The following is a 56,915-nucleotide window of genomic DNA, read 5'->3' on the forward strand; positions in this document are numbered from 1 at the left end:
CATCGTTGCGGTGGTGCCCATCGTGATGCCAGGGCCGACCAGCATCGCATCTGCGCCGTTTGCTGCGGGTTCTTGCGCGAAGGCAGCGCTGGAAACGAGGGCAAGGGAAAGCGCGGCGGCGGTCACATAATTCATGCATATCTCCTGTTCAGTCTCGCCACCGACCGGGGCGGTCGTGGCGGCTTCTAAACGGAGCCTGCTCAAAAAAGTTCCACGGAATCATTGGTATAAGCAATCTTGCGAAGTCTTTGATCTTTTCGCCTTCGTCCCCAATGCCTGCACAATCTCTACCGGAGACCCGCGACCGGGCGGTCGATCGCAGCTATCCCGCCTGTGGCGCGCTGGCACCGGCTGTTCGCACAGGCGCGAGGACCCCGCGGTAGCAACCAAAAGTTTTCACTTAAAGCAATTTGACCCAGGGTTACTTGTAAACGATTGCTGGATGCGAAACCGCTCTTTGCGAACTGTTACCCGCTCGCCAGTTCCTCGACGCTGAGCGCGATCGTTCCGGTCACAGTCTGGAGAGGCTGCAGGCGGACGAGGCCGCCGTCGCGTTGATCGCGGTGCGCGTTCGGCCGATGGCTCATCGGCTCGAAGCAAAAGAAGCTGCTTGTCGCCGACGGCGAGTAGAGAACGAAGAACCGAAAATGCCCATCGGCTTCGAGCGAAGCGGCAAGCCCCGTTTCCGGCCATTCGATGCGGGCTCGTCCATCCCAGCCGTCGAAGGCATTGTTCAGCCAGTTCGGGGGCAAGGGGGAACCGGATGCAAAGTTCATGCTCTGAGGGATGGGGCCGGGGCGGTCTGGCAGATGACCTTCCCGTTCGCTCCAGTATCGGTCGGCACGGGCGATGAGGCGCGTTTCAGTCGTGCGCGGAAAGTATGGATGGAAGCCCAGTCCGTAGGGCAGGGCCTGGTCGGCGCGGTTGGTGATGGAGAGCGAGAGGATCAGGCGCGGTCCGTCGATGGCGATCGTCTCTATCGCTTCATAGGCAAAGGGTGTGGCAACGCTTGCCTCCTGGTCCAAGCGCATGGCGAGCGATTGCCGGTCGCGCTGCAGGATTGACCAGCGTCCAAGCCAGCCGTCTCCGTGCAAAACGAGCGGATCGGTGGTGTTTGCTTCCAGCCTGTAGTCGCGACCGTCAAATTGGAAGCCATTGGCCTCAATGCGGTTGCCAAAGGGCACCAGCGGAAAGCAGGCCTCGGCGCTGAACACTTGCGAGGCAAGCCCCGGTGCCGACGTCGGCGCCAGTAAAGGAATACCGCGCCAGCGGGCCGACAGGATCGCGCCGCCAGGCGGGCTCACCTCGACAGTGAGCCCTTCTTCGTTTTCTAGGAGGACGATGTCTTCCGTCATGCCCTAACTGCGACGACCGGCGGCTGCCGACCGCAGATTGTCGAGCAGCACTGCGAGCAGAAGGATCAGGCCGCGCACGACATACTGGTAGAAGGCCTGGATGTTGAGCAGGTTCATGACGTTTTCGGCAATGCCCATGATGAGAACACCGACGATCACGCCGGTCATCGCCGCCCGGCCGCCGGCAAGCGAGACGCCGCCGAGCACGCAGGCCGAAATGACCGAGAGTTCGAGACCTGTTGCCGCATTCGGCTGGCCTGACGTGATGCGCGAGGCGAGCAGCACGCCGGCAACAGCGCAGACGAGGCCCTGCAGTGCGAAGATCCATATGCGCATGTTGGAGACATTGACGCCGGCGAGGCGCGAGGCTTCCGGGTTGCCGCCGATCGCGAGCGTGTTCTTGCCGAAGACAGTGCGGTTCAGCACGAAACCGAAGACGAGGAAGAAGCAACCCATCACCCAGATTGGCGTAGGGATGCCCAGGAACTTCGACAGTGCCAACTGATAGAAGCTCGGGTCGTTGATGCCGACGGCGCGACCGTCAGACGCAATCAGCGCGAAACCGCGCACGATCTGCATGGTGGCAAGCGTCGTGATCAGCGCGTTGATGCGGAAATGCGCAATCACCACGCCGTTGACGAGGCCGACGAAGCCGCCGCACAGGAGTGCCGCAATCAGGCCGACGAGGATCGAGCCGGAGGCGTTCGATGCCATGACGGCGGCCATGCCCGAGAAGGCGACGGTGGAGCCGACCGAGAGGTCGAAGTCACGCGAGGCCAGGCAGAACATCATCGTGCAGGCGACGATGCCGATGGTGACGACCGACTGCAGCAGGCCGAGCATGTTGCGCTCAGTCAGAAAGTTCGGAACCGTCAGCGCCACGATGGCGAAGGCGACGGCGAAGATGACGACCAGACCCTGTTCGCCGAGAAGAAGTTTTTTCAAGGAAGTCATGACGGCTGAACCTGCTCGGTTGGAACATCGGGAAGGGCGGCGGCGAGGATGCGTCTTTCGTCGAAATCGGTGCGCGCGAAATCGGCGGCGATCCGGCCCTGGCACATGACGAGGATACGGTCGGTAATGCCCATCACCTCGGGCAATTCGCTGGAGATGACGACGATCGCCATGCCCTGACCGGCGAGTTCGTAGAGGATTTCATAGATCTCCGACTTGGCGCCGACATCGATGCCGCGCGTCGGCTCATCGATGATCAGCACCTTCACGCCCTGTTCGGAGAGCCAGCGGCCAAGGATGACCTTCTGCTGGTTGCCGCCGGAGAGATTGATGATGTCCTGCTTGCGGGACGGCGTGCGCACCCGAAGTTTGGCGATGAAGCGGTCCGCCAGTTCCGCTTCCTTCTTGCGGTTGAGGATGCCGAAGGGCGAAAAGTGCCGGCGCGACGAAATCGCCATGTTTTCTTCGATGCTGCGCCCCTGAACGATGCCGTCGAACTTACGGTCCTCTGGGCACAGGACCATGCCGGCGCGGATCGATTGTGGCGGGTTGTCGGCCGGCACGATCGCGTCGTCGATCGTCACGGTTCCCTGGTGGCGTCTGTCTGCGCCATAGACCAGCCGGGTCATCTCGCTGCGGCCAGCGCCGATCAGGCCGAAAAAGCCAAGGATCTCGCCGCGCCGGACCGAGAAGCTCAAGGGTGTCTTCAGCTTCGGACCGCAGATCGCGTCGACGCGCAGACGTTCCGCGCCGAGATCGCGGCCCCGCCAGCCCCAGATGTTGGAGATCTCGCGTCCGACCATCTCGGCGATGATCTGGTCGCGCGTGACCTTGGAAATGTCAGGATGATGGGCGGCAAGCTTGCCGTCGCGCAGCACAGTCAGGCTGTCGCAAAGCCGGAAGATCTCGTCGAGCCGGTGGGAGACATAGAGGATCACGGTGCCATTCGAGCGCAAGCGTTCGATCAGGGCAAAGAGGATTTCGCTTTCGCGGGACGACAGCGACGAGGTCGGCTCGTCGAGCGCGATGACGCGCGCATCAAGCATGACGGCCTTGGCGATCTCGACCATCTGGCGCTCGCCGATCGAGAGCGAGGCGATCTTGGCGGACGGATCGACGTCAATGCCGATTTCCGCAAGCTTCTCGCCGACGACGCGAAGCAACTGGCGTCGATCGATGACCCCGCCCTTGCCGGGGAAGTGGCCGAGCCAGAGGTTTTCGGCGACCGTCAGTTCCGGAACGAGCTGCAGTTCCTGGTGGATGACGATAACACCGGCGCGAAACGCATCGCGCACGGAGCGATAGCCTTGTGCTTCGCCTTCAATACGGATCTCGCCGTTATCGGCGGACTGGTCGCCCGAGAGCAGGCGGATAAGCGTCGACTTGCCCGCGCCGTTCTCGCCCATGAGGCCATGGACGGCGCCCTTGCGCACAGAAAACGAGACATCCGACAGCGCCTGGACGCCGGGATAGCCCTTGGAGATCGATTGGAATTCAAGGAAGTCTTGCATATGCGGCTCCGATACGGAACGCCAGGCAGCCGAGCCGCCGGGCCGATAGAGCGGGATGCGGAAAGTGTGCGCGGTTTTCCGCCCGCATCCCGCTCTAAACTACCAGAATCGATCACGTTGATTGTTTGGGTCGGTCCGACCCAAACAATCGTGATCTCGTGTCGCAAGCAGCGATTACTCGATGCCGAGATCCTTGCGTACGGCCTCGTAGTTGTCGCGCAGCGCAAGCTGGCCGGCGGTCAGGGTCAGCTTTTCCGGTTCCTTGCCGTTGGCGATCCACTCATACATGTTGAGTGCGGTCTCGTAGCCGTGGCGCTTCGGCGAGATGATGACGGTGCCGAAGAAGCCGGTCGCCGCAGGCTTCTTGAACTCGTTGATCGCCGAGTCCGCGCCGCCAATGCCGACGCCGATCATGCTGTCGGGAGCAATGCCGACCGTCTCGGTTGCGCGCACGGCGCCGAGTACCGCTTCGTCATTGAGGCCGATCGCAACCCACTTCTTGATGCCGGCGTTCTTATTGAGCACGATCGTCGAGGCGTTAAGTGCTGCCTCCGTATCGGTCTTGGCCTGCGGCGCGTCGAAGATGTTGGCTTCCGGGAAGCCGTTGGCCTTGAGAACTGAAAGTGCGCCCTCAACGCGGTCGACCGCCGTCGGGAGCTGGTCGTAGGAAACGCGGATCGCGCCGACGTCCTTCATGTCCCAGCCACGCTTCTTGATTTCGTCGACCAGGGCTTGACCAACAGCTTCGCCGATTTTCGTCGCCGAAATGCCCATGTGGGGCACGTCTTCGATCGGGCTGCCGTCGGCGTTGACCAAACGGTCGTCGACCGTCATCAGCTTGAGGTCGTTGGCAGCCGCTTTCGCGACGATGCCGGGGCCGAGCTTGACGTCAGGGGTGCAGACGATGAAGCCCTGCGCGCCCTGGGCGCCGAGATTGTCGATTGCCGACTGAACGTTCTCGCCGTCTTCCGCACCGATCTTGACCAGCGTGAAGCCCTTTTCCTTAGCGGCGACGTCGGCGAACTTCCATTCGTCCTGGAACCACGGCTCTTCCGGCTGCTTGACGATGAAGCCGATTTTGACGTCGGCAGCGAACGCCGAGGTTGCCGCAAACACGGCGACGGTACCAGCCAGAATGGCTGCCTTGATAAAGCGCATGATGTCTCTCCCTGGTGAACTGCCTCCTGCAGTGAGCATTTGTGTATGATGAATCATCATATTCGTCAATTGCCTTTGTATGATGAATGAGATAGTGATGTATAACGATAATGTGCTTCGCTGCGTTGTCGCCTCCAAGCGTCTGCGCTATGGAGCGACAGGGAGACGGGAGCGGGAGGAAAATGGCGGTGGAAGAGCAGGACTACAGCAACGGCGCGCAGGAGCGCGGCCAGCGTCGCCCTCGCGTTCAAAAGAATGTGACGCGCGCCATCGCCTCGGACATCTGCGCCGACGTCTTTCCGGTCGGCTCCTTCCTGCCGCGCGAAAACGACCTTTGCGAACGTTATGGCGTCAGCCGGACCGTCATCCGCGAAACCTTGAAGGTGCTGGAATCGAAGGGCATGGTCCGCGGCCGTTCGCGGGTGGGCACGATCGTCTGCAACAAGGACGAGTGGAACATCCTCGATTCCCAGGTGCTCGAATGGATCGGCGAGCGCATCTTTGAATTCGATCTTTTGAACTGCGTTCTGGAGGCGCGCCGCGCGATCGAGCCGGCGGCCGCTGAGTTTGCGGCCGAACGCGCGACCGTCCAGGAAATTGCCGACCTCGAGCGCGCCTGGCAGGCGATGCGTGACGGCGAGCGCGATGTCGTCGGCTTCACCGATGCCGACGTCGCCTTTCATACCTGCCTGCTCAAGGCCAGCCATAACCAGGTCTTCCTGCAACTCGTCGGCATCATCCAGGCGGCGCTGAAGTTCTCGCTGTATGCCTCCAATGAAGTTGCCGAACGTCGTGACGAAGCAATCGATATCCATGGCGAACTGGTCGAGGCACTGCGTCTGCGCGACAAGGCGAGGGCGCGCGACTGTTCCACGCGCATGCTGGATCTTGCCGCCCGCGACCTCAAGCTTGCCGTAGAACGTCACCGGCCCGCCCCGTCGGCGCGCTGAAACCCCTTCCCGGCGGCCGACGTCGTCGCCTTGTTTGACCCAGCGGATATCGCACCATGAAGATCACCAAGCTCACCACCTACATCGTTCCGCCGCGCTGGCTGTTTCTGAAGATCGAGACCGACGAGGGCATTGTCGGCTGGGGTGAGCCGGTTGTCGAAGGCCGCGCCCTGACCGTGGAAGCCGCCGTCAACGAGCTTGCGGACTATCTGATCGGCAAGGATCCGCTGCTGATTGAGGACCACTGGCAGGTGATGTATCGCGGCGGCTTCTACCGCGGCGGTGCGGTCCACATGTCGGCGATTGCTGGCATCGACCAGGCGCTCTGGGACATCAAGGGCAAGGCCTATGGCCAACCGGTGCATGCGCTGCTTGGCGGCCAGGTGCGGGACCGCATCAAGGTCTATTCCTGGATCGGCGGTGACCGTCCGTCCGATGTCGCCAAAAATGCCCGCGACGTCGTCGCCCGCGGCTTCAAGGCCATCAAGCTCAATGGCTGCGAGGAGATGCAGATCGTCGACACCTGGGAGAAGGTGGAAAAGGCGGTCGAAACCATTGCGACGATCCGCGAGGCGATCGGCCCGCATATCGGCATCGGCGTCGATTTCCACGGTCGCGTGCACCGGCCGATGGCGAAGGTCCTGGCGAAGGAACTTCAGCCCTTCAACCTGATGTTTCTCGAAGAACCGGTGCTTTCGGAAAACCGCGAGGCGCTGAAGGAAATTGCCAACCATTGCTCGACGCCGATCGCGCTCGGTGAGCGGCTCTATTCGCGTTGGGACTTCAAGTCGGTGCTGGCCGACGGCTATGTCGATATCCTCCAGCCGGACCTGTCGCATGCCGGCGGCATCACCGAATGCCGCAAGATTGCTGCGATGGCGGAGGCCTACGACGTGGCGCTGGCACCGCATTGCCCTCTGGGACCGATCGCGCTTGCCGCCTGCCTTCAGGTCGATGCCGTCAGCTACAACGCCTTCATCCAGGAACAGAGCCTCGGCATCCACTACAACGAGGCCAACGACATTCTCGACTACATCTCCAACAAGGAGGTGTTCCACTACGCGGACGGCTTCGTGTCTATCCCGCAAGGCCCTGGCCTCGGCATCGAGGTGGATGAGCAATATGTCATCGAGCGCGCAAAGGAGGGCCATCGCTGGCGCAACCCGATCTGGCGCCACGCCGATGGCAGCGTAGCCGAGTGGTAGGGAGCGCGGGTATGGCGGGTCGTCTTGAGGGAAAACGCGTCGTTGTCACCGGCGCAGCGCAAGGCATCGGCCTCGCGATCGCTGAAGCCTTCCTTGGCGAGGGGGCGGGCCTCTTCCTCATCGACCGTGATGGCGACCTCTTGGCGAGCGAAGCCGAGCGCCTGCGTATGTCGGGCGGGAAGGTCGGCTACGCCACGGCCGATATCACCGATGCCGATGCCATCGAGCAGGTCGTTGTTGCCGCCGCCCGTGAGATCGGTCAGCCGAATGCGCTCGTCAACAATGCCGGCGTCAACGTCTTCTTCGAGCCGTTGAAACTCTCGGATGCCGATTGGCAGCGCTGCTTCGACATCAATCTCAAGGGTGCGTGGAATTGCAGCAAGGCTGTGCTGCCGGGCATGATCGAGGCGGGCGGCGGCGTCATCCTCAATATTGCCTCGACCCACGCCTTCACCATCATCCCGCACACCTTCCCCTATCCGGTCGCCAAACATGCGCTTCTCGGCATGACCAAGGCGCTGGGCCTCGAATATGCCGGGCAGGGCGTGCGCGTGAATGCGCTGGCGCCGGGTTATGTCCGCACGCAGAAGGCCGTGGAATACTGGAACAGTTTCCCCGATCCGGTCGCCGCCGAGGCCGATACCATGAAGCTCCATCCCGGCGGCCGCATCGCAACACCGGAGGAAATCGCCAAGGCTGCACTCTTCATGATCTCGGACGAATGCCCGTTCATGAACGCCACCTGCCTGACGGTCGATGGCGGTATGAGCGTGCTGCACCATCCCTGAAGGGCCACTTCGACAGCTTCCCTCCACTTTTTTCGACCTCCGGCCTCACCAGCCGGAGGTTTTTCTTTGCCTTCACGTCACGCCGGTCATCGCTTGACCTGCACTCGAGGTAATCGGGGAGGACACATGTCCAGGAAATTAAGATCGCAGCATTGGTTTGGCGGACTGGACAAGGACGCCTTCATTCATCGCAGCTGGATGAAGAACAACGGGTTACCCGACGACGTCTTCGACGGGCGGCCGGTGATCGGCATCTGCAACACTTTCTCGGAGCTGACGCCCTGCAATGCGCATTTCCGCGCGCTGGTCGAACACATCAAGGCAGGCGTGCTCGAGGCCGGTGGCCTGCCGCTGGAGTTCCCGGTGTTTTCCTGCGGCGAGTCCAATCTGCGGCCGACCGCCATGCTTTTCCGCAACCTCGCCTCGATGGACGTAGAGGAGGCGATCCGCGGCAACCCTATCGACGGCGTCGTGCTCATGGCGGGCTGCGACAAGACCACGCCGTCGCTGGTGATGGGGGCCGCCTCCTGCGATCTTCCTTCGATTGTCATCTCCGGCGGGCCGATGTTGAACGGCCGCTTCAAGGGTCGCACGATCGGCTCAGGCACCGATGTCTGGAAGTTTTCCGAAGACGTGCGTGCCGGTGTCATGTCGCAACAGGATTTCATGGCGGCCGAAAGCGCCATGTCGCGCTCGCCAGGCCATTGCATGACGATGGGCACCGCCTCGACCATGGCGTCCATGGTTGAAGCGCTCGGGCTTGCGCTGCCCGGCAATGCCGCCTGTCCGGCGGTTGATGCGGGCCGCGCCCGGCTGGCGCGGCTGACCGGGCGGCGGATCGTCGAAATGGTTGCCGAGGACCTGCGCCTGTCGAAGATCCTGACCCGTGACGCCTTCGCCAATGCCATCCGCGTCAACGGTGCGATCGGCGGCTCCACCAACGCCGTTGTGCATCTCCTGGCAATCGCCGGGCGGATTGGCACGAAGCTCTCTCTCGACGACTGGGACCGGCTCGGCCGCGATATTCCGACCATCCTCAACCTCATGCCTTCGGGGCGCTATCTGATGGAGGACTTCCACTATGCCGGCGGGCTGCCCGCCGTCATGAAGGAGATTGCTGCGCTTCTGGAACTCAGCGCCCTGACGGTGACCGGCCAAAGCGTCGGCGCCAACATCGAGTCTGTCGAGAACTACAACGACGACGTCATCCTGCCGCTCGATCGGGCCCTGACGTCGAGTGGCGGCATCGCCGTGTTGCGCGGCAACCTTGCGCCTGACGGCGCGATCATCAAGCCTTCCGCGGCGACCCCGGCGCTGATGCAACACCGCGGCCGCGCTGTCGTGTTCGAAACCATCGACCAATACAAGGCGCGGATCGATGACCCGGATCTTAACATCGACGAGACCTCGATCATGGTGCTGAAGAACTGCGGCCCGAAGGGCTATCCGGGCATGGCCGAGGTCGGCAACATGGCTCTCCCGCAGAAGCTCCTGAAAAAGGGCGTGCGCGACATGGTGAGGATCTCGGATGCCCGCATGTCGGGGACGGCCTTTGGCACCGTCGTCCTGCACACGGCACCCGAAGCTGCGGTTGGCGGCCCGCTGGCCCTGGTAAGGGATGGCGACTGGATTGAGCTCGACGTTGCCGGCCGCCGCCTCCACCTCGACGTGAGCGACGAGGAACTGGCGCGCCGAAAAACCGCCTGGACCGCGCCACCCCCGGAAATGGTCGGTGGTTATCAGGGCCTCTATGTCGAGCGCGTGATGCAGGCCGACACCGGCGCGGATCTCGATTTTCTTGTCGGCGGCCGCGGCCACGCAGTTTCGCGCGAAAGCCATTGAGGAGGCGACGGTGGACGACTTTCGTATCGAAAGCCATCATGGCATCCACGCCATCCTCTACGCGCTTTTCGACAAGGACGAAAAGCTCGATCGTGCCGCCATGCGCCGCCAGACGGAGATCTGCCTGGCAAGCGGCGTGCACGGCATGGCAGGGCTTGGCCTTGCGACCGAGGCCTCCAAGCTCGACGAGGCCGAGCGCATGGCAATCATGGAGTGGCTGGTCGAGGATACGGCCGGGCAGGTGCCGGTCGCCCTGACGATCTTTGGCGCGTCGGTCGAGGAACAGGTGCGCCAGGCGCGCCATGCGGCACGGGCCGGCGCCGACTGGCTGATCCTCCAGCCGCCGATGGTCGGCCAGTTCTCGGCCGCCGAGTACACCCGCTTCTTCGGCCGCGTCGCCGATCAGACCGAGCTGCCGCTTGCCATTCAGAACGCCCCGGCCCTGATGGGACGAGGGCTGACGGCCGCCGATATTCGCGAGCTGGTGCGCCAGCACCCGAACATCCGGCTGGTGAAGGGCGAGGGGCCTGTCGTCGACATCGCCCATCTCATCGAGGTTACCGAGGGACGGCTGCCGGTATTTAATGGTCGTGCGGGCCTCGAGCTGCTCGAGAACCTGCGCATCGGTTGCCACGGCCTGATCCTTGCGCCAGATTCGATCGACTATGCCGTGCGCGCCTACGAGTTCTTTTCAGACGGTTGGGACGAGCACGCGCAAGAGGCTTATCGGCGGATGCTGCCCGGCGTGGTCTTCACCATGCAGGGCATCGAGACGCTGCTTTGTTACGGGAAGCGACTTTTCGGCGAACGGGCGGGCATAACCATCCACGACCGTGCGCCGGCCATGCGACCGACCGCGATTGGCATCGAGATGACCCGCCGCTACGCGGCCGCGATGGGTGGCTTTTCCTGATCGGGGCGACCGGCTATGAACGGGGCGGAGATGCAATGGAGAGAGAGGGCATGAAGGCAATCGCTCGGGAGGATCGCGGCCTGCCTGCTCGCATCGCAGGCGATATTGGCCGCCGCATCACGCTCGGCGAGCTGAAGGTGGGCGATACCCTGCCGAAGGAAGCCGACATGCTGACGACACTCGGTGTCAGCCGCACGACGCTGCGCGAAGCGCTGAAGATCCTGTCGACCAAGGGCTTCATTGAGGCAAAGCCCCGGCTCGGGACACGCGTGCGGGCGGCCGAACACTGGAACACCCTCGATCCCGTCGTGCTTTCGTGGCAAAGTGACGCGGAGGATCAGGCAACGCTTGCCGAAGAACTGTTCGAGCTCCGCCTGTCGATCGAACCGCTTGCTGCACGCCTTGCCGCCAGACGCGGATCTGCGGCCGAGCATGCAGAGATTCGGGCCGCTTTCGCACGAATGGCGGAAGGCGGCGCTCGTGTCGAAGACGCGATCGAGGCTGATATCGCCTTTCACCTCAACATCTTTCAATCCGCCCACAACCGCTTCCTCCTGCCGGTTGCTTCCGTCATTCGGGCAGCGCTCTCCATCAGCATCCCGAAGACGATGGCGGCTACAGGCGGTTTCGGCCAATCCCTGGCCCAGCATGAGGCGATCCTCGTCGCGATCGAAGAACGCGACGAGGACAAGGCATTCGAACGCGCTGCAGCGTTGATCGCGTCGACCTACAAGCGCAATTTCGCCTCCTAACCAGTTGCTCCGGCGATACCGCCCGCAAGTTCGAGATCGTCACCGCGGCTCACGGGGAGACCTGATCCAAGAAAATCAGGCGCAGAGGTTCTTCAAGGAGGGTATCGATTTCGGTCGCGAAGGCTTGAAAATGGGGTGTCGCGAAGTGCGCGTCGAGCGCAAGCTGGTCGGCGAAAGCTTCGCGCATGTAGAAGGTACCGGGCTCATCCCGCAGCTCGAACAAGACATAGTCGAGGTTGCCGGGTTCTGCCCGCGTTGGAGCGATGAGACCAAGCAGGCCTTGCCGGAGGGCCTCGCGTTGGTGCGGTTTGGCCTTCAAAATCGCGATGGAGATTACCTTTTCTGTGGTCATGACGGTTCCTTTCGTCGGGCGCTGGTGCGAACGATCTCGGGGGTGGTTCTGCGGATTGATGGTGTGAACGGGTTTGAAATGCCGTGGGCCGATCGGGGTGCATCGACCACGAGTGACGGTAGTACCGTTCAGCCCGGTCCGATAATCCGTCACGGACAGAAATGTTATTTCGGAGTTGCCGAATAATCCGTGCGCGCGCTGCCGGATAGTCGGCCCCTGTTCCGGCGGCAGGCCGCTGCTGAGAGCAAATCCCCTAGCGTTCGACCGCCGACGTCACCCGCGTTTTCTATGATCGGATGGCGTCGAGGACGGTCTGTATCAGTCGGCCAGACGACACGTTGCGTGGCCTGAGCAAACCGATCTCACGGCTCGGCGCATTCGGTAGCGGTAGCCGGGCGACGCGCAGCTTGTCGAAGAGCGGCGAGCGCCAGTCGGGCATCAGCGACACGCCGAGCCCAGCCTCAACCATCATCGATATGGCTTCCAGTGAATCGAGCTCCAGCCACTCTCGAGGGAGAATTCGCTGGGTTTGAAGGTAGGTATCGGCCAGTCGGCCACCCCAGTTGCTTCTGTCGTATCGAATGAACGGTTGCTCGCGAAGCAGGCGGTCGACGGGGGTCTCTGAAAGGTCCGGGGGGGCCAGTAGTACGAACCGTTCCGACCGGATGAGGTCCCAGTTGAGCGTCTTTGGAATGGGGAAGGGCGGTTTGACAAGGATTGCCGCGTCGATCTTCTCTTCAGCGACACTGTTATAGAGTTCGGCCGACGTGCCCGGCAGCAGGAAGATGTCGATGCCCGGCGTCCTGTCGAAAACCCGCCGCAAGGCGTTCGGAAGCAGGCCGGTCAGAACCGTCGAGATGGCGCCCAGACGGAGCTCTCCGAATGCCTGGTCGTCGCGCGCCACGCCTTTCAGCTGCCTGACTTCGGCCAGAACGCGCCGGCTCTTTTCCAGGATGGCGACGCCCGCTTCGGTTGGCTTCACCCGCCGGCCTGATCGCGCAAGAAGAGGCAGTCCGATCTCGTCTTCCAACGCCTGGATCCGTTGCGCGACCGCCGCTGGCGTGACGCCCATGCGGCGTGATGCCTCGGCGAGCGAGCCATGCTGAACCACCGCCAGAAAGGTTTCGAGAAAGCGCGTTTCCATCGTTTATTTTTACTATCGTCTGAAGGGATAAAAAGGAAGGTGTTTCTTCCGTTTCCGCCTTGGCTTAGTGCCGTCAAACAACAGGAGGAAGAGTTGGATCTTCAGTTGAACAGCAAGACGGCGCTCGTATTCGGCGCCGGTGGTGGGCTTGGCGGCGCGATCGCCAGGTCGCTCGCGGCCGAAGGCGTTTCCGTCGTTGTCGCCGACATCCACGAGGAAAGCGCCACGGCGACTGCAGAGGCAATCAGCGGCGCAGGCGGCAAGGCCATTCCGCTCATTTGGGATATCGGCGACCTTTCCCTGATCGGTCAGAAGCTCGATGCCATAAAAGCTGCGTTCGGACCGGTCGACATCCTTGTCAACAACACCGGGGGGCCGCCCCCAACGCCCGCCGCCGGACAGTCGCCCGACGATTGGTCGAAATATTTCGACCTCATGGTTCGCTCGGTGATCGCGGTCACCGATGCGGTGCTTCCGGGTATGCGCGAGCGCAAATGGGGACGCATCATTACCTCGACGTCCTCCGGCGTCGTCGCGCCGATTGCAAATCTCGGGATATCGAACAGCCTGCGCCTGGCCTTGGTCGGCTGGTCGAAGACCCTGGCGCGTGAGGTTGGTCGCGACGGTATCACCGCAAACATCGTACTGCCGGGGCGTATTGCCACCGGTCGGATCGTCTTTCTGGACGAACAGAAGGCCAAGCGCGAGAACCGCCCCGTCGCCGATGTCACGGCTGAAAGCACCGGGTCGATCCCGGTCGGCCGCTACGGCGATCCGAAGGAATATGGCGACACCGTCAGCTTCCTTGCGAGCCCCCGCGCATCCTATATCACCGGCTCAGTCATCCGTGTCGATGGCGGGCTGATCAACAGCATCTGATGTGCGAGGTTTCTAATGACACTTGAGCCTCACGTCGTTGAAACCCTGAAGAGCGTCTCCACCGCGACGCTCACCACGGTTCTCCTCAAAAAGGGGCTTCGCAACACCTGGCTGCGCGGCACGAAACCACTGAAGCCCGGCCAGGGACGGGTTGTCGGCAAGGCCTTTACGCTGCGCTTTATTCCTGCCCGGGAAGACCTCGCCACGCCTGCGAGCTGGGCGTCGCCAATCTCCACGCGGGCGGCGATCGAAGCGATGCCAGAGGGCTGCGTCGCCGTCGCCGATGCAGTGGGCGTCAGTGATGCCGGCATCTTCGGCGACATCCTGTGTGCCCGCATGGCGAAACGCAAGGTTGCCGGCCTCGTTACCGACGGCGTGATGCGGGACGCCGAGGGGGTGCTGGCGAGCGGCATGAAGGTGTGGTGCAATGGTGTTGCGGCACCGCCTTCAGTCGCAGGCTTGACCTTCGTTGGATGGCAGGAGCCGATCAATTGCGGCGGCGTTGCTGTTCTGCCTGATGATATTGTCGTCGTCGACGACGACGGCGCAGTCCTGATCCCGGCCGCGCTTCTCGAAGAGGTGCTCGCTGAGGCACCCGAGCAGGAGCGTATGGAAGCCTGGATCATGACTGAAGTGGATCGGGGCGTGCCGCTTCCCGGTCTTTACCCGATGAACGCTGAAACGAAGGCCCGGTACGAGGCCTGGAAGGAAAGCCAGAAATGACGTTCAGCACGCAATCCAAGGGCGTCTACGCCATCGCGACGACACCGTTCTTCGAGGACGGCTCGATCGATTTCAATTCGATCGACAAGTTGACAGACTTTTATGAGGAGAGCGGTTGTACCGGCGTCACGATCCTTGGAATCATGGGCGAGGCCCCGAAGCTCGAACCGGAGGAAAGCAGAGCCATCGTCAAGCGGGTGGTCTCCCGGTCGAAGATTCCTGTCATCGTCGGGGTATCCGCTCCAGGTTTTGCCAGCATGCGCTCGCTGGCGCGTGACTCGATGGAGATGGGTGCTGCCGGCGTCATGATCGCTCCGCCACCTGCGCTGCGCACGGATGATCAGATCGTCAACTATTTCGCAGGTGCGGTGGAAGCGGTCGGCGAAGATGTGCCGTGGGTTTTGCAGGACTATCCGCTGACCCTCACGGTTGTCATGGCGCCTGGCGTCATCGCGAAGATCATCACCAACCATTCGTCCTGCCTGATGCTGAAGCACGAGGACTGGCCCGGTCTTGAGAAAATATCAAAGTTGCGCGCCATGCAGAAGGCGGGCGAACTTCGCGAATTTTCCATCCTGTGCGGCAATGGCGGCCTCTTCCTCGACTTCGAGCCGGAGCGCGGTGCCGATGGTGCCATGACCGGCTATGGCTTTCCGGACATGCTTACCGAACTGATGGAGCTTTCTGCGGCCGGGAAGAGGGATGAAGCGCACGATCTATTCGACGCGCACCTGCCGTTGATCCGTTACGAGCAGCAGCTCGGGATAGGCCTTGCCATTCGCAAGCACGTTCTGAAGCGTCGCGGCGTTATCGCCACCGACGCGCAACGCAAGCCAGCCCAGATGCTGACCCCGACAGCGCGGGCGGAAGTGGACTATCTGCTTGCCCGTCTCGCGAGATACGACAGGCGAGCTGCTTTCTAGGCCGCTTTTTCTCCCGGGGCCCCCGTCCGTCTCTGATCTGAAGCGGCGGACGGGTTTTTAAAGGTCGTTCCCGTTCTGCGACTTGTCATTGCGGTCTGTGCTCGCGCTCGCGCGCCTGATACTCTGACCTTGCCGATTGTCGATACACCTGTTTCAGAACGAGGTTTGACGATGCAGGGCCAGGAAACTTTCCTTGAAAGAACGTTGCGTATCGGTGTGATCGTTGTGGTCGCGATCCTGCTTGCGGCGATCCAGTACGTGGTGTCTTCGCGAGGCCTCTATCCCGTTCTCTGAGAGAAAATCGCGACCTCCTGAGCTGGCGGCCTCGGCAATTATCCTTGCGGACTTGAGCTATCTATCGAAAAGCCCCGCCGCCCACGTCGACATGGATGCTGGACGCCGGGGCTTGCCTCACATTCAAGCGAGCGTGTAGGCCGTCTTGACGGTCGTGTAGAACTCGGCGGCGTAGCGCCCCTGCTCGCGCGAGCCATGGGACGAGCCCTTGCGGCCGCCGAAGGGCACGTGGAAATCGACGCCCGCCGTCGGCAGGTTGACCATCACCATGCCGGCTTCGGCATTGCGCTTGAAATGGGTCGCGTGCTTGAGGCTGGTGGTGGCAATCCCCGAGGACAGACCGAAGGGCGTGTCGTTGGCGACAGTGAGCGCCTCATCGTAGTCCTTGACGCGGATGACGGATGCGACCGGCCCGAAGATCTCTTCCCGAGAAATGCGCATGGCGTTCGTCGCTTCGGTAAACAGCGCCGGCTGCAGGTAGAAGCCGGGCGTGTCGCGCTTCAGAAGCTCGCCGCCGAAGGCAAGCTTGGCGCCTTCCTGTCGGCCGATGGCGATATAGTCGGTGTCCTGGTTGAGCTGGCTCTCATCGACCACCGGACCGATCTGGGTGCCGGCCTTCAAGGCGTCGTCGATCACAAGCCCCTTCATCCGTTCGCCCATGGCCGCCACGAAGCGATCATGAATGCCCTCGGTGACGATGAGGCGCGAAGATGCGGTGCAGCGCTGGCCGGTCGAGAAGAAGGCGGAGTTGACCGCCGCCTCGACCGCGACCGCAAGATCGGCGTCGTCAAGCACGACGAACGGGTTCTTGCCGCCCATCTCCAGCTGGTATTTGCGATTGTGTTCGACGGAGGCGAGCGCCACGCGTTTGCCCGTGCCGGTCGAGCCGGTGAAGGTGATGGCGTGAATGTCGGGGCTGTCGAGCATCGCCTGGCCGACGACCGAGCCCTTGCCCATCACGAGGTTCAACACGCCCTTCGGCAGGCCGGCGCGGTTAAGAATGTCGACGATGGCCCAGGAACTGCCGGGCACCAGTTCGGCCGGCTTGAAGACGACGGTGTTGCCGTAGCAGAGTGCCGGCGCGATCTTCCAGGCGGGAATGGCGATCGGGAAGTTCCAGGGCGTGATGATGCCGACGACACCGACCGGCTCGCGGGTGATCTCGACGCCGATATTGGGTCTTGCCGACGGCAGCACCTCGCCCGCCAACCGCAGGCACTCGCCGGCGAAGAAGTCGAAGATCTGGCCGGCGCGCACCGTCTCGCCGATGCCTTCGGCCAAGGTCTTGCCTTCCTCACGCGACAAGAGCTTCCCGAGTTCGTCCTTGCGCGCAAGGATCTCGTCGGCGGTCTTCCTCAGGATCGCGTGGCGCTCGAGAATACCCGAGCGCGACCAGGCCGGAAACGCCGCCTTGGCGGCCGCGATCGCTGCGCGCGCATCCTCGGCTGACGCGCGGGCGTATTCGCCGACCACGTCGTTGGTATCGGACGGGTTGATGTTGCGGAACGCTTCGCTACCGGCGATCCATTCCCCATCGATCAGGTTTTTCTGCACCATATCTATCCTCCGCGGCGCTCACACTTTGATCATGTCTCTGCTTATCGGATGCGATGGATCCGGCAGAAAGAACAATCTTTCGACCCCGCCATTGCCAAAACGGCAAACCTAAATTCCGACCCGAGCGTTGCCGTATCGGCAATACCAACCGCTAAAAATTGTGCTTTATGAGATGCCAAATTCCATCATCATCGCTCCCATAACAAGCAAGGGGAACGATATGTCTCGTTTTATGATGAACCGCCGAGGTTTCCTTTCGAATGCGGCCGCAATGGGCGCGATTGCCGCAACCCATAGCCTCATCAATGTTTCACCAGGCCTTGCGGCCGATTCCGCGACGATACGCATGCAGCTCGGTTGGCTGCCATCGAACGGGCTTCTCGGAGAGCTCGTGGCCCGCAAGAAGGGTTACTACGCCGAGAAGAGCATAGAGCTCGAAATCGTGCCCGGCGGACCGAATGTCGATGGTGTTGCGGGTGTTGCCGTTGGCCAGTCGACCATCGGTCAGATTTCCTCCAGCCCGTCAGTCATGCTGGCTCGTTCGGCCGGCGCACCGATCAAGGCATTCGCCGCCGGCTACCAAAAACATCCCTTCGCCTATTTCTCTCGCAAGGCAAATCCGATCGCCAAGCCTCAGGACATGATTGGCAAGACGATCGCCGCGATCCCGACCTCGGTCATTCTTCTGCGCGCGCTTCTCGCCAAGAACGGCATATCGGAAGACCAGGTCAAGATCGTCAACATGGGCTCGGACATGAACCAGCTCGTGACCGGCCAGGCCGATGCGGTCTGTGGCTGGCTGACGAACGTCAACGCCCTGAAGGTGCTTGGGGATGACCGGGTCGATCTGACGCTCTGGGATGGCGGTATCCGGCTTTATGCCAACGTCTACTATACCACCGACGACCAGTTGCAAAATCACGCGGACCAGCTCGCAGCCTTCGTATCCGGTTCGGCGCGCGGGTGGGGTTATGCCCGCGACCATCAGGAAGAGGCCGTCGACATCCTGCTTGAATCCTACCCCAACCTCGACAAGGCGAGCGAGCTGGAGGCCATCGGACCGCTGATGAATTTCGTGTTCAACGAAACCACCGCGAGCGAGGGTTGGGGAGGCATGGACCAGGCAAACTGGGCGGAGCAAATCAAGACCTATGCGGACCTCGGCCAGTTCACAGGTCCGGTTCCCAACGTCGACGACGTCTACACAATGGCAATCCTGGATGCGACGGCCGATGTCCGCAAGAGCGTAGGATAAGGCGATGTTGGAAACGCTTATCAGACCCGGCCAGGCTTCGCTCGGCAACGCCGCGGTGTCGGTGAAGAACCTTCACATTCGCTTTGGCGCGGATGATTCAGGCTTCACCGCACTCTCCGATGTCTCGGTCGAGATACCGGCCGGCTCGCTCGTGACCATGCTCGGCCCATCCGGCTGCGGCAAGTCGACTTTGCTGCGTACCGTCGCGGATCTCGTGCACATCACCGACGGTTCGGTGTCCGTCCATGGCCAGACACCGCGCAAGGCGCGCGAGGGGCGCGATTTCGCCTTCGTCTTCCAGGAAGCGACGCTGCTGCCGTGGCGCAATGTGATCGACAATGTGCGTCTCCCGCTGCTGGTGGGAAAACGCGAACCGGGCGCGACCTATGCCGATCCGGAAGAGCTTCTCGCCCTCGTGGGCTTGAAGGGGCGCGAGAAGGCGATGCCGCACGAATTGTCGGGCGGCCAGCGCCAGCGCGTGGCGATCGCCCGGGCACTGGTGACCCGCCCGCGTATTCTCTTGATGGACGAGCCTTTCGGCGCGCTCGACGAGATCACGCGCGACAAGCTGAACGAAGAACTGCTGCGCCTCTGGCAGGAAACCGGCACGACGATCCTCTTCGTCACCCATTCGATCCCCGAGGCCGTCTTCCTCGGTCAACATGTGCTGATGCTCGCCGCCCATCCCGGCCGCGTCAAAGAGTTCATGAAAGTCGACTTGCCCTACCCGCGAACTCTCGCGATGCGCGACACGGTCGAGTTCATCCAGGTGACCGCCCACCTGCGCAAACTTTTGGGAGAATGCTGATGGCGAATGCCCTTCCTTCACAGGCGGAAGGCCGCGCTTTGACCGACGGCAACCGGTTCCGGATACTCGATGGTCTTGCCGCTGCGATCCTGCGACATCTTCCGGCGACACTCGCGATCCTTGGCTGCATCCTTTTGTGGCAACTCGTCGTCTGGGGTTTTTCGGTGCCGACCTTCATGGCGCCCGGACCGGTCGACGTCATCAAGGCCTTCGGCGAAAACGCCGGCGTGCTCTGGACGAACTTCTGGCCGACGCTCATGGAGGCCGTTCTCGGTTTTATCTTCGGCAATGTCATCGCCGTCCTTCTGGCGGTCTGGTTCGTCTATAGCCCGCTCGCGGAACGCGCCTTCTATCCGATCGCCGTCATCATCAAGTCGATCCCGATCATCGCGCTTGCCCCGATCCTGGTGCTGCTTGTCGGCAACGGCATCGCGCCGAAGATCATCATCGCCGGCCTGATCTGCTTCTTCCCGACGCTGGTCAACATGGTGCAGGGACTGAAGTCGGCGAGCCCCGCAATGCTAGACCTGATGCGCATCCTGTCTGCCAGCAATTCCGAAATCTTCTGGAAGGTTCGCCTGCCGGGCTCGCTGCCCTTTCTCTTCGCCGCGCTGAAGATTGCGGCAACCAGCAGCGTGATGGGCGCGATCGTCGCCGAATGGATCGGCTCCAGCTACGGTCTCGGTGCGCTGATCATCGAGGCGACCTACAATTTCCGCTCGCCGCTGCTTTACGCGACGGTGGTGATTGCGGCCTCGCTTGCCGTGGTTCTCTTCTTTGCCGTCTCCTACGCGGAATCGAAGATCGTCCGCTGGAAACCGACGACGGACCACTGACCCCCAAACCCTTTGCTGCCGGACCTGGATAACCGGGTCCGGTCCACCGACGAAGTCACTGGCTGTGAGCTCCTCACATTTCGCCGGACACGTCCCCTATGGAGGAACGACCATGGAAACAATCAGAGAACCCCTGCGCAATGCCCGGGTCGTCGACCGCTCGGACGTCGTCGTCGTCGGCGGTGGACCGGCTGGGATCTCCGCCGCGGTTTCGGCGGCACGCACCGGAGCCAGCGTCACGCTTATCGAACGCTATCCCTATGTCGGTGGCCTTGCCGCAGGCGGTATGGTTCTGGTGCTCGACGACATGGTCAACGGCGTCGAAATCACCGTGCGTGGCATCTGCATGGAAATGATCGAACGGATGAAGACGCTCGGCCTTTGCGTCACGCCGACGGATGGCGACCGCCAGCTCGATATTCGCGATACGCCGGAAGCCTGGCAAAGATGGGCGCGCTGGGGCCTGTTCGACTTCCACACGCCGTCTGCGCCGCACCCGATCTGCTATGCGGCCGCCTTCGATCCGGACGCCTTCAAGCGCGTCTCCTATGACATCCTGCGCGAATCCGGCGTGAAGCTGAGGACCCATAGCTGGTTCTCCTCGGCGATCGTCGAGAACGGCACGATCAAGGGTGTGGTTTGCCAGACGAAATCCGGCCGCGAGGCCATCATGGGCGACGTCGTCATCGACGCCTCGGGCGACCTCGACGTCGCGGCCGATGCCGGCGCCCAGCATACGGACGGCAATTTCATCCTGACGACGGTTTCCCGCTGGGGGGGCATCGACACTGAAGCCGCCGAGCGCTTCGAATTTGAGGAACCCGAAAAGTTCAAGGCAATCGACCACGAGGCCAAGCGTTTGATTGGCGGTTGCTGGTCGTTCTGGTGGCTGAAGACCCCGCTGCCGGGCGTCATCTGGCTCAACTGCCCGCACATGCCGAAGCTCTCTGGCCTCCGTGTCGAAGACTTAACCTATGCGGAACTCGAGGGCCGTGGCCGCATTGCCCGCCTGCTCGACTTCGCCCGCGCCAACCTGCCGGGCTTCGAAAATGCCCATGTGATCGACTTTGCGCCGCAGACGGGCGTGCGCCAGTCGCGACTGCTCCAGGGCGAATATGTCGTCACCAAGGACGACGTGATGAACCGCCAGCACTTCACCGACACAGTGTGCCGTGGCCGCGACTACTACACGCCCTATAGGGCCATGCTGCCCAAGGAGGTCGATCAGTTGATCGTCGCAGGCCGGCATTATTCCGCGACCATTCAGGCGCAAAAATCGAGCCGCGAGATCCCGCCCTGCATGGCGATGGGCGAGGCGGCCGGTGTTGCCGCCACCGTCGCGCTCAATGCCGGCGTCAAGGTGCGAGACGCCGACGTCAAGGCGATCCAGAAGCAGCTGCGGGCGCAGGGCGCCGATCCCGGCGACGTACCATCCGAAAATGCAACCTATCTGGAGGCCGCAGAATGACGTCTCTTCCCCTCGACGGTATCCGCGTCGTCGACTTTACCCAGGTCATGCTTGGCCCGTGCTGCACGCAGATGCTGGCCGATTACGGCGCCGAGGTCATCAAGGTCGAAAAGGCCAAGATCGGCGACCTCTCGCGCTGGTCGCTGGGCTCCGACCCGGATGGCCTCAACAATCCGGTTTTCTCCTCGCTCAACCGCAACAAGAAGAGCCTTGCACTCGACCTCAAGCAGGACGAGGCGCGGGCAGCCGTCCGCGCGCTGATCGACACTGCCGACGTGGTCGTCAACAATTTCCGTCCTGACGTCATGGAGCGCATGGGTTTCGGCTATGAAGAGCTGAAGCGGACAAACCCACGGCTGATCTACGCCGTCGGCACGGGCTTCGGCCTTGAAGGCCCCTACCGGCACAAGGGCGGGCAGGACATCTTGGCGCAGGCGCTTTCGGGCGTCATGCGGCGCAAGTCCGACGCGAGCCATCCGCTGTCGATCTACGCGACGCCGCTTGCCGACTACTCGGCCGGCATGCACCTGGTGCAGGGCATTCTGCTTGCCTTGCTGCATCGCGAAAAGACCGGGCACGGCCAGCAAGTGGCGGTCAGCCTCTACAGTTCGATGCTCGCCATGCAGATGCAGGAAGGCACCACGCACATGATGCGGGAAAAGGACCTGAACTGGGGCGCCTTCCCGCTGACGGGCGTGTTCGAGACGACCGACGGCGCCATCGTCATGGTCGGTGCCTTCAAGCAGAATCCGCTGCGCGACATCTGCAATGCCCTTGAGATCGAGGACCTGTCCCTCCAGCCGCAATTTGTCGATTTCGACGCGCAGATGCAGCGCCGTCCGGATTTGCAGCAAATCTTCCGCGAGGCGTTCGCAAAAAACAGCAGCGCCCATTGGCTCGGCCGCTTGGAACAGGTGGACATTCTCTGCGCACCGGTACGCTCGCTTCCCGAAGCCCTTAACGACGAGCAGACGACGATCAACGGCATGATCCTGGACGCGGGAGAGACGAAGGCCGGTCCGATCCGGCTGGTTGGTTCGCCGATCGACATGTCGGCGGCGACCGTGACGGTTCGCATCGCGCCGCCGACGCTCGGCGAGCACAATGACGAGATCCTTTCGGGGCTTTCGGTTCGTCAGGGAGATGCGGCATGAGCGTCACCTTCGTGGTAGAGGATCGCGTCGCAAGCGTCACTCTCAACCGTCCCGAGCGGATGAACGCGGTGTCTGCCGCAACCGAGCGCGAACTGGATGCGATCTGGGAGGAGATCGAAGCACGCGACGACATCAGCTGCGTCGTCTTGACGGGCGCCGGCGAACGGGCGTTCTGCGCCGGGGCGGATCTGAAGGGGGCTGAAAAGACCGGCCTTGATTACTGGACCGAAAGCCGGCCGAACGGCTTTGGAGGACTGGCCTTTCGCCGCTCTCTGGATGTTCCTGTCATCGCGAGGGTCAATGGCTATGCGCTCGGTGGTGGATTCGAGATGGTTCTAGGCTGCGATATTGTCATAGCTTCGACGGAGGCGGCCTTCGGCCTGCCCGAGGCTCGCGTCGGGCGCCTGCCGCTCGATGGCGGCATGGTGCTTCTTCAGCGCAGGATCCCGCACAACCTTGCCATGGGTGTGCTGTTGACCGGTCGGCGGTTCTCGGCCGCCGAGATGCACGCCTTTGGTATCGTCAACGAACTTGCCGAACCGGGCGAGCTCGACGCGGCCGTCTCCCGCTGGGTGAAGGAAATCGTCGCCTGTGCGCCGCTTTCGCTGCGCGCCATCAAGCAGACGGTCAATCGCACCGGACACCTGTCTCCGGCGGAAGCCCAGGCATTACGCACGCCCGCGCTTGTGAAGGCGCTGAACAGCGAGGATGCGCTGGAAGGTGTGCGCGCTTTTCAGGAGAAGCGCGCGCCCGTTTGGAGGGGACGGTGAGCGTGTTATAGGTCGGGGCCCAGGGGAGGAGGGGTCCAATCGAATGCACGCCAGCATCCTGAAATACTTCGTCTCGGTCGCTCGGTCCGGGTCCATTCGCAAGGCCTCCGAGGAGCTTCATGTCGCATCCTCGGCGGTCAGCCGGCAGATCAAGAAACTGGAGGACGAGCTTGGGATCGCGCTCTTCGAGCGGCTCTCGAATGGTCTGAGGCTGACTGTTGCCGGGGAAAACGTGCTGCGCCACGCCCGGGTGACGCTGGAAAATTTCGAACTGCTGCGCAGCGACCTCGGCGCCCTGCAGGGGAAAAAGACCGGTCGCGTGCAGATGTCCTGCCTCGATAGCCTGGCGATCCAATTCCTGCCGGACATGGTCAACGCGTTCCACAGTATCCATCCCGGCGTGAGCTTTCACATCCACACCGCCGGCCACGGCAATATCAGCAGCCTGGTCGCCGAGGGCGATGTCGATATGGGCCTGACCTTCGATCTGGCCCGGCCTGACGATACCGAGATGCTCTTTCGCGTGCCGATGCCGCTGATGGCCTTCGTCGGACGGGAACATCCGCTGGCCAAACAGCGGCAGGTTTCGCTTGCCGAATGCGCCCAGTACGACCTTCTCCTGCAACTCGACACGCAACCGATCCGCTCGCTCATCGAAATCGAACTCTCGGTCTTCGAGCGGACCGGGCGGCCTTTTGTTCTCTCGAACAGCCAGATGATGCTCAAACCTTTCATCCTGTCCGGTCAGGGCGTGGCTTTCTTCACGCCGATCGGTTTCCTCGCCGAGATCAGATCGGGCGATCTCGTCGCCATACCGCTTTCCGGCTCGCGCCTTCAGAACCTGCATGTCGGGATTCTGGTGCAGCGACGCCGGCAGCGCACGCATGCGGCGGAAGCCGTCATCGAATTTGTCGGCGCGGAACTGCAGAGGTTCAGCGTCCAGATCATGGAGGCGATCCATCCGTGAATACAGCATCCGTTCCCGGGCGACTTCTCTTGCGACCGGGCCACGAGGCCGCAGGGCGCACGCAAAATCTGTTGGATCATTTGCCTGAGGGCGCCTCATGGACGACGATCCCGGCCGGTGCTTTGCTTATGCCGCCGCCCGTCAACGCCCATGACCATGGTTATGGCATCCGCACGCTCGATTTTGGCAACGCGGACGATGCCCTGGAAGTGTGGATCCCGGGACTTCGGCTTCGACCGCGAACCGAGCCCTATCTGGAAGCGCTGGTGGCCTTCTCAAGGTTGGCGCAAACGGGCGTCGGCGCGACCATGCATTGCCATAATTCTTTGAACATCGACCGTCTCGTCGACGAGGCAGGCGCGGTCATGCGCGCGGCGTGCGACGCAGGCATTAGGCTTGCGCTTTCCTGCCCGCTTCTCGACAACGATCCGTGGGCCTATGACGGCGGGCCTCAGCGATTGCGGCCATATCTTGATCCGGCAGACTGGGACGATCTCAGCGGCTCGATCCCGAGCTATGCGTCGCCATCGGTGCAGATCTCGGCAGCCGACGCGGTCGCTGCGGCCAACACAAGTCCGTTGATCGATGTGCAGTATGGTCCGATCGGGCCGCAATGGTGTTCCAATACACTGCTCGAAGCGATCGCCGAGGCCTCTCACGCAACCGGCCGGCGCATTCACATGCATCTCCTTGAAAGCCCGAAGCAGAGGCAATGGCTGGATCGGCGCTTTCCGCAAGGGGTTGTCCGATACCTCGACGAGATCGGCTTCCTGTCGCCCCGCCTCGCCGTCGCCCACGGCGTCCAGCTGCGACCGGACGAGTTGGAGCTGCTGGCTGCGCGTGGCGTGCAGCTCGTTTCGAACCCGTCGGCGAATTTGCGCCTGCGTTCAGGCGTGGCGCCGGTCGCCACCATTCCGCCAAGCGGCCCCGCTTTCGCGTTCGGCCTCGACGGAACGGGCTTTGACGATGACCAGGATCTCTGGCGCGAATTGCGCCTTGCCCATCTGCTGCATGGCGGCCGCGACCTGACGCGAACCCTTACGGCGGGACGTGTCTTCGATGCCGCGATCCATGTCGGCGCCAAGGTGGTGAACGCCCCGGCGAACGAAGACCTGGTGCTCGTGGACTATGCTGCGCTGATTGCCGACAGCCTGATGGACGACCTGGATGAAGCGGAGGTGCTGCTTACCCGGATGACCGCCGCGCATGCAAAGGCGCTCTATGTCGGCGGACAGGAGATCCTGTGCGATGGACGGTTGACCCGGGTCGATTTCGAGGCTGCCCGGGCCGAACTCCTGCAGCAGGCGCGCGCTGACCTTCCGCGGCTGACCGCCGAGCGCGGACGCGTGACCAAACTGGCCGCGGCAACAAGGGCCTATTACGCCAGCTGGTGAGCGCGGCGACAAGGCGGTAGGCGTCACCCTCTGGTCTCCTATAGGGGGCGGACTTGCTAAGCGATCGCGGCTGCCTTCTCGAATGCGGCAACGAAAGGATGGTCCTGCGTCGTGGAGCACTCCTTGCTCCAGCCGCCGGGCGACCCCATCCCCGTGACATCGGACCCGAAGAACTCCTTGTTCACAGCGATGAAGTGGCGCTGGTTGTTTGGTATCTCCTGATCCCAGGCAATGGCATCGACGGGACAGATCGAAAGACAGAGCCCGCAATTTATGCATTCGTCGGGGTGGATGTAGAAGGTGCGGCCACCCTCGTAAATGCAGTCCACAGGGCAGGCGGCGGTGCAGTCGCCATCCTTCACGTCGATGCAGGGTTCGGTAATGACATAGGCCATCTTGCGGATCTCTGAAGAGTTGTTTGCACGGCCAATTATTCAGAGTTTCCCTTGCCGAAGAAGCACAGATATTCGCAAGGTCGATTGCCAAAAAGGCAACGTCCGGGGCCCGTTCTTTCGTGCTTGGGCCTGTCGCCATGGCGAAGTGCTGCACAAGCGCGAGCCGTGGAACGCGCGTGATCGCCCGAACGTAGAGAGAGCCGGCAATCCCGAATGCGAGCTCGGTTGAGAGGCGTCGGTGATCGCTGCGGCAGTTGTCGCGATCCGATCTCGTGGTGGCAACGGGACGAGAAGACAGTAGGCCAACGATTCCCGGGCGCGTTGATTGCGGCTATCAAAACCGAGAGAAAAAACGGACGACCTACTTTGGATTTGCCGATTTTTGTCAATTTTCAATTGACATTTGCAGCTTTCATTAAAGTATCAGTGGCGATAACTTTACAGACGCGCTACAATGTCAAACATGAGTGGACAAAGCGAGACAAAGCTAAAGCAGCTTCTCCAAGCCGTGCCACCTGGATTCCTGGTGGACACTGCGTGGATGGCTCGTCACGCCATCTCGCGACAATCGGTTTCGGGCTACGTCAAACGCGGTTGGTTGGAACCAGCATTGACGGGCCTCTATCGACGTCCATTTTCGCCAGACACGAACCCGGATGCCGTTACGGGATGGAAGATCCCTTTGCTTTCGGCCGTATGGCTGATGCGGCACAAATTCCACGTTGGCGGGGCAAGTGCTCTCTCCCTGCGGGGCCACAGTCACTATCTCTCGCTCAGCGGCGAGTTCGTTCTTTGCCTCTACGGCTCCGACATTCCGTTGTGGCTGTCGAAACTGCATACCGATGCGCGGATCCTGACCAGAAGCGCCAATTTGTTTGGAGACGCGGCCCTCGGCGTTGAACATTCTGATTTCAATCTATCGGACGATGCCGACGGCGAGCTCGCCCTGAGCCCGTGGCGCTGGCCGATCCCGATGTCGTCTCCTGAACGCGCGATCATCGAAATGCTCGATGAGCTGCCAAAGAGCGAAAGCTTCCACACCGTCGACATGGCGTTCGAGAGCCTGGCCAATCTGCGCCCGAAGCTGCTGACAAGACTTCTGGCGGAGTGCCGAAGTGTAAAGACCAAGCGCCTCTTCTTCGTTTATGCAGACAAGCACGGGCACGCCTGGCGCAGGCACATCGACATGTCGGCGATCGATCTCGGCACGGGCGACCGAGCACTCACCCCAGGTGGTCGGCTTCACCCGGCTTACCGAATCACCATTCCAGACGAGCTGATGCCAAAGGAGACGCCCCGTGGCGCGTGAGCAATATATGCGGCAAGTGGAACTCCTGGTGAAGACCCTTCCTTTCATTGCACGTCAGGAAACCTTTGCCCTTAAAGGTGGCACGGCGATCAACCTCTTCTACCGCGACATGCCGCGACTATCAGTCGATATTGATCTGACCTATCTCCCGATCGAGGATCGCGAGACGACGCTGAAAGGTATCGACACCACACTCGAGCAAATCCGCGACGACCTACTGCGAAACCTCCGGGGTGTCACGGTGCAGAGGATAGCCGGCGGAGGCAACAACGACACGCGCGTCCTCGTCCGGCAAGGAGGCGCCGAAATCAAGATCGAGACCTCGCCGGTCGCCAGAGGGACGGTCCACCCGCCTGAACTACGACGCGTGAGCGAAGCGGTCGAAGACGAATTCGGCTTTGCGGAAATGCAGGTCGTTTCGTTCGAGGACCTTTTCGGCGGCAAGCTGCATGCAGCTGTCGACCGCCAGCATCCACGTGACTTGTTCGACGTGAAGCTGCTGTACGAGAATGAAGGTCTGACAGATGCGTTGTTTCACACGTTCCTCGTTTATGTCGCAAGCTCCGGCCGACCGCCGCACGAATTGGTGCGTCCCTCGCTCGTGAAGCTCGACGAGGCTTTCGTAAAAGAGTTCGAGGGCATGACATCGGAAGCAGTCAGCCTTAACGAGTTGGAAGGGGTGAGGAACCGATTGGCCGGCGATATTCTCGCAAGGCTGGATGAAAAGGCCATGCGGTTCCTTCTAACGCTCCATGACGGCGAGCCCGATTTCGACGCGATCGGCCTTCCACAGGCAGCGGAGCTTCCGGCTGTCCGCTGGAAGGTCCTCAACCTCGTAAAGCTGAAGGAACAGAACCCCGCGAAACACCTCGAACAGCGCCGTGAAATACAGGGCATTCTTTCTTAAATCTGGCTCAGCGGTTCTGGGTATCTCACATCGCCGACATGCCTCACATGCCCAAGCCCAGTCCCTTCTTCAGCCCGCACGTGAGTTCATAGGCCCGGCTCAACTCCGCCCAGTGTGTCCTATTGACAAGGCTGGCGACGTCCTTGATGCGGTCGACTACGGCCGGATCTTTCAACCCCAGACGATCGAGCTCCTTCTTGAAACTTCGCGGATCCGAACTGCCAAGACGTCGCTCAAGAGCGCGGGCCAGGGCCTTGGCCTCTTCCAGCACCTGGCGGCCTTCCGGCGTGCCGGAGAGCTCCGCGAGCAATGGTGGCGGCGGAGAGAGTTTTTTGCCGACACCACTTCATCCAGGATCAACAGGACGGACGTCTGCTCCGCCGATGGGGCTATCGAACCCCAGCATGCCCAATGCCGCCTCGCGCCTCTACTGAACGGCAATCCGGATCGGCTTGCGTCGCGGCTGGCGGCCGCTCAAGTGGATCGCCACGACCGACAGCCATCTTTGTGATCACGGCTGCTCGTACACCTGGCCGATACTCCTCATTTTTGCCTTTCCGTTTCCCGGGACCGGCCGCCCGACCCTGCAGTTGGCAGTTTCGCAATAGGGTCTGCTGGGCGGAACCGTTCGCTCGCTGCTGCGTTGGGACTAGCCTTTGACGGCCACAAAAGTCGGAGGCTCGGGTGATGGCCCCGCTTGTGCCGCGTCGTAAGGCGCGCCGTTCGTACAGCGCCAACGGGCGCTCGGGTCTCCCAGTAACAGGAGTGAAAATCATGTCGATGCCTTCCAAACTTTTCGCAACGGTGGCCCTTCCAGTCTTCGCCGCATCATTCGTGATACAGCCGGCGCTGGCCGAGAGCCTGAGGGTGCCGTTCCAGGTCGCTCAGGAAGGCGTCGACCAGCAGTCGCCCGAGGATTTGCTGCTGCTCAAGAAGCGCAAGAAGCAGCAGGACGCGGGGGAAGGGCAGGTAGAACAGCAGCAACCGCAGGCCGAGGAGCCGCAGCGCCAGGCAGAAGAGCCGTCTCGCAAGAAGCGCAAGCAACAGGCTGAAGAACAGCAGCCCGGTACCGAGGAAAGCGCGCCACGGAAGGCTGAAGAACAACAGGCGCCCGAACGCAAGAAGCGCAAGCAGCAGGCAGAAGAACAGCAACCCGCCATAGAGGAAGGGGCTCCGCGGCAGGCTGAAGAGCAACAGGCGCCTCAGCGCAAGAAGCGCAAGCAGCAGGCGGAAGAACGGCAACCCGCCATAGAAGAAGGCGCGCCGCGACAGGCTGAAGAGCAACAGGCGCCTCAGCGCAAGAAGCGCAAGCAGCAGGCAGAAGAACAGCAACCCGCCATAGAGGAAGGCGCTCCGCGGCAGGCTGAGGAACAACAAGCACCTGAACGCAAGAAGCGCAAAGAGCAGGCAGAAGGACAGCAACCCGCTATAGATGAGAGCACTCCGCAGAACGCTGGGGAAGCGCAGGTACCGGTGCCCAAGAAGCGCAAGCAGCAAGCTGAACGTCAGCAGCCGGAAGAGCAAAAGCCGGCGCCACAGACCGGTGAGAGTGAGCCGCAGCCCGTTCCAGGGTCTGAACAGCCCGTGACGGCCGAACAGCGCCAGAGTGAGGAGCCTCAGGCCAAGCCTGCACCTGTTGTCGTCGACAAGCGCACGAAGGCAGACAAGCGAAAGATCGCCCAGGATCCGGCAGCGACCGACGAAACCATTGTGCTTCCGGTCGATAACGGCGCGGCCGTGCTCGACAGTGACAAGGACGCCGACAAGTCCGGCGGCAACCAGGGGCGCGAGGCTCGGCGCAAGCAGCGCGAAGAATTGCGCGTCCAGGGGAACATAGCGCCACCGACGGATGACGCCGCGGCCCAGGCTGAAATCCCGGCCGACGTGCGGCAGACGGCCGCGCAGAGGATCGAGGCCGGGATCAAGGAGGAAGGTCGACGCGTTGACGCGGTGCCAGCATTCGCGGTTCCGGACACGACGAACATCGTCAACAATACCGTCATCAACAACAGGACTGTCAACAGCACGACGAACAATGATGTGACCGAGGTGCGCGTCGTCGAGAGGCTCGACGATCGTGTCGTCCTTGGCGTCGGCGACCAGATCTTCGTGCGTGGCGACGATCGTCCGCGCCTGCGCCACGGCGCGCGGGAGGCGTACTACGACGAGCTTCCGCGCGGCCGCGTGCGTGAAACGATCGTGCGCCCGGGCGGCTACAGGATCGTCACCGTCTATGACCGTTACGGTGACGTCTTGCAGCGCTCGCGCGTCGACAGCGATGGCAACGAATATGTGTTGATGTACGCGCCGGACTATCAGGACGAAAGGCGCCCGGCGATCGTCGACGTCGGTTATGACCTGCCGCCGATGCGCCTGACGATCCCGGTCGATGACTACATCGTCGACTATTCGCAGGAGCCGGATCGAGATTACTACGCGTTTCTGTCCGAACCGCCGGTCGAGCGCGTGGAGCGTGTCTATTCCATCGATGAAGTCCGCAATTCCGCCCGTCTCCGTGACAAGGTCCGGCGCATCGATCTCGACACGATCCATTTCGAAACCGGCAGCGCCGAAGTGTCGATGTCACAGGCAAAGACGCTGCGAACGGTCGCCGACGCCATGCAGAAGGTGCTCGGCAAGGATCCCGGTGAAACCTTCTTCATCGAGGGGCACACGGACGCTGTCGGTTCCGACCGGTCGAACCTCGTCCTCTCCGACGAGCGTGCCGAGTCCGTCGCGGTCCTCCTGACGGAAGTCTACGGCATCCCGGCGGAGAACCTGGTGACGCAAGGCTACGGCGAGCGTTTCCTCAAGATCAGTACGCCCGAGCCGGCGGAAGAAAACCGCCGCGTGACCATCCGACGCGTGACGCCACTGGTACGCCCAGTCGCACAGCGATAACGCTCGCGACGTCCAGCCACCATGCGTTCGCGACGGCGCCCGGGAAGCTCAGCGTTGTTCGGTCAGATGACGTGGCGCCCTTAGACGAGAGCGGCGAAAACCGTCGCAGTCCTCGTGATCGAGGCTTATGGCATCGCGGCTTGAAACCTGCCGTTGCCATCCTATTGCGAGCGCTTCCTGAAAATCGGCGCACGGAAGATCCAAGGACGAGAACCGATGCCTAACATCGGCCGCGGCAGAGTGCGCCTAATTTGTAATTTCTTTCCAAAAAATATTGACATTTCAATATAAAATGGACAATTGAAGATAACAACAAATCGTCTGGATTTTGAGATGCTCGTCATTGTCGCTGATGATCTGACCGGCGCTCTGGATGCCGCGGCGCCCTTTGCCGCGAGGGGCTTTTATGTCGAAGTCGCTTTGGCGCCCGAAGCGATCGATGATGTCCTGAAAACGGGGCCGGACGTGGTTTCGGTCAATCTCGGATCGCGAGAACACAGCCCCGCATCCGCCAGGCAACGAACAGTTGCCACGCTCGCTGCGCTGCCTTCGGGTTCGCGCATCTTCAAGAAGGTCGACTCCCGTCTTAAGGGCAACATCGTCGCCGAACTCGACGCAATGTCTTTCGGATCGGCGCTCGTGGCGCCCGCCATCCCGGCCTTCGGTCGGGTTGTCATGTCCGGTAGCGTGCAAGGCTTTGGGGTAGATGCGCCCATCTCCGTTGCCGAGAAGCTCGGCCGGCATGCGGCCAAGGCCATCATCCCGGACGTATCCACTGAAGCCGAGATGCGCGCCTTGCTTGAGAATGCGGAAAGAAGTGGTACGGATCTGCTGATTGGAGCGCGCGGTCTGGCCGAGGCGCTTGCCGAACGGATGAGTGGCGGTCAAAAACCGCGGGCTGCCCAGGTGATTGGCGGTCGGGCTTTGTTCGTCATTGGGTCCCGAGACCCGATTACCCTTGCCCAGATCGACACGCTTCGCAACGACCTTGCCTTATCCTATTTGCCCGCGCCCAACGGGCGGCTTTCGGCCGCAGACGACACCGGCGGCGCAATCACGCTCGTTCAGGCGGTGCCGGGTGAAGGGGAGTTGACGCCGGAGGCCGTTTCCGAGGCGCTTGCCGAGAGCGTCTGTCCGGGCCTTGTCGAACGGGCAGGGACGCTGCTTCTGTCCGGCGGCGCAACTGCAGAGGCAGTTTTGAGGAAAATGGGCATCCAGCGTTTTCGCCTGCTGGGCGAGTGCCTGCCCGGCCTGGGCTTGGCTGAGGTCGATGGACGTTGCATCATTGCCAAGTCCGGCGGATTCGGCGCGCCGGATACGCTTAAGGAAATCGCGGAGGCTGTCCTTCGCAAGATGGGATGACGGATGGGACTGGAGAACGGAACAGCACGCAAGAGCCTCGGCGATCTCGTCTTTGAGCGCATGCACCGTGCGATCAAGTCCGGCGCCTACAAGCCGGACGAGCGCTTGCCGACCGAGCACGAACTGGCAAGTGAATTCGAGGTTTCCCGTCCGATCATTCGAGAGGCGTTGCGCCGGCTGCGCGAGCAGGGTTTCATCTATTCACGCCGCGGCGCCGGCAGTTTCGTTCGTGCTGTCGGCATGCGTGAGCCGCTGGGCTTCGGACAACTGGAAAACGTCGCCGATCTTCTGAACTGCTACGAGTTCCGATTGACGGTCGAGCCGGCTGCCGCGCAGGCTGCTGCCGAGCGGCATGACGCGGCCAGCTTGTCCGCCATCCGCCAGGCGTTGGAACTGATGCGGGACGCCACCAACCGGCAATCGCACCGGGAGGATGCGGACTTCCAGTTCCATCTTGCGATCGCACGTGCGGCCCAGAACAGCTATTTTTTCACGGCAATGGAAGCGCTCAAGGATCACATCGCGGTCGGGATGCGGTTTCATGGCGCCTCGGTCAAACGGGAGACGACCGGGCTGACGCGCGTTTTCGGGGAGCACGAAGCGATCGCGGAAGCGATTGCCGCGCGTGAAGGCGTAAAGGCGAGACAACTCATGCATGACCACCTTTCCGGATCCCGCGAACGTCTGTTCCAAGCGACCAAGTAATCGACAAAGCAAAAACCCCGGCAGACGCCGGGGTTTTGTTTTTTGCATGGTCTATGGATCAAAAGGCTGCCTTGTAGACGGCAAGCACGTCCTCCACACTCATATCGCTCGGGTTGTTGTCCATGAGCCTTCGGTTGGCATGGGCCTCGCTTGCATAAAGCGGCAAGTCGTCGGCACTTGCGCCGTGAGCGGCAAGCGACATCTCGATGCCGAGATCACGGCAGAAGCCACGGGCAGCGCCCAGGAGTTCCTGGGAGGAGAGATCTTCGCCGAGACCGAGCGCCTTTGCGACTTCTGCCGTCTTGGCCGCGGCAACCGGTTGGTTGAAGGCGAGCACATGCGGAAAGATGATGGCGTTTGCCAATCCGTGGGGCAGGCGAAGCCGCGTTCCGAGCGGATAGGCGATGGCATGGCCAGCCGCGGTATTGACCGGCCCAAGGCAGATGCCGCCGTAGTAGGAAGCAAGCATCATCCCTTCTCGCGCCTCGGTATCGGCTCCATCCCTGACTGCGCGGGCGAGATGTTTGCCCACGAGCTTGAAGCCCATTCGGGCAAAGCCGTCGATCATCGGATGGGCGCGGCGATTGGTGAAGGCTTCCACGCAATGGGCCATGGCGTCGACGCCGGTGGCGGCGGTTACCGCCGGCGGCACGGAATAGGTGAGTTCCGGATCGAGAACAGCCAGGTCGGCAATCATGTGCGCGCTTTCGACCGCGATCTTGTTTCCCTTGGCCGGGTCGGTGATGAGCGAGCGGATCCCGGCTTCCGAGCCGGTGCCGGCGGTCGTTGCGACCTGAGCCAGGCGGGTGTTGCGGCCGAGTACGCGGTTTGGCCCGGCGACATCGGCAAGCGTCTGCTCGGAGTCCCAAAGCACGGCGACAAGCTTGGCGACGTCGAGCACCGATCCGCCCCCAAGGCCGACGATGAGGTCCGGGCTGTTTTGGCGCGCGAAGTCGAGTGCGGCATCGAGCGTGTCGACATCGGGTTCGCCCGGGATGGCGTCGAACACCGCAACGCGGCCGGAAAGCTTCAGGCGGTCGACGAAGCCTGCGGTGATCGGCGTGGCGATGACGAGCACTGAACGGGCATCGGCCGCCCAGGCGCCGACCTCTGCGATTGTGCCGGCGCCGACGGCGAGGCGGCGCGGCTGATAAAGGGTGATGGGAGCGATGGTCATGGTGTCATCCTCGCTTGGCGTCGCCTGCCACCAACTTGCGGGCATAGGCGATGGCGGAGTTCATGTTGCCGTGGTTGGCGATCCCCTTGCCGGCGATGTCGAAGGCCGTGCCGTGATCGACCGAGGTTCGGTCGATCGGCAGGTCCACCGAGACGTTCACGGCGGTGTCGAAGGCGACAAGCTTCACGGGGATGTGCCCTTGGTCGTGATACTGCGCGACCACGAGGTCGAAGGCGCCCGAATAGGCGCGATGGAACACCGTATCTGCTGAAATCGGCCCGTAGGCATCGATGCCTTCCGCGCGTGCTTGCGCAACGGCCGGCACGATCTGGTCGTCATCCTCGGTGCCGAACAGGCCATTTTCGCCGCAGTGGGGATTGATGCCGGCGACCGCGATTTTGGGCGCTACGTAGCCGATACGCTTCAAGTGAGCGTCGCCGGCGCGGATCGTGGCGAGCACCCGTTCGGTCGTCGAGCGTCGGATCGCCTCCTGCAGCGCCACGTGGGTGGAAACGTGGATAACCTTGAGGCGCTCGGAGGCAAGCAGCATGTAGGCGGCCTTGGAGCCCGTGAGGCTGCGCAGCATTCCGGTGTGGCCGTCATAGTGGTGACCAGCAAGGTTCAGCGCTTCCTTGTTGATGGGCGCCGTGACGATGCAACCGATCACACCGGCTTCTGCGTCGCGCACTGCCTTTTCGATGAAGCGAAAGGCCGCGTCGCCGGCGACAGGGTTCAGCTGTCCCCAGGCAAGCGGCGCACCTTCAATCGGCAGATCGACGACATGTCCGGTGAGATCAACCTCAAGGCCGAGAGCGGCGCGGGCCGCTTCGAGCGTCGCGAGATTGCCGTAGATCCGGACCGTATCGCGTTCTTGCGGCGACATGTCGGCCAGCGCGCGCACCGAAATCTCGGGGCCGACGCCGCACGGGTCGCCCATGGTTATGCCGATGATATTGCTCATGAAGGTCTCCGTTGGTCAGCGTGGTCCCAGCCAGGGGCCAGGCGGACATATTTGATGGCGCGCCGGTGGTAGGTGTAGGCAAGGTGCATGGCGCCGTCCGGCCCCTCCAGCAGCCAGGGATAGGACATCTCCTTGTTGCGGCCGTCGGTCGAGTCATTGGAAAGGCATGTCCCGGGGCCGTCCTCGATCAGCAGGCGCACGGGAAATGTCTTGCCGCCATCTTGAGAGAGGCAAAGAGAGACTGGCGCGCGCCGGACACCCCAGATCGGAACGCAACCGCCCGTGGGGTCGGCGTCCGGGCGGTTGTCGTCCTCGCCGAGCTCGTCATAAAGCGACGTGCGTCGTTCGGCGGTGTCGGCCGCGCTTACGGGGTTGCAGATCATCGCGATCCGGCCGTCTTTCAGACTGAGAGCGGCGATCGAGGAATTGTTGTTCGGGATGTCACTGGCCTCGGGCCTGGACCAGGAGCGGCCCTCATCGAGGCTCTCGGTCCTGTAGACCCAGTCGGCCTGCCGCCGGCGGAAAAAGGCAGCAAGATGGCCTTCGCCAAGCGACACCGGCGACATGTGCACGCAGCCAATGGACTGATCCAGTTCTTCCAGTTGCCAGGTCTCGCCCTGATTAAGCGAAATGCCGACGGCTGCCGTATCATGGCTGCCGTTCCACTTCTGCCCGGGGCGCTGAACGCAGCGAAAGATCGGCAGCAGCCACGCGCCGTCACCGCGCACCACGAGCGGCGCGCGGATGAAGCAGCCACGGGGAAGGTCCAGGTAACGGCCTTCGCTGGTCGTTAGTACCAGCGGATCGGAAGCATCGCGGCGGACCTCAGCCATCCGGATCCGGCACTCGTCCTGATTGCCTGAGGGTTGGGAGGTGTGAAAGAGCCACAGCCTGGCATCGGGCGCAGTGAAGAGCACCGGGTTTTGCTCCGAATGCGCGGCATCGAAGCTCAGGCGCTGCGGCGGTCCCCATTGCGTCGCCCCCTTGGGCAGCACCGAAGCAAAGATGGAAATGTCCGATTTGCCCTCGAGCGTGCCGCCGAACCAGGCACAGGCGAGCGCGCCGTCTGAAAGCAGATGCAGGAAGGCTGCATGGTTCTGGATCATCGGCGACGGCAACAGCGCTTCCATACGCTCGGGCGACACGGTTTGAAGCAGGCCATTCATGCTGCGGGCGATTTCTTCAGGGTCCATGAGTTCCTCCTGTGTGCTTCGAAAATCACCCAATTTTCAAAGTTGTCAAGTTTGATAAAGTTACAAATAGACATGTGCCCGTTTACTATGACGCATAACACACTGATTTTACTGAAATATTTATTGTGATCATTTCGATACAAAATTTACATCGCGAATTAATTTGACAAACTTTGGTGAAAGGTGGATGGTCTGAACAAGCCGGCAAGAGGATGCCGGGAGGAGGTCTGATGCTGGAAGCCAGCCCGAAGGGGGCTAAGATGGCGGTCATGTTCGCGGTTGGTGCAGCGATCCTTGCTGCCGCCGACGCGGTGATCGTGCGGGCGCTGAACGGCGCCGTGCATCCTTTCGTCATCGGCTTCTTCCGCGCGTTCTTCGGCGCGCTCATCCTTCTGCCCTTTGTTGCCCTGCGCCCATCGGTGCTCAAGTCGAGCCACCCCTTGCGTCAGCATGCGGTCCGTGCCGGCTTCAAGCTGCTCGCCATGGTCGCCTTCTTCGCTGCCTTCAGCTGGGGGCCGCTTGCTGACGTGACGGCCATCGCTTTCATGTCGCCGATCTTCCTTTTGCTCGGTGCCGCACTGGCGCTGGGCGAAAGGCCTGGCCCGGCTATGATCGGTGCGGTGGTGCTCGGTTTTGGCGGCGCGATGCTGATCATCGGCCCCTCGGGAACCGGCTTCAGTCTCGCCATCCTTCTCGCCCTCACTGGCGCGGTGCTCCAGTCGACCATTCAGTTGATCCTGAAGTCCATGTCGAAGGGCGATAAGACCTCAACGCTGGTCGTCTGGAATCTCCTTTTGACCGTTCCGATCGCGCTTCTTTTCGCCTTGCCGTTCTGGACCATGCCTGGGGCGAGGGAGATGACGCTTCTGGCGCTGCAGGGTGTCGTGGGAACTGCCTGCATGGGTATGATGACCCATGCTTTTTCACTCGCGCCCGCCACGATCGTCGCGCCGGTCGATTTTTTGCGCTTGCCGCTCGTGGCGCTCGGCGGCTTCGCGCTTTTTGGCGAACAGATCGCCCTCACCACCCTTTGCGGCGGCGGGCTCATCGGTTGCGCGGCGCTAATTGCCGCGCGATCCGGAAAAGCAACATCCAGCTGAACGAATTTCACTAGGGAGGAAATGCCGTGAAGAAATTATTTGTCTTGAGTGCACTCATGTTGAGTTCGGCCCTGTCGCCCGCATTCGCCGGGTCCGGCCCCATTAAGATCGTGCTGGCCGAGGAGGCCGACCTGCTGGAGCCCTGCATGGCCACGCGCTCGAACATCGGCCGCGTCATCATGCAGAACGTCAGCGAAACGCTGACCGAACTCGACGTTCGCAGTGACAAGGGCGTCATGCCGCGCCTGGCCGAAAAATGGGAGCAGAACGAAGACAGCAGCTGGCGCTTCCACCTGCGCAAGGGCGTCAAGTTCTCCGACGGCACGACCTTTGACGCCAAGGACGTCAAGCACAGCTTCGATCGCATCATGAGCGACAAGAACACCTGTGAATCGCGCCGCTACTTCGGCGGCATCACGGTGACCCCGACGGTCGTCGACGACTACACCATCGATTTCAAGGCCGACCCGGTTCAGCCGATCCTGCCGCTGCTGATGTCTCTCGTCACGATCGTGCCGGAGGAAACGCCGCTTGAGTTCGTGCGCGAACCGGTCGGCACCGGTCCGTACAAGCTGACCAACTGGACGCCGGGCCAGCAGATCGTGCTGACCAGCCGTGACGACTATTGGGGCGCAAAGCCCGAAGTGACGGAAGCCACCTATCTGTTCCGCGCCGACCCGTCGGTGCGCGCAGCCATGGTGCAGACCGGCGAAGCCGACCTTTCGCCGTCGATCTCGCAGCTCGATGCCACGAACCCGGCAACGGACTTTTCCTACCTCGACAGCGAAACCGTCTACCTGCGCATCGATCACAACATCGAACCGCTGAACGACGTTCGTGTCCGCCGCGCGCTCAACGTCGCCATCGACCGCCAGGCCTTCCTCGGTACCCTGGTTCCCGAAAGCGCATTGCTCGCCACCGCGATCGTGCCGCCACCGACGCTTGGCTGGAACCCCGACGTAAAGGTCTTCCCCTACGATCCGGAAGGCGCAAAGAAGCTGCTTGAGGAAGCCAAGGCCGATGGCGTCAAAGTCGACACGCCCATCACCATCATTGCCCGTTCTGCAAACTTTCCGAACGTGACCGAGATCATGGAAGCCATTCAGGCGCAGCTTGAGGAAGTCGGCTTCAAGGTCGAGCTGAAATTCGTCGAGGTCGCCGAGCACGAGCAGTACTATTCCAAGCCCTTCAAGGAAGGTCGCGGCCCGCAGATCGTTGCCGCCATGCACGACAATTCCAAGGGCGATCCGTCGTTCTCGATGTTCTTCAAATACGCAACCGAAGGCACCCAGTCCGGCTTCTCCGATCCGAAGGTCGACGACCTGATCAAGCGCGCGTCGGCTGCCGTCGGCGACGAGCGTGCCAAGCTCTGGTCGGAACTGATCGCCTATGTGCATGACGATGTCGTTGCCGACGTCCTGCTCTTCCACATGGTAGGCTTCTCCCGCGTTTCCGAGCGGCTCGAATTCAAGCCGACGATGGCGACCAACGGGACGCTGCAGCTCTCGGAGATCAAGATCAAGTAATCTGCCCTGGCGAACGACAGGTTCGCCAGTCACAACAGCAATCAAGGCGGTGGGCTGATCCCGCCGCCGGATTTCTTCGAGGGCGCCATGCTGAAATTCGTTCGAAAACGCGCCGTGGCCAGTCTGATCTCGCTCGTCGGGCTGCTCGTCATGGTCTTCTTCCTGTCGCGGTTGACAGGTGATCCGGCCGCCTTGTTCCTGCCGGTCGAAGCCTCCGCAGAGATGAAGGCGCAATTCCGCGAGCTGCATGGCTTGAACGATCCAATGCTGGTGCAGTTCGGACGCTATGTCAGCGACGTCGTCACCGGCGATTTTGGCGAATCCCTGCGCAAGGCGCGTCCTGCTCTGGACGTGGTGCTTGAGGCCTTCACCTGGACGCTCTGGCTCGCAGTCATCACCATGACGCTGGTCGCTGGTGCTGCGATCGTCGTCGGTTCGCTTGCCGCCTTCCGCGCTGGAGGCTTCTTCGATCGGCTCTCCTCGCTGATCTCGCTGGTCGGCGCTTCCGTTCCCGATTTCTGGATCGCCATCGTCGCGATCGTCGTCTTTTCGGTAAACCTCGCCTGGCTACCGACTTCGGGCACGGGGTCGCTGCTTCATTGGATCCTGCCGATCTCGGTTCTGTTCATCCGGCCTTTCGGCATCATCGTCCAGGTGGTGCGCGGCTCGATGATCGGGGCGCTTTCTTCGGCCTATGTGAAGACGGCGCGCGCCAAGGGCGTCAAATCCGGGCCGATCATCTTCGTGCATGCGCTGCGCAACGCCATGCTGCCGGTCATCACCGTCATTGGCGACCAGGCCGCGAGCCTTTTGAACGGCGCGGTAATCGTCGAGACGATCTTCGGGTTTCCGGGCGTCGGCAAGCTGATGATCGATTCCATCTTGCAGCGCGATTTCAACGTCGTGCTCGCCGCCATCCTCGTCACGGCGCTGGCGATCTTCCTCATGAACCTGCTGATCGATCTGGCCTACGCGCTGCTCGATCCGCGCATCCGGCACTGAGGAGGGGACCATGACCCTGCAGACCGCCGATACCGTTGTTACCGAAGAACCGCGCTTTGCCACCCGCATGTTCCGCATGCTGCTTGCCGACAAATTCGCGCTTTGCGCCGCGATCTTCCTGCTTTTCGTTCTCATCATCGCAATCATCGGGCCGACCTGGCTCGGCGATCTCGCGACCAAACAGAACCTTAGAGGCCGCAACGCCGTGCCTTTCGACTGGGAGCGCGGCTGGGTCTGGTGGATGGGGGCCGATGCCCTCGGGCGGCCGCTGCTTGCCCGCATCATCGTTGCCACCCAGAACACGCTGATGGTGGCCGCCGGTGCCGTCGCGCTTTCAGCAACCGTCGGCACCTTCCTCGGCCTTGTCGCCGGCTTTTCCTCGCCGCGCGTCAATCAGATCATCATGCGGCTCGCGGACGTGATCATGTCCTTTCCGTCGCTGCTGATCGCAGTCATCGTTCTCTATATTCTCGGCTCGTCGATCCTGAACCTCATGCTGGTGCTGGCGATCACACGCATCCCGGTTTACCTGCGAACCGCACGCGCCGAAGTGCTGGAAATCCGTGAACGCATGTTCGTGCAGGCCGCGCGCGTGATGGGCGCATCAAGCAAGCGCATCCTGTTCCGCCACATTCTGCCTGTCGTGCTGCCGACGCTGACGACGCTTGCGACGCTCGACTTCGCCTATGTGATGCTGGCCGAAAGCGCGCTTTCGTTCCTCGGTATCGGCATCCAGCCGCCGGAAATCACCTGGGGCCTGATGATCTCGCAGGGACGTCAGTACCTCACCAACGCATGGTGGCTTTCGTTCTGGCCCGGCCTTGCGATCATCCTTACCACCATGTCGCTAAACCTCTTGTCGAACTGGCTGCGCATCGCGCTCGACCCAGTGCGGCGCTGGCGTCTTGAAATGAAAGGTCGCAAGAATGGCTGACCATCTCCTGGAAGTTCGCGACCTGTCGGTCGAATTCCACACCGCAGTCGGCGTCGTGAAAGCGGTCCGCAATATCTCCTACCATCTCGACCGTGGCGAGACGCTCGCAATCCTTGGCGAGAGCGGATCCGGCAAGTCGGTCTCCTCCTCGGCGATCATGAACCTGATCGACATGCCGCCGGGACGCATCAGCTCGGGCGAGATCCTGCTCGACGGCGTCGACCTGCTGACAATGCCGGCGCAGGAAAGGCGAAAGGTCAACGGGCGCCGTATCGCCATGATCTTCCAGGACCCGCTGAGCCATCTCAACCCGGTCTATACCGTGGGCTGGCAGATCCGCGAGGCGCTCACCACCCACGGGACCGACTCCGCGAAAGCCGCTTCCGAGGCGTTGCGGCTGTTGACCCGGGTCGGCATCCCCGACCCGGAGCGCTCGCTCGACAAATATCCGCACGAATTCTCCGGCGGCCAGCGCCAGCGCGTCATGATTGCGATGGCATTGGCACTCAGGCCAGATCTCCTGATCGCCGATGAGCCGACGACGGCGCTCGACGTCACCGTGCAGGCCGAAGTGCTCGCGCTGCTTGAGGAATTGCAGCGAGAGACCGGCATGGCGGTCCTCATCATCACCCACGACCTCGGCGTGGTCGCGGAGATCGCCGATCGCGTGGTGGTGATGGAAAAAGGCGTCCTGGTCGAAGCCGGCACGGTGCGCGAGGTCTACAAGAACCCGCAGCATCCCTATACCAAGAAGCTGATTGCCGCCGCCCCAGGCAAGGGCGAGATGCATGTGCCAGCCGCTCGCGCCGAACCCGTTCTTTCAGTTCGCGACGTGCGCAAACGCTATGGCTCCTTCGAGGCGCTGAAGGGCCTGTCCTTCGACCTCATGCCCGGCGAGACCATGGCCGTCGTCGGCGAGAGCGGGTCAGGCAAGTCGACGCTGGCGCGCATCCTGCTTCGCCTCGACGAACCGGATAGTGGCAGCGCCTTGTGGAAGGGCCGCGACCTCTTCACGATGTCGCCCACGGAACTCTACAAGCTGCGCCGCGACCTGCAGATGGTCTTCCAGGACCCGACGCAGTCGCTCAATCCGCGTATGACCGTTTACCAGCTCATTTCCGAGGCCTGGGTCATTCATTCGGATATCTTGCCCAAGGCGAAATGGCGCGAGCGGGTGGCTGATCTTCTTGTGCAGGTCGGTCTCGGCCCGGAGCACATGGGCCGCTACCCACATCAGTTTTCCGGCGGCCAGCGCCAACGCATCGCAATTGCCCGCGCACTCGCACTCGAGCCGCAGCTGATCATCTGCGACGAGGCGGTCTCGGCGCTTGACGTTTCGGTGCAGGCGCAGGTGATCGCGCTGCTCGACCGGCTGCGCAAGGAAATGGGCATCGCCTTTATCTTCATCGCCCACGATCTGCCGGTGGTGCGCGACTTTGCCGACCACGTCATGGTTATGCAGAAGGGCAACATCGTCGAGCTTGGCACGGTGCGCGAGGTGTTCGACGCGCCGCAGCAAGACTATACGCGTGCGCTGCTTGCAGCCGGCCTCGACCCCGATCCCGACGTCCAGGCCGCTCATCGCGCCGCCCGTCTTCAGCGCGCGTCCTGAGGCGCCGTCCATTGAGAGGAAAATCCGCATGACCAAGCAAGCCTTCGTCGCCCTCGTGACCTGCTTCAACGAGGACGAGACCATTAACTACCAGGCGACGCGCGCCCAGGTCCGCCGACAGGTCGCATCCGGCAACAACATCATGTGCGCCGGAACCAACGGTGACTTCACCGCGCTGACATACGAGGAAAAGGTGCGCCTCACGGAGGAGGTGGTCGACGAGGTCGGCGGCCGCGTCAAGGTGATCGTCAATGCCGGCATGCCGGCCACCTTCGAGACGGTAAAGCTCGCCCGAGAATTCGACCGGATCGGCGTCGACGGGATCGCAGTGATCACGCCGTTCTTCATTGCCTGCACCCAGGATGGCCTTGTCCGTCATTTCTCGACCGTCGCCGATGCCGTGAAGACGCCAGTCTACCTCTATGACATACCCGCCCGCACGCAGAACCATATCGAGCCCGACACGGCGCGCGCCCTTGCCGGCCACGGCAACATTGCCGGCATCAAGGATTCCGGCGGCGCGAAAGAAACTTTGGAAGCCTATCTGCAGATTGCCAACGAGGTCGATGGTTTCGAAGTCTACTCCGGCCCCGATCATCTCGTGCTCTGGGCACTGCAGAATGGTGCGGCTGGCTGCATCTCGGGCCTCGGCAACGCCATGCCGGATGTGCTTGCAGGTATCTTGAAGGCCTTCAATGCCGGCGACATTGTCGAAGCGCAGAAGCAGCAGGCAACCTTTGCTGCCTTTCGGACCGACCTCTATGCACTCGGCTTTGCCCCGGCGATGGTCAAGCGCGCCCTCTACCTGCAGGATGCATCTGTCGGCGCAAGCCGACAGCCAGCACTTCTGCCAAACAAGGCACAGGACGAACAGATCGCTGAAATCCTTGAACGCTACCGCCTTCTCCAGCGGCTCTAAGACACGCAGGCGAATTTGGCCGGCACCGATCACTCAGGTCGCCAGCCCGATCAAGGCCGCCACTTGGCGATATCGGGCGATGACGTCGGGTGTGAAGTGGAAGGCGTCGAGGAAATTGTCCGTCCGGTAATCCGGCTTCTGCAGGCGGATGCGGGCCGCGTAGCTGCGAGCCTCACTGAGGCGTCCGGCGAGCGCAAGACAATGGGCTGCGATCGCGAGGATGTGCACATGCGCGTTCGGACGGGCTGCCGCCTTGATCGCCCAGTCTGCAGCCTCCTCGAAGGCGTCCAGCCGGATGAGGGCAATCGCGCGGGTGCCGAGCATGCCGAACAGCAGCGGGTCGTAGGGGCTTAAAAGCCGCGAGTAATCAGATGCGGTGATCGCCGCTGCGGGGTCGCCGGACTGCGCGTGCACGAAGGAGAGCGCATAGTGCCCGAGGGCGAAATTGGGGCTGAGAAGGACCGAGTGCTCCAGTGCGCGCACCGCCTGGTCGTGGTCTCCGGTCAGCCAGAGGGCACGCCCCATCGACCAGTGCGCGGCGGGGTTCTGATCGTCAACCAAGAGGCTCTGCCCGGCGGCCTTGAGCGCGTCCCGGGTCTCGCCGTCGCGGTCGCCCCAGCGCTGGAATGCCCTTTGCCAGTGGGTGAAGGACAGCCCTGCATGGGCGCGTGAGAAGGTTGGATCGAGGCGTGTCGAAAGGCGGAAGAACTCGGCGGCGCGCTCGTTTTCCTCGGCGGTGAAGCGAAACATGTGCCAGAGGCCGCGATGATAGGCCTCCCAGGCGTCGAGCGAATCCGGAGGCTTCAGGATCGCGCGGTTGCGCTCTTCGTTCTCGATTTCAGCGGCGATCGACGACACGATGCTGTTGCTGATCTCGTCGACGACGGCAAAGTGCTCGGCCGCGCGCGCCTCGAATCGCTCAGTCCAGACGATATGGGCGGTGGCCGCCTCTGCGACCTCCACGTTCACGGCGATCCCGAGTTCGTGCTGTTCCAGGAAGCCGGTGGCGACATAGTCGACGCCGAGCCGGCGGCCGATTTCCGGCAGTTCGAGCCCTTCGCCAGCGATGGCAAAAACGGAGCCTCGGGCAATAACGAAGAGACTGCGCAGGCGCGCCAGCTTGCTGATGACGTCATGGGCGACCGCGCTGCCGAGATCGTTCCGGCCCGCCCGGCCCGCGACAAGTTCGCGGAACGGCATGACGGCAATCGAGGCGCGGCGCGCGACCGTCACGTGGATGGGCTCGGAAGGTCTGCCAACACCGTCAGAAACGACGACGACCGCCGGTTGTCGGGACAGGGGCCTGAGGCGTTCCCATGCCTCTCGGATCGGCGCGAAGTCCTCGCCCTCATCGGCAAAGAGGCGCGCTGCCGCATCGAGATGCCGGTTGCAGGCGTCGCCCATCCGCCTGCGGGACAGTTCCGCCAGGAAGCGGAGATTTGCGTCTGCGTCGAGCGGCGCGAGGTCGAGCCATTGCCGGGCTGCCGGCAAGCCGTCCTCACCGCCGACGGGTGTTTTCTTGCCGATTTCTGCCGCGATCTCCAGCGCGTACAGGCGAAACTCGCTCCGCACCGATGTCAGCCAGTGCTCGAAGGCAGGGCTGTTGTCGATCTCGACCCCTTCGAGCAGATCGCCTCCGCATCGTCCAGCAATCGGCCGCAACGCCTCCAGATCGAGGTTTCCGATACCGCGCCGCCTTGCTTCCTGGATGTGGCGTGCGTCGATGTCACAGTCTTCGAGATCGAGTGAAATCCGGTCGTTAGCCGTGATCACGCGCTTGCGGCCATCCGTGTCCATGAGCAAGCGGATTTTGCTCAGGCTCCAGCGCAATTCACCGCGCGGATCGCTCGGCACTTGCCAGAGCAGATGGCAGAGCCGTTCCCGAGGAACCGAACCTGGCGTCAGGGCCAGATAAGCGAGCAGCGCGCGCACCTTGCGCGACGGCGGTAACGGCACGGCCACCCCGCGGCGCATGAGTTTCATCGGCCCGAGCAGCCGCAGTTCCAGCTCCTTTGCCGAAAAAACCACGTCCGGGCCATCCGTTTCCATGCGCACTCCCACGCCGGCTCCCACGCCAGCACTTTAGCATCCCTCGCCGAACCTAGCATCCGGAAGAGTGAGAGGACCCATGCCAAACAATTCTGGACTGAGAACCACGAGCGGCCGCGGGCGGCTTTTCGACAGCGTGCTGGAGACGATCGGCGACACGCCGGCGATCCGCGTCAACAATCTCGGCGTCGGCAACGCGACCATCTATGTCAAGGCGGAGTTCTTCAATCCGGCTTCGTCGGTGAAGGACAGGCTGGCGATTGCGATCATCGAGGAGGCCGAGCGCACAGGCAAGCTGAAGCCCGGACAGACCGTAGTCGAGGCCACCAGCGGTAACACCGGCATCGGACTGGCGATGGTCTGTGCGCAAAAAGGCTATCCGCTGGTTGTCACCATGGCCGATAGCTTCTCCGTCGAGCGCCGCCGGCTGATGCGCATGCTGGGCGCCAAGGTCGTTCTGACGCCGCGCGCCGAGAAGGGCCTGGGCATGTATCGCAAGGCGATCGAACTCGCAGAGAAGAACGGATGGTTCCTCGCCCGGCAGTTCGAGACCACAGCCAACGCCGCGATCCACGAGGCGACGACCGGCCGGGAAATCGTCAACGACTTTGCCGGCTCCCGTCTTGATTACTTCGTCACAGGCTACGGCACCGGCGGCACGGTGGTTGGCGTCTCCCGGGTTTTGCGGCGTGAGCGTCCGGAGACGAAGATCGTGCTTGCCGAGCCCGCCAACGCGCAGTTGCTCGGCAGCGGTCATGCGCAACAGCGCGGAACGGGCGGTGCGCCGGCCGCCAGCCATCCCGCCTTCGAGCCGCATCCGATCCAGGGCTGGACACCGGACTTCATACCCGACGTCCTGCAGGAGGCGATTGACAACCGCTACTATGACGAACTCGTCCCCATTGCCGGTCCGAAGGCGATGGAATGGGCCAAGGCGCTCGCACAGAAAGAGGGCATCTTCACTGGCGTTTCGGGCGGCGCGACCTTCGGCGTTGCGCGCCAGATCGCGGAGCACGCGCCGGCCGGCTCGGTGATCCTGTGCATGCTGCCTGACACAGGGGAGCGCTATCTGTCGACGCCGCTGTTCGAAACGATCCCGGCGGACATGGATGACGAGGAGATGGAGCTGTCGCGATCCACGCCCGGCTTCCAGCTCGCCGCCGAATAGGGAGAGGAACGATGGGAGCGCGATCACCGAGGCAAAGCGTGGGAGCCTTCACGCAACCGGAACTCCTGGCTACGCTCGAGACCCTCGACCCACCCGATTGGTCGTCCGTCTCGGCGCTCGCCCACCGGATCATCGACGATGCCGTCGGCCATCTCGGCCGCGTGCGCGAGCGTCCGGTCTGGCAACCGCTGCCGGAGGAGATCGAAGCGCTGTACCAGGCGCCGGTCCCGGATCGGCCGACGCCCCTCGAGGACGTGTACCGACAAGTGAAGGACACGGTGCTCGCCTATCCAATGGGCAACATCCATCCACGGTTCTGGTCCTGGTACATGGGCTCCGGCAACTTCACCGGGGCGCTCGGCGATTTTCTCGCAGCGATCCAGGGTTCCAATCTCGGGGGCGGACGCCATGCCGCTGCCCTCGTCGACCAGCAGGTCGTCGGATGGCTGCGCGACATGATCGGCTTTCCCGAGGCAGCGAGCGGCACGCTGGTCAGCGGCGGTTCGGTGGCCAACCTCGTCGGGCTGACGGTTGCCCGCAACGCCACGGCGGGCATCGATCTGCGCGAAGAGGGCGTTGCGGCCCTCACGGAACCCATGCGCTTCTACGCCTCGGATCAGGTTCATTCCTGCCATCGCAAGGCGGTCGAGACGCTCGGCCTCGGCAACAAGGCACTTAGACGGATCCCGACCGATTCCCGTTACCGCATCGACCTTGAGGCGCTTCGCGCGGCGATCGCCGAGGATCGCGCGCGGGGCTTCAGGCCTGCCTGCGTCATTGGTACTGCCGGTACGGTCAATTCCGGTGCAGTAGACGATCTCACCGCGTTGGCCGGGATCGCCGCGGAGGAGAACCTGTGGTTCCACGTAGACGGGTGTATCGGAGCGCTGCTTTCGATCGCGCCCGAGAACGCCTGGCGCGTCAAGGGCATCGAGCGGGCGGATTCCGTCGCGCTCGACCCGCACAAATGGCTGCATGCCCCCTTTGAGGTCGGTTGCGCGCTTGTCCGGGACCGGGCAAAGCACCGGGAAACCTTTGCGGTGTCGCCGGAGTTTCTGCAGGGCATGCCGCGTGGCATCGCCTCCGGTCAGTGGCTTCACGAATTCGGCTTTCAGACCAGCCGCGGCTTTGCGGCGCTGAAGGTCTGGATGGCGCTGATGGAGCACGGCATCGCCAAGTTCGGCCGGCTGATCGACCAGAACGTCGCGCAGGCCGCCTTCCTCGCCGATCTCGTCCGTTCGAATCCGCCTCTGGAACTCATCGTTGAACCGGAGATCAACATCGTCTGCTTCCGCTATGCGCCCGAAGGTCTAAATGAGGAGCGACTGAAGGAGACCAACCTCGAGATCATGCTGCGCCTGCAGGAAACCGGCGTGGCGGCGCTTTCCGACACGACGATCCGGGGCAAGCATTGCCTGCGCGCGGCGATCTGCAATCATCGCACCCGCCCGGACGACCTGAACCTTTTAATCTCGGAGGTCCTGCGGATTGGCAGGGAGATTGCGCAGTCGTGAGCCTGGTCGTTTTTGCGCATGAACACAGTCACTGACTGCGTAGGGTTTGCCTCGACCCTAAGGTTTCGTCGCGCGAATGGCGTAGCGATGCTGCGACTGTCGCGCCAAGCCCTTGAAAAGGTTCCAATTCGCGGCCTGGGTGCGATGGATTTCGCGAAGGTCCCTGTCGATCGTAATCTCGGTGAAGCCGGCCTCGCGCAACAGCGCGACGACGGCCTCGGCGCGGGCGCCTTGTGCGAAATGCACGCGGGAGAGGATGCTGCGGTGCGTCGCCGTCATCTGCGGCGAACCGGTTGGCGTCTCAGCCTTGAACAGGCCGAGGCGCTGTCCCCATGTGCTGAGCTTGGAGAACAGCCGCTCGAGCGCGGTTGTATTGACGAAGTCGCCATCGACGATCAGCAACATGCCGCCGGGCTTCAGGACCCGTAGCCATTCGCCAAAGGCTGCGGCCGGGTCCACGAGCGTCCAGACCAGATGCCGGTTGACGATTACATCGTAGTGGTTGTCGGGCTCCATGGTATTTTCGGCGTCGCCGAGGGCGAAGCGGATCGCTCGCCCGCGCTTGCGCGCCTTATCCCTGGCGCGTTCGAGCATCGGCTCGGCCCAGTCGAGGCCCTGCACCTCGAAGTCGAGTTCATCGAGAAGATGCGAGATGACGCCGGTGCCGCTCGCAAGATCGAGCGCGGCACGCCCTGCGCCCGGCCCAAGGTGACGGAGAAACAGTTGATGCCAGGCCGCGCGTTCTTCCTCCGAGAAGATCTCGTGGCCCGGGGACAGATCGAAGGTTGCCGCGCGGTCCGACCAGTAGGCCTTGATTTCATCGCGCAGGTTGTAGTTCTGCCGCTCCGTCACATCGCTCATGTCGATACCGCTCGTTCCTGTTTGGAGGCGTTCTAAAAGATAAATGTTGACTAATAAAGTCATGAAACATTAGATCGCCTGAATTTTCCAGCGGAGCTAAAACAATGCGGTTTTTCAACAGGGTGGCTGCGGCCGCCGCAAGCCTTTGCGTGCTTTTTTCTACGGCAGCCCTCGCTGATGTCGTGACGTTGAAGGATGTCACGGGCCGAGATGTCGAGGTCAACGTACCCGTCGAGCACGTGATTCTCGGCGAAGGGCGGCAGATCTATTTCCTCGGCGCGCTCGACCGCGACGAGCCGTTCAAGCGCGTCGTCGGCTGGCGCGATGATCTGGCAAAGGCAGACCCTGAAAGCTATGCCGCCTATCTCGCAAAGTACCCTGGCATTGCCAAGCTGCCGACCTTCGGCGGCATGAAGGATGGTACCTTCGACATCGAGCAGGCGGTTGCCTTGAAACCCGATGTCGTTCTGATGAACGTCGACGCCAAGACGGCGACGGAGGAGGCTGGCTACATCGAGAAGCTTGCCAAGGTCGGTATCCCGCTCGTCTACGTCGATTTCCGCGAGAAGCCGATGGAAAACACCGAGCCGAGCATGCGCGTGATGGGCAAGCTTTTGGGAAAGGAAGAGAAGGCCGAGGAGTTCATCAAGTTTCGCGCCGAGAGCATCGCCAAGGTGACAAACGTTTTGGCGAAGGCCAATCCGAAGAAGCCGCTCGTTTTTGTCGAACGCGCCGGTGGTTACTCCGACGATTGCTGCATGTCTTTCGGTAACGAGAACTTCGGCAAGATGGTCGAGTTCGCCGGCGGCGTAAACATGGCAAAGGACATCATTCCCGGCACCTTCGGCGTGGTCAATCCGGAGCAGATCATCGCTGCCAATCCCGATCAGATCATCATCACCGGCGGCAACTGGCAGGGTTATGTGCCGGGTGGTGCCTGGGTTGGCGTCGGCTATGGCGCCGATGAGAAGGAAGCGGCCCGCAAGCTCGAAAACCTGACCAAGCGCCCGGCTTTCACCGGCGTTGAAGCCGTGAAAGACGGCCAGGTTCACGCCATCTGGCACCAGTTCTACAACAATCCCTACCAGTTCGTGGCCATCCAGCAGATCGCCAAGTGGCTGCACCCGGATCTCTTCGCGGACCTAGACCCGGAGGCGACGTTCAAGGAGTTGCATGAGCGCTTCCTGCCGCTTCCCTACAAGAGCGGCTACTTCGTCTCGCTGACGTCAGCCAAGTAAGCGGTTCGACAGCTGGAGGAGGGGAGGACTCCGGCGTCGCAACTAAAAAGGAATGAGAATGTCGATCTTCGGGAAAATCGCGTCGGCGATGGTCGCAGCCTTGGTATTGGCGGCTTTGCCCGCCAGTGCGGCTGAAATTGTCGACGTCACCGGCCGTCGGGTCGAAATTGCGCTCCCGGCCAAGCGCGTCCTGTTGGGCGAGGCACGGCAGATCCACGTGGCCGCAGCGCTGAAAGGCGAGCATGTCTTCGACACGATCGTCGGTTGGCGCGATGATCTTTTGAAGAAGGATCCGGACTCCTACGCTGCCTATGTGGAGCGCTTCCCCGAAATTGAGAAACTGCCGCGGTTCGGCTATATCCCTTCAGGCGATTTCAGCCTCGAGGCAGCGATTGCGCTCAAGCCTGATGTTCTGACGCTCAATCTCGAAGCGCAGCAGGCGGTCGAAGAATCGGGCTTCATCGAAAAGGCCGCTGCCGCCGGCATTGCCGTCGTCTATCTCGATTTCCGCGTGGATCCTGCCGCCAATAGCGAAAAATCGGTCGAAATCCTCGGCCAGCTCTTCGGTGCCGAAGCGAAGGCCCGCGAATTCATCGACTATCGCAATGCTCAAATCGCGCTGGTGACGGACCGCCTCAAGAAGGCGGGGGAAATTGTGCGGCCGAAAGTCTTCATCGAGCGCTCTCCCGGCATCACCGGCGACGTTGTCTGCTGCCGCACCTTCGGTCCGGCCAACTTCGGCAAAATGGTGGAAGAGGCCGGCGGCCACAATATCGGTTCTGACGTCATCAAGGGGACCTTCGGCGACCTCAATCCTGAGCAGCTGATCGTCAGCGATCCGGATCATGTCATTATCACCGGCAGTAACTGGTCGGCGGAATCCGATCTCAACCAGTTCGTTAGCGTCGGACGCGGCGCCGATGCGGCGGCGGCAGAAGATCGCCTGCGCGGCCTTATGCAGCGCCCGGGCTTTCCCGGCCTGAAGGCGGTGAAGCAGGGCAATGTGCATGCCGTCTGGCACCAGTTCTACGGCGCCCCTTACGAGTTCATTCCGATCCAGCAGTTTGCCAAGTGGTTCCATCCGGAGCTCTTTGCCGACATAGACCCGGACCGGACTTTCCGCGAGTTCCATGAGAAGTTTCTGCCGGTGACCTACCGCGCGGGTTACTTCGCCTCGCTTCCAAAGAGTGGTGAATGATGGTTGCCATGACCGAACAAGTATCCGGCGTTGAAGGGCGAGGGCGCTACCGCTCTCTCGTTTTGCGCCGCTTGGTGTTGATCTTCTGCCTCATCGTCGCGCTCTTTGCGTCGGTTGCAGTCGACATGGCTCTCGGGCCTGCAAACTATCCACTCGCGGATGTGCTGACCGCGCTCTTTCGACCGGAAACTGTAAGCGACCAGCTCCGGGTGGTGATCTGGGACATTCGCATGCCGATCGCCCTGATGGCCGTGACGGTGGGTGCCTCATTGTCGGTCGCGGGCGCACAGATGCAGACGATCCTTGCCAATCCACTGGCAAGTCCATTCACGCTCGGCATTTCCGCCGCTGCCGGCTTCGGTGCGGCCCTCGGTCTCGTTGCCGGCGTGGCGGTTTTTCCCGTCGCCGTCCAATACATGGTGCCAATCAACGCCTTCCTTATGGCGATGTTGGCGGCGCTCTTCATCCATTTCGCCTCCACCATGCGCGGCGTCACGGTCGAAACAATCGTTCTGCTCGGCATTGCGCTCGTCTTCACCTTCAATGCCGCGCTATCGCTGCTCGAATATCTCGCCTCCGAACAGGCGCTGGCCGCCGTCGTCTTCTGGACGATGGGCAGTCTCACCAAGGCAACCTGGCCAAAGGTCTGGATCACCGGCGCCGTGCTGCTGTTCGCCTTGCCGCTGTTTGCACGGCACGCCTGGGCGCTGACCGCGCTTCGGCTGGGGGACGACAAGGCCGCGAGCTTCGGTATCAATGTCCGAAGGCTCCGGCTCGAAGCAATGATGACGGTCAGCCTGCTTGCGGCGATCCCGGTTTCTTTCGTTGGCACGATCGGCTTTGTTGGTCTCGTCGCTCCGCACATCGCACGCATGCTGGTCGGCGAGGATCAGCGCTTCTTCCTGCCAGCTTCTGTGCTGTGCGGCGCGCTCCTTCTTTCGGTCACTTCGGTCGTCAGCAAGATGATTATTCCGGGCGCCGTCCTGCCGATTGGAGTCATCACCGCGCTCGTTGGCGTGCCCTTCTTCTTCGTGCTGATTTTCACCAACAGGAGGCGCGCATGGTAAGCCTGTCGCTGGAAAAGGTCGGCGCGAATTATGGCCGGCGCACGGTGCTCTTAGATGTCAACACCGGTGTCTTGCGCGGCGGTGGCCTGACGGCGGTGATTGGTCCTAATGCGGCCGGCAAGTCGACGCTGTTCAAGCGCATAGCAAACCTGACCTCCGGTCCCGGCACTGTCCACCTGTCCGATACGGCCAAGGGATCCGAAGGCATCTGCTACATGCCGCAGGATACCGGCGCCAATGCCGTGCTGACCGTCTACGAGTCGGTGCTGTTGTCGGCCAAGCAAGGCTCAGGCTGGAAGGTGAAGGACGCCGAACTCGCCGAGATCGACCGAGTGCTGGGCGAACTCCGGATCGCCGATCTCGCCTTTCGTGGCCTTGGTGAGCTCTCAGGCGGCCAGCGCCAGCTCGTCTCCATCGCGCAAGCTCTCGTGCGTAAGCCCGAAGTGCTGTTGATGGACGAACCGACCTCGGCGCTCGATCTCTTTCGCCAGATCGAGGTCCTTGGCTTCATGAAGCGTTTGTCGGCGCAGTCGGGTATGGCGGTGTTGATCGCGCTGCACGACCTGAACCATGCGCTGCGCTATTGCAACGACACGATCGTCATCAGTGGCGGGTCGGTGCTGGCGAGCGGCCCCACCCACGACGTCATCACCGCGGATATGCTGCGCTCGGTTTATCGCGTCGAGGCGCGGGTGGAGGCCTGCTCCCTGGGGCGACCGGTCGTCATTGTCGACGAATCCCTTTGAGGGCGTGGACGCGCGGGTCGTTCACGTTCGAGCTCGTCACCCCTGCAAATCTGAGCAGCTACGAAAGCCGCAACTAGAACGTCCTCCCAAGGGGCCGCACGGCGCGGCACGCGGCGAGACCGCGTCGCCGTGCCGTGCCGAGGGCATTGAAATAAAAACTTCCGAAGGAGGGCTTGCAGCAGCGGCCCCGTAGCGTGTCGACGCCAGGCGCCGGATTGTCAGTCGCGGCTCGGCATGAGCGTTTCATGAAACGCGCGCAGGTTCGGGACCTCTCTCTGGTGAAACGTCGCTTCACATACGCAATCGGCGGCCTCCTGGAGCCGATGCAGCACCCTCTTCATGGGGGCGTCGCCGTCCCCTTTTTGTTGGCCATTGATGGCCGAGCGGCCCGTCGGCTGGAGTGCTTGGCCGATAAAAACGATTAGTGAAAACTAAAAAGCGACAAGAATGGACGGATTCGCGGCAAAGCGTACTGGACAGTACTCTCAAGGTTTGCTTGTTCTGCTGTCGCATTGTTGAGGGACAAGGCATTGCCTAGTCGGCAGGAGAGGACAGACAAGCATGGCGATTAAAATTGGCGCGCCGCGGGAGGTAACCGCAAGCGAGGCGCGCGTGGCGCTGACACCTGACAGCGCGGTGCAACTTGCGAAACTTGGCTATAGCAGCATCATTGAGACGGGCGCGGGCGTTGCGGCCGGTTTTTCCGATGATGCCTATCGGGCCGTGGGCGTCGAGGTGGCCCCGTCGGCAGAGGCGCTGTGGGCTTCGGCAGATGTGGTCGCCAAGGTACGGCCGCCCGAGGCGAGCGAGGTCGCTTATCTGTCTGCGGACAAGACGCTGATCTCGTTCTTCTATCCGGGCCAGAATGCCGAACTTCTGGAGCTCGCCAGGGAAAAGGGCGCCAACGTCATCGCCATGGACATGGTCCCGCGCATTTCGCGCGCCCAGAAGATGGATGCGCTGTCGTCGATGGCCAATATCGCCGGCTATCGCGCGGTGATCGAGGCCGGCAACAATTTCGGTCGCTTCTTCACCGGCCAGGTGACGGCCGCCGGCAAGGTGCCGCCGGCCAAGGTCCTGGTGATCGGTGCGGGCGTCGCCGGTCTTGCGGCGATCGGTGTCGCCACCTCGCTTGGTGCTCAGACCTATGCCTTTGACGTGCGGCCGGAAGTCGCCGAGCAGATCGAGAGCATGGGAGCCGAGTTCGTCTATCTCGATTTCGATGGCGGTCAGCAGGATGGCGCTGCCACCGGCGGTTATGCGGCTCCCTCTTCGCCGGAGTTCCGCGAGAAGCAGCTTGCCAAGTTCCGCGAGCTTGCGCCCCAGATCGATATCGTCATCACCACGGCGCTGATCCCGGGCCGTGATGCACCGAAACTCTGGCTTGCCGACATGGTCGCCGCGATGAAGCCGGGATCGGTAGTGGTCGATCTTGCGGCCGAGCGTGGCGGCAACTGCGACCTGACCGTCGCCGATCGGCGGGTCGTCTCCGACAACGGCGTCGTCGTCATCGGCTATACCGATTTCCCGAGCCGCATGGCCGCGCAGGCATCGACGCTCTACGCCACCAATATCCGCCATATGCTGACGGACCTGACGCCGGGCAAGGACGGCAAGCTCGTCCACAACATGGAGGACGACGTCATCCGTGGCGCGACCGTCACCTTCGAGGGTGCGATCACCTTTCCGCCGCCACCGCCGAAGATCGCCGCGATCGCGGCGCAGAAACCAAAGGAGAAGGTGAAGGAGCCGACGCCGGAGGAAAAGCGTGCGACCGAGGCCGCAGCCTTCAAGGCCCAGACGAAGAGCCAGCTGACGCTTCTCGCCGTCGGCACGGCGCTGCTGCTTTTGGTCGGCGCCTTTGCTCCGCCTGCCTTCATGAGCCACTTCGTCGTCTTCGTGCTCGCCTGCTTCGTCGGCTTCCAGGTCATCTGGAACGTCTCGCATTCGTTGCACACCCCGCTGATGGCCGTCACCAACGCGGTTTCCGGCATCGTCATTCTCGGGGCGCTGCTGCAGATCGGGTCTGGCAACTGGCTGGTGGTGCTGCTTGCGGCGCTGTCGGTGCTGATCGCCACGATCAACATCGTCGGCGGCTTCCTCGTCACGCGGCGCATGCTCGCCATGTTCCAGAAATCCTGATCGGGCAGGGGTAAACATTATGATGATCGGTATCGTATCGGCCGCCTATATTGCGGCAGCCGTCCTCTTCATCCTCTCGCTCGGCGGGCTTTCGGGCCAGGAAAGCGCCAAGCGCGCCGTCTGGTACGGCATGACGGGCATGGCGCTTGCCATTGTCGCCACGGTCTTCGGACCTGATGTCGGCAACTGGTTCATCATCGCGCTGATGATCGCGGGCGGCGCCCTGCTCGGCCACTTCGTCGCCTCCCGCGTCCAGATGACCGAGATGCCGCAACTCGTTGCAGCACTCCATTCCTTCGTCGGTCTTGCCGCAGTCTTCATCGGCTTCAACGCCCATATCGAAGCGGCTGATGTCGCCGGCCTCGATGCGGCGGCCCGCTCTGCATTGACCGGCTTTGCCGCGATCCTTGCCCACAAGGAACCGGTGGAACTGTCGATCATGAAGGTCGAGGTCTTCCTCGGCGTCTTCATCGGTGCTGTCACCTTCACCGGCTCCGTCATCGCCTTCGGCAAGCTTGCCGGCAAGGTCGACGGCAAGGCCAAGAAGCTCCCGGGCGGTCACCTGCTCAATGCCGGTGCTGCCCTTCTCTCGCTCGTGCTGCTGGTGCTCTACGTCAATGGTGCCGGCACCTGGACGCTGCTTGTCATGACGCTCGCCGCCTTCTTCATCGGCTATCACCTGATCATGGGCATCGGCGGCGCCGACATGCCGGTGGTGGTGTCGATGCTGAACAGCTATTCCGGCTGGGCGGCCGCTGCCATCGGCTTCACGCTCGGCAACGACCTGTTGATCGTCACTGGCGCGCTGGTCGGCTCCTCGGGCGCGATCCTCTCCTACATCATGTGCAAGGCGATGAACCGCTCGTTCCTGTCGGTCATCCTCGGCGGCTTCGGGGCAACCACGGGGCCGGCCATGGAAATCACCGGCGAGCAGATCGCCATTGATGCCGATGGCGTGGCCGCAGCCCTTAACGACG

52 protein-coding genes (2 of these 52 cut by a window edge) are annotated in these 56,915 nt (G+C 62.3%); 37 read left to right on the forward strand and 15 right to left on the reverse strand.

Annotated elements, in window-relative coordinates:
- The 5 genes from IB262_RS23305 to IB262_RS23325 form a co-directional block, all read right to left on the reverse strand.
- Nucleotides 1-135, reverse strand: the beginning of a protein-coding gene (locus tag IB262_RS23305) for a PRC-barrel domain-containing protein (protein WP_210333416.1). 309 nt of this gene lie to the left of the window's left edge; 135 of the gene's 444 nt are visible here — the first part of the coding sequence; the start codon lies at nt 133-135; the stop codon falls past the left edge of the window.
- Nucleotides 136-467: 332 nt separating this feature from the next.
- Nucleotides 468-1,355: an aldose 1-epimerase gene (locus IB262_RS23310; RefSeq protein ID WP_192493853.1), complete on the reverse strand. Its 888-nt coding sequence runs from the start codon at nt 1,353-1,355 to the stop codon at nt 468-470.
- 3 nt (nt 1,356-1,358) lie between these two features.
- Nucleotides 1,359-2,309, reverse strand: a complete 951-nt coding sequence (gene araH, locus IB262_RS23315) for an L-arabinose ABC transporter permease AraH (protein ID WP_029742703.1) — start codon at nt 2,307-2,309, stop codon at nt 1,359-1,361.
- Entirely contained in the window at nt 2,306-3,820 is a 1,515-nt protein-coding gene (araG, locus tag IB262_RS23320; protein ID WP_060603421.1) for an L-arabinose ABC transporter ATP-binding protein AraG, read from the reverse strand. The genes araH and araG overlap by 4 nt, the downstream gene beginning before the upstream one ends.
- Before the next feature lie 174 nt (nt 3,821-3,994).
- Nucleotides 3,995-4,978: an arabinose ABC transporter substrate-binding protein gene (locus tag IB262_RS23325; protein WP_192493854.1), complete on the reverse strand. Its 984-nt coding sequence runs from the start codon at nt 4,976-4,978 to the stop codon at nt 3,995-3,997.
- A gap of 182 nt (nt 4,979-5,160) precedes the next feature.
- Here IB262_RS23325 and IB262_RS23330 point away from each other — a divergent pair, with 182 nt between their 5' ends.
- From IB262_RS23330 to IB262_RS23355, 6 genes are all read left to right on the forward strand, one after another.
- The gene (locus tag IB262_RS23330) at nt 5,161-5,928 is read left to right on the forward strand and encodes a FadR/GntR family transcriptional regulator (RefSeq protein WP_090301412.1); all 768 of its coding nucleotides are present in this window, start codon (nt 5,161-5,163) and stop codon (nt 5,926-5,928) included.
- 56 nt (nt 5,929-5,984) lie between these two features.
- A complete protein-coding gene (gene dgoD, locus IB262_RS23335) occupies nt 5,985-7,133 on the forward strand; it encodes a galactonate dehydratase (protein WP_192493855.1) in 1,149 nt (382 codons plus the stop codon).
- A gap of 11 nt (nt 7,134-7,144) precedes the next feature.
- Nucleotides 7,145-7,921: an SDR family oxidoreductase gene (locus tag IB262_RS23340; protein ID WP_060520869.1), complete on the forward strand. Its 777-nt coding sequence runs from the start codon at nt 7,145-7,147 to the stop codon at nt 7,919-7,921.
- Nucleotides 7,922-8,047: 126 nt separating this feature from the next.
- On the forward strand, nt 8,048-9,763 hold the full coding sequence (gene araD, locus IB262_RS23345) for an L-arabinonate dehydratase (RefSeq protein ID WP_192493856.1): 1,716 nt from the start codon (nt 8,048-8,050) through the stop codon (nt 9,761-9,763).
- Between the two features lie 10 nt (nt 9,764-9,773).
- Complete coding sequence (locus IB262_RS23350; protein WP_192493857.1) at nt 9,774-10,676, forward strand: dihydrodipicolinate synthase family protein; 903 nt, start codon at nt 9,774-9,776, stop codon at nt 10,674-10,676.
- 50 nt (nt 10,677-10,726) lie between these two features.
- The gene (locus tag IB262_RS23355; RefSeq protein WP_192439358.1) at nt 10,727-11,428 is read left to right on the forward strand and encodes a FadR/GntR family transcriptional regulator; all 702 of its coding nucleotides are present in this window, start codon (nt 10,727-10,729) and stop codon (nt 11,426-11,428) included.
- Nucleotides 11,429-11,477: 49 nt separating this feature from the next.
- Here the strand turns inward: IB262_RS23355 and IB262_RS23360 are convergent, their stop codons facing one another.
- Both IB262_RS23360 and IB262_RS23365 read right to left on the reverse strand, forming a co-directional pair.
- Nucleotides 11,478-11,780, reverse strand: coding sequence for a putative quinol monooxygenase (locus tag IB262_RS23360; RefSeq protein WP_060520872.1), 303 nt, complete (start codon nt 11,778-11,780; stop codon nt 11,478-11,480).
- A gap of 286 nt (nt 11,781-12,066) precedes the next feature.
- Nucleotides 12,067-12,924 (reverse strand): LysR family transcriptional regulator, encoded by an 858-nt coding sequence (locus IB262_RS23365; RefSeq protein WP_192444984.1) that lies wholly within the window; start codon nt 12,922-12,924, stop codon nt 12,067-12,069.
- A gap of 93 nt (nt 12,925-13,017) precedes the next feature.
- On the opposite strand from IB262_RS23365, the gene IB262_RS23370 reads away from it, so the two are divergent.
- From IB262_RS23370 to IB262_RS36500, 4 genes are all read left to right on the forward strand, one after another.
- Nucleotides 13,018-13,803 carry an SDR family oxidoreductase gene (locus IB262_RS23370; RefSeq protein WP_246802703.1) on the forward strand — a complete coding sequence of 262 codons (786 nt, stop codon included), beginning with the start codon at nt 13,018-13,020 and terminating at the stop codon, nt 13,801-13,803.
- Between the two features lie 15 nt (nt 13,804-13,818).
- Nucleotides 13,819-14,526, forward strand: coding sequence for a ribonuclease activity regulator RraA (locus IB262_RS23375; RefSeq protein WP_060603431.1), 708 nt, complete (start codon nt 13,819-13,821; stop codon nt 14,524-14,526).
- The gene (locus IB262_RS23380; protein WP_112984499.1) at nt 14,523-15,449 is read left to right on the forward strand and encodes a dihydrodipicolinate synthase family protein; all 927 of its coding nucleotides are present in this window, start codon (nt 14,523-14,525) and stop codon (nt 15,447-15,449) included. Before IB262_RS23375 ends, IB262_RS23380 begins: the two co-directional genes overlap by 4 nt.
- 171 nt (nt 15,450-15,620) lie before the next feature.
- Nucleotides 15,621-15,743, forward strand: a complete 123-nt coding sequence (locus IB262_RS36500; RefSeq protein WP_255381371.1) for a hypothetical protein — start codon at nt 15,621-15,623, stop codon at nt 15,741-15,743.
- Nucleotides 15,744-15,866: 123 nt separating this feature from the next.
- On the opposite strand, the gene IB262_RS23385 is transcribed toward IB262_RS36500, so the two are convergent.
- Nucleotides 15,867-17,300, reverse strand: a complete 1,434-nt coding sequence (locus IB262_RS23385; RefSeq protein ID WP_192493859.1) for an aldehyde dehydrogenase family protein — start codon at nt 17,298-17,300, stop codon at nt 15,867-15,869.
- Nucleotides 17,301-17,520: 220 nt separating this feature from the next.
- Between IB262_RS23385 and IB262_RS23390 the strand changes: the two genes are divergently transcribed.
- The 8 genes from IB262_RS23390 (at nt 17,521) to IB262_RS23425 (ending at nt 25,952) form a co-directional block, all read left to right on the forward strand.
- Nucleotides 17,521-18,555 (forward strand): ABC transporter substrate-binding protein, encoded by a 1,035-nt coding sequence (locus IB262_RS23390; protein ID WP_192493860.1) that lies wholly within the window; start codon nt 17,521-17,523, stop codon nt 18,553-18,555.
- Between the two features lie 4 nt (nt 18,556-18,559).
- Nucleotides 18,560-19,363: an ABC transporter ATP-binding protein gene (locus tag IB262_RS23395; RefSeq protein WP_034796056.1), complete on the forward strand. Its 804-nt coding sequence runs from the start codon at nt 18,560-18,562 to the stop codon at nt 19,361-19,363.
- Nucleotides 19,363-20,199: an ABC transporter permease gene (locus tag IB262_RS23400; protein WP_034796058.1), complete on the forward strand. Its 837-nt coding sequence runs from the start codon at nt 19,363-19,365 to the stop codon at nt 20,197-20,199. The genes IB262_RS23395 and IB262_RS23400 overlap by 1 nt, the downstream gene beginning before the upstream one ends.
- A 112-nt stretch (nt 20,200-20,311) precedes the next feature.
- Nucleotides 20,312-21,667 (forward strand): FAD-dependent oxidoreductase, encoded by a 1,356-nt coding sequence (locus tag IB262_RS23405; RefSeq protein ID WP_113188472.1) that lies wholly within the window; start codon nt 20,312-20,314, stop codon nt 21,665-21,667.
- Nucleotides 21,664-22,821, forward strand: coding sequence for a CoA transferase (locus tag IB262_RS23410; RefSeq protein WP_060518083.1), 1,158 nt, complete (start codon nt 21,664-21,666; stop codon nt 22,819-22,821). The genes IB262_RS23405 and IB262_RS23410 overlap by 4 nt, the downstream gene beginning before the upstream one ends.
- Entirely contained in the window at nt 22,818-23,591 is a 774-nt protein-coding gene (locus IB262_RS23415; RefSeq protein WP_192493861.1) for an enoyl-CoA hydratase-related protein, read from the forward strand. The genes IB262_RS23410 and IB262_RS23415 overlap by 4 nt, the downstream gene beginning before the upstream one ends.
- Nucleotides 23,592-23,634: 43 nt before the next feature.
- Nucleotides 23,635-24,558, forward strand: coding sequence for a LysR family transcriptional regulator (locus tag IB262_RS23420; RefSeq protein WP_192493862.1), 924 nt, complete (start codon nt 23,635-23,637; stop codon nt 24,556-24,558).
- Nucleotides 24,559-24,686: 128 nt separating this feature from the next.
- Entirely contained in the window at nt 24,687-25,952 is a 1,266-nt protein-coding gene (locus tag IB262_RS23425; RefSeq protein ID WP_192439354.1) for an amidohydrolase family protein, read from the forward strand.
- Between the two features lie 56 nt (nt 25,953-26,008).
- Here IB262_RS23425 and fdxA read toward each other — a convergent pair whose 3' ends face one another.
- A complete protein-coding gene (fdxA, locus tag IB262_RS23430; RefSeq protein WP_034796100.1) occupies nt 26,009-26,347 on the reverse strand; it encodes a ferredoxin in 339 nt (112 codons plus the stop codon).
- 463 nt (nt 26,348-26,810) lie between these two features.
- Between fdxA and IB262_RS23435 the strand changes: the two genes are divergently transcribed.
- Both IB262_RS23435 and IB262_RS23440 read left to right on the forward strand, forming a co-directional pair.
- The gene (locus tag IB262_RS23435) at nt 26,811-27,656 is read left to right on the forward strand and encodes a type IV toxin-antitoxin system AbiEi family antitoxin domain-containing protein (RefSeq protein ID WP_090426908.1); all 846 of its coding nucleotides are present in this window, start codon (nt 26,811-26,813) and stop codon (nt 27,654-27,656) included.
- The gene (locus IB262_RS23440; RefSeq protein WP_090426905.1) at nt 27,646-28,563 is read left to right on the forward strand and encodes a nucleotidyl transferase AbiEii/AbiGii toxin family protein; all 918 of its coding nucleotides are present in this window, start codon (nt 27,646-27,648) and stop codon (nt 28,561-28,563) included. The genes IB262_RS23435 and IB262_RS23440 overlap by 11 nt, the downstream gene beginning before the upstream one ends.
- 43 nt (nt 28,564-28,606) lie before the next feature.
- Here the strand turns inward: IB262_RS23440 and IB262_RS23445 are convergent, their stop codons facing one another.
- Complete coding sequence (locus tag IB262_RS23445; RefSeq protein WP_246802698.1) at nt 28,607-28,873, reverse strand: hypothetical protein; 267 nt, start codon at nt 28,871-28,873, stop codon at nt 28,607-28,609.
- Between the two features lie 464 nt (nt 28,874-29,337).
- Between IB262_RS23445 and IB262_RS23450 the strand changes: the two genes are divergently transcribed.
- From IB262_RS23450 to IB262_RS23460, 3 genes are all read left to right on the forward strand, one after another.
- Nucleotides 29,338-31,464 (forward strand): OmpA family protein, encoded by a 2,127-nt coding sequence (locus IB262_RS23450; RefSeq protein ID WP_192493863.1) that lies wholly within the window; start codon nt 29,338-29,340, stop codon nt 31,462-31,464.
- Nucleotides 31,465-31,797: 333 nt separating this feature from the next.
- Nucleotides 31,798-32,826 (forward strand): four-carbon acid sugar kinase family protein, encoded by a 1,029-nt coding sequence (locus IB262_RS23455; protein WP_192493864.1) that lies wholly within the window; start codon nt 31,798-31,800, stop codon nt 32,824-32,826.
- 3 nt (nt 32,827-32,829) lie between these two features.
- Nucleotides 32,830-33,531, forward strand: coding sequence for a FadR/GntR family transcriptional regulator (locus tag IB262_RS23460; protein ID WP_034796126.1), 702 nt, complete (start codon nt 32,830-32,832; stop codon nt 33,529-33,531).
- Between the two features lie 58 nt (nt 33,532-33,589).
- Here IB262_RS23460 and IB262_RS23465 read toward each other — a convergent pair whose 3' ends face one another.
- Genes IB262_RS23465 through IB262_RS23475 form a run of 3 tightly spaced genes read right to left on the reverse strand, consistent with a single transcriptional unit; the run spans nt 33,590 to nt 36,862 of the window.
- On the reverse strand, nt 33,590-34,708 hold the full coding sequence (locus IB262_RS23465; RefSeq protein ID WP_089046184.1) for an iron-containing alcohol dehydrogenase: 1,119 nt from the start codon (nt 34,706-34,708) through the stop codon (nt 33,590-33,592).
- Nucleotides 34,709-34,712: 4 nt separating this feature from the next.
- Entirely contained in the window at nt 34,713-35,669 is a 957-nt protein-coding gene (gene pdxA, locus IB262_RS23470; protein ID WP_060518067.1) for a 4-hydroxythreonine-4-phosphate dehydrogenase PdxA, read from the reverse strand.
- A complete protein-coding gene (locus IB262_RS23475) occupies nt 35,666-36,862 on the reverse strand; it encodes an exo-alpha-sialidase (RefSeq protein ID WP_192493865.1) in 1,197 nt (398 codons plus the stop codon). Before IB262_RS23475 ends, pdxA begins: the two co-directional genes overlap by 4 nt.
- Nucleotides 36,863-37,092: 230 nt before the next feature.
- Between IB262_RS23475 and IB262_RS23480 the strand changes: the two genes are divergently transcribed.
- The 6 genes from IB262_RS23480 (at nt 37,093) to IB262_RS23505 (ending at nt 43,955) form a co-directional block, all read left to right on the forward strand.
- Nucleotides 37,093-37,962: a DMT family transporter gene (locus IB262_RS23480; RefSeq protein ID WP_063894913.1), complete on the forward strand. Its 870-nt coding sequence runs from the start codon at nt 37,093-37,095 to the stop codon at nt 37,960-37,962.
- 26 nt (nt 37,963-37,988) lie between these two features.
- Nucleotides 37,989-39,488, forward strand: a complete 1,500-nt coding sequence (locus tag IB262_RS23485; RefSeq protein ID WP_060518063.1) for an ABC transporter substrate-binding protein — start codon at nt 37,989-37,991, stop codon at nt 39,486-39,488.
- Between the two features lie 87 nt (nt 39,489-39,575).
- On the forward strand, nt 39,576-40,490 hold the full coding sequence (locus tag IB262_RS23490) for an ABC transporter permease (protein WP_060603520.1): 915 nt from the start codon (nt 39,576-39,578) through the stop codon (nt 40,488-40,490).
- A gap of 10 nt (nt 40,491-40,500) precedes the next feature.
- Entirely contained in the window at nt 40,501-41,424 is a 924-nt protein-coding gene (locus IB262_RS23495; RefSeq protein ID WP_192493866.1) for an ABC transporter permease, read from the forward strand.
- Nucleotides 41,417-43,036 carry an ABC transporter ATP-binding protein gene (locus IB262_RS23500; protein ID WP_192493867.1) on the forward strand — a complete coding sequence of 540 codons (1,620 nt, stop codon included), beginning with the start codon at nt 41,417-41,419 and terminating at the stop codon, nt 43,034-43,036. The genes IB262_RS23495 and IB262_RS23500 overlap by 8 nt, the downstream gene beginning before the upstream one ends.
- 28 nt (nt 43,037-43,064) lie before the next feature.
- Nucleotides 43,065-43,955, forward strand: coding sequence for a dihydrodipicolinate synthase family protein (locus IB262_RS23505; RefSeq protein ID WP_060530181.1), 891 nt, complete (start codon nt 43,065-43,067; stop codon nt 43,953-43,955).
- A gap of 33 nt (nt 43,956-43,988) precedes the next feature.
- Here IB262_RS23505 and IB262_RS23510 read toward each other — a convergent pair whose 3' ends face one another.
- Complete coding sequence (locus tag IB262_RS23510) at nt 43,989-46,004, reverse strand: transcriptional regulator (protein ID WP_192493868.1); 2,016 nt, start codon at nt 46,002-46,004, stop codon at nt 43,989-43,991.
- Nucleotides 46,005-46,083: 79 nt separating this feature from the next.
- On the opposite strand from IB262_RS23510, the gene IB262_RS23515 reads away from it, so the two are divergent.
- Together IB262_RS23515 and IB262_RS23520 are read left to right on the forward strand one after the other, a co-directional pair.
- The gene (locus IB262_RS23515) at nt 46,084-47,172 is read left to right on the forward strand and encodes a pyridoxal-phosphate dependent enzyme (RefSeq protein WP_060518054.1); all 1,089 of its coding nucleotides are present in this window, start codon (nt 46,084-46,086) and stop codon (nt 47,170-47,172) included.
- 11 nt (nt 47,173-47,183) lie between these two features.
- On the forward strand, nt 47,184-48,686 hold the full coding sequence (locus IB262_RS23520; RefSeq protein WP_113080506.1) for an aspartate aminotransferase family protein: 1,503 nt from the start codon (nt 47,184-47,186) through the stop codon (nt 48,684-48,686).
- Nucleotides 48,687-48,743: 57 nt separating this feature from the next.
- Here IB262_RS23520 and IB262_RS23525 read toward each other — a convergent pair whose 3' ends face one another.
- Nucleotides 48,744-49,547 (reverse strand): class I SAM-dependent methyltransferase, encoded by an 804-nt coding sequence (locus tag IB262_RS23525; RefSeq protein ID WP_192493869.1) that lies wholly within the window; start codon nt 49,545-49,547, stop codon nt 48,744-48,746.
- A gap of 104 nt (nt 49,548-49,651) precedes the next feature.
- Here IB262_RS23525 and IB262_RS23530 point away from each other — a divergent pair, with 104 nt between their 5' ends.
- The 6 genes from IB262_RS23530 to IB262_RS23555 form a co-directional block, all read left to right on the forward strand.
- Nucleotides 49,652-50,785 carry an ABC transporter substrate-binding protein gene (locus IB262_RS23530; RefSeq protein WP_089046194.1) on the forward strand — a complete coding sequence of 378 codons (1,134 nt, stop codon included), beginning with the start codon at nt 49,652-49,654 and terminating at the stop codon, nt 50,783-50,785.
- A gap of 52 nt (nt 50,786-50,837) precedes the next feature.
- Nucleotides 50,838-51,983 carry an ABC transporter substrate-binding protein gene (locus tag IB262_RS23535; RefSeq protein ID WP_192493870.1) on the forward strand — a complete coding sequence of 382 codons (1,146 nt, stop codon included), beginning with the start codon at nt 50,838-50,840 and terminating at the stop codon, nt 51,981-51,983.
- The gene (locus IB262_RS23540; RefSeq protein WP_226020927.1) at nt 51,983-53,050 is read left to right on the forward strand and encodes an iron ABC transporter permease; all 1,068 of its coding nucleotides are present in this window, start codon (nt 51,983-51,985) and stop codon (nt 53,048-53,050) included. Before IB262_RS23535 ends, IB262_RS23540 begins: the two co-directional genes overlap by 1 nt.
- Complete coding sequence (locus tag IB262_RS23545; RefSeq protein ID WP_060518046.1) at nt 53,044-53,796, forward strand: ABC transporter ATP-binding protein; 753 nt, start codon at nt 53,044-53,046, stop codon at nt 53,794-53,796. The genes IB262_RS23540 and IB262_RS23545 overlap by 7 nt, the downstream gene beginning before the upstream one ends.
- A 567-nt stretch (nt 53,797-54,363) precedes the next feature.
- Nucleotides 54,364-55,938 (forward strand): Re/Si-specific NAD(P)(+) transhydrogenase subunit alpha, encoded by a 1,575-nt coding sequence (locus IB262_RS23550; protein ID WP_192493918.1) that lies wholly within the window; start codon nt 54,364-54,366, stop codon nt 55,936-55,938.
- 19 nt (nt 55,939-55,957) lie between these two features.
- Nucleotides 55,958-56,915: the 5' portion of an NAD(P)(+) transhydrogenase (Re/Si-specific) subunit beta gene (locus tag IB262_RS23555; protein ID WP_034796222.1), read on the forward strand. Its footprint extends 476 nt past the window's final position; 958 of the gene's 1,434 nt are visible here — the first part of the coding sequence; the start codon lies at nt 55,958-55,960; its stop codon lies off the right edge, out of view.

It is taken from the genome of Ensifer sp. ENS02, assembly GCF_014851885.1.
Classification (GTDB): domain Bacteria; phylum Pseudomonadota; class Alphaproteobacteria; order Rhizobiales; family Rhizobiaceae; genus Ensifer; species Ensifer adhaerens.

Excerpts from the sequence above, each read along its gene's own strand:
- IB262_RS23310 (WP_192493853.1), bottom strand. The coding sequence starts at position 1,355 with ATGACGGAAGACATCGTCCTCCTAGAAAACGAAGAAGGGCTCACTGTC.
- araH (WP_029742703.1), bottom strand. The coding sequence starts at position 2,309 with ATGACTTCCTTGAAAAAACTTCTTCTCGGCGAACAGGGTCTGGTCGTC.
- araG (WP_060603421.1), bottom strand. The coding sequence starts at position 3,820 with ATGCAAGACTTCCTTGAATTCCAATCGATCTCCAAGGGCTATCCCGGC.
- IB262_RS23325 (WP_192493854.1), bottom strand. The coding sequence starts at position 4,978 with ATGCGCTTTATCAAGGCAGCCATTCTGGCTGGTACCGTCGCCGTGTTT.
- IB262_RS23330 (WP_090301412.1), top strand. The coding sequence starts at position 5,161 with ATGGCGGTGGAAGAGCAGGACTACAGCAACGGCGCGCAGGAGCGCGGC.
- dgoD (WP_192493855.1), top strand. The coding sequence starts at position 5,985 with ATGAAGATCACCAAGCTCACCACCTACATCGTTCCGCCGCGCTGGCTG.
- IB262_RS23340 (WP_060520869.1), top strand. The coding sequence starts at position 7,145 with ATGGCGGGTCGTCTTGAGGGAAAACGCGTCGTTGTCACCGGCGCAGCG.
- araD (WP_192493856.1), top strand. The coding sequence starts at position 8,048 with ATGTCCAGGAAATTAAGATCGCAGCATTGGTTTGGCGGACTGGACAAG.
- IB262_RS23355 (WP_192439358.1), top strand. The coding sequence starts at position 10,727 with ATGAAGGCAATCGCTCGGGAGGATCGCGGCCTGCCTGCTCGCATCGCA.
- IB262_RS23360 (WP_060520872.1), bottom strand. The coding sequence starts at position 11,780 with ATGACCACAGAAAAGGTAATCTCCATCGCGATTTTGAAGGCCAAACCG.
- IB262_RS23365 (WP_192444984.1), bottom strand. The coding sequence starts at position 12,924 with ATGGAAACGCGCTTTCTCGAAACCTTTCTGGCGGTGGTTCAGCATGGC.
- IB262_RS23375 (WP_060603431.1), top strand. The coding sequence starts at position 13,819 with ATGACACTTGAGCCTCACGTCGTTGAAACCCTGAAGAGCGTCTCCACC.
- IB262_RS23380 (WP_112984499.1), top strand. The coding sequence starts at position 14,523 with ATGACGTTCAGCACGCAATCCAAGGGCGTCTACGCCATCGCGACGACA.
- IB262_RS36500 (WP_255381371.1), top strand. The coding sequence starts at position 15,621 with ATGCAGGGCCAGGAAACTTTCCTTGAAAGAACGTTGCGTATCGGTGTG.
- IB262_RS23385 (WP_192493859.1), bottom strand. The coding sequence starts at position 17,300 with ATGGTGCAGAAAAACCTGATCGATGGGGAATGGATCGCCGGTAGCGAA.
- IB262_RS23390 (WP_192493860.1), top strand. The coding sequence starts at position 17,521 with ATGTCTCGTTTTATGATGAACCGCCGAGGTTTCCTTTCGAATGCGGCC.
- IB262_RS23395 (WP_034796056.1), top strand. The coding sequence starts at position 18,560 with ATGTTGGAAACGCTTATCAGACCCGGCCAGGCTTCGCTCGGCAACGCC.
- IB262_RS23400 (WP_034796058.1), top strand. The coding sequence starts at position 19,363 with ATGGCGAATGCCCTTCCTTCACAGGCGGAAGGCCGCGCTTTGACCGAC.
- IB262_RS23405 (WP_113188472.1), top strand. The coding sequence starts at position 20,312 with ATGGAAACAATCAGAGAACCCCTGCGCAATGCCCGGGTCGTCGACCGC.
- IB262_RS23410 (WP_060518083.1), top strand. The coding sequence starts at position 21,664 with ATGACGTCTCTTCCCCTCGACGGTATCCGCGTCGTCGACTTTACCCAG.
- IB262_RS23415 (WP_192493861.1), top strand. The coding sequence starts at position 22,818 with ATGAGCGTCACCTTCGTGGTAGAGGATCGCGTCGCAAGCGTCACTCTC.
- IB262_RS23420 (WP_192493862.1), top strand. The coding sequence starts at position 23,635 with ATGCACGCCAGCATCCTGAAATACTTCGTCTCGGTCGCTCGGTCCGGG.
- IB262_RS23425 (WP_192439354.1), top strand. The coding sequence starts at position 24,687 with ATGCCGCCGCCCGTCAACGCCCATGACCATGGTTATGGCATCCGCACG.
- fdxA (WP_034796100.1), bottom strand. The coding sequence starts at position 26,347 with ATGGCCTATGTCATTACCGAACCCTGCATCGACGTGAAGGATGGCGAC.
- IB262_RS23435 (WP_090426908.1), top strand. The coding sequence starts at position 26,811 with ATGAGTGGACAAAGCGAGACAAAGCTAAAGCAGCTTCTCCAAGCCGTG.
- IB262_RS23450 (WP_192493863.1), top strand. The coding sequence starts at position 29,338 with ATGTCGATGCCTTCCAAACTTTTCGCAACGGTGGCCCTTCCAGTCTTC.
- IB262_RS23455 (WP_192493864.1), top strand. The coding sequence starts at position 31,798 with ATGCTCGTCATTGTCGCTGATGATCTGACCGGCGCTCTGGATGCCGCG.
- IB262_RS23460 (WP_034796126.1), top strand. The coding sequence starts at position 32,830 with ATGGGACTGGAGAACGGAACAGCACGCAAGAGCCTCGGCGATCTCGTC.
- IB262_RS23465 (WP_089046184.1), bottom strand. The coding sequence starts at position 34,708 with ATGACCATCGCTCCCATCACCCTTTATCAGCCGCGCCGCCTCGCCGTC.
- pdxA (WP_060518067.1), bottom strand. The coding sequence starts at position 35,669 with ATGAGCAATATCATCGGCATAACCATGGGCGACCCGTGCGGCGTCGGC.
- IB262_RS23475 (WP_192493865.1), bottom strand. The coding sequence starts at position 36,862 with ATGGACCCTGAAGAAATCGCCCGCAGCATGAATGGCCTGCTTCAAACC.
- IB262_RS23480 (WP_063894913.1), top strand. The coding sequence starts at position 37,093 with ATGCTGGAAGCCAGCCCGAAGGGGGCTAAGATGGCGGTCATGTTCGCG.
- IB262_RS23490 (WP_060603520.1), top strand. The coding sequence starts at position 39,576 with ATGCTGAAATTCGTTCGAAAACGCGCCGTGGCCAGTCTGATCTCGCTC.
- IB262_RS23495 (WP_192493866.1), top strand. The coding sequence starts at position 40,501 with ATGACCCTGCAGACCGCCGATACCGTTGTTACCGAAGAACCGCGCTTT.
- IB262_RS23500 (WP_192493867.1), top strand. The coding sequence starts at position 41,417 with ATGGCTGACCATCTCCTGGAAGTTCGCGACCTGTCGGTCGAATTCCAC.
- IB262_RS23505 (WP_060530181.1), top strand. The coding sequence starts at position 43,065 with ATGACCAAGCAAGCCTTCGTCGCCCTCGTGACCTGCTTCAACGAGGAC.
- IB262_RS23510 (WP_192493868.1), bottom strand. The coding sequence starts at position 46,004 with ATGGAAACGGATGGCCCGGACGTGGTTTTTTCGGCAAAGGAGCTGGAA.
- IB262_RS23515 (WP_060518054.1), top strand. The coding sequence starts at position 46,084 with ATGCCAAACAATTCTGGACTGAGAACCACGAGCGGCCGCGGGCGGCTT.
- IB262_RS23520 (WP_113080506.1), top strand. The coding sequence starts at position 47,184 with ATGGGAGCGCGATCACCGAGGCAAAGCGTGGGAGCCTTCACGCAACCG.
- IB262_RS23525 (WP_192493869.1), bottom strand. The coding sequence starts at position 49,547 with ATGAGCGATGTGACGGAGCGGCAGAACTACAACCTGCGCGATGAAATC.
- IB262_RS23530 (WP_089046194.1), top strand. The coding sequence starts at position 49,652 with ATGCGGTTTTTCAACAGGGTGGCTGCGGCCGCCGCAAGCCTTTGCGTG.
- IB262_RS23535 (WP_192493870.1), top strand. The coding sequence starts at position 50,838 with ATGAGAATGTCGATCTTCGGGAAAATCGCGTCGGCGATGGTCGCAGCC.
- IB262_RS23540 (WP_226020927.1), top strand. The coding sequence starts at position 51,983 with ATGGTTGCCATGACCGAACAAGTATCCGGCGTTGAAGGGCGAGGGCGC.
- IB262_RS23545 (WP_060518046.1), top strand. The coding sequence starts at position 53,044 with ATGGTAAGCCTGTCGCTGGAAAAGGTCGGCGCGAATTATGGCCGGCGC.